The organism is Emticicia agri, assembly GCF_004168285.1.
GTDB classification, from domain to species: Bacteria; Bacteroidota; Bacteroidia; order Cytophagales; family Spirosomataceae; genus Emticicia; species Emticicia agri.
The window spans coordinates 1-44,615 of sequence record NZ_SEWF01000045.1 but is presented as its reverse complement, the minus strand read 5'-3'; the positions used below and the strand labels follow the sequence as shown (position 1 = coordinate 44,615).

The 44,615-nt window shown below is 39.3% G+C and carries 35 protein-coding genes; 22 read left to right on the top strand and 13 right to left on the bottom strand.

The window, feature by feature from the left end; translation table 11 throughout:
* A partial coding sequence (locus EWM59_RS22160; RefSeq protein WP_130019702.1) for a transposase occupies positions 1 to 384 on the top strand: 384 nt, incomplete at its 5' end.
* Positions 385 to 737: 353 nt separating this feature from the next.
* Here the strand turns inward: EWM59_RS22160 and EWM59_RS22155 are convergent.
* The 5 genes from EWM59_RS22155 to EWM59_RS22135 all read right to left on the bottom strand — a co-directional run bounded on the left by EWM59_RS22155 (position 738) and on the right by EWM59_RS22135 (position 5,664).
* A complete protein-coding gene (locus EWM59_RS22155; RefSeq protein ID WP_130023441.1) occupies positions 738 to 1,985 on the bottom strand; it encodes a type II toxin-antitoxin system HipA family toxin in 1,248 nt (415 codons plus the stop codon).
* Positions 1,975 to 2,229, bottom strand: coding sequence for a helix-turn-helix transcriptional regulator (locus tag EWM59_RS22150; protein WP_262709300.1), 255 nt, complete (start codon positions 2,227 to 2,229; stop codon positions 1,975 to 1,977). The genes EWM59_RS22155 and EWM59_RS22150 overlap by 11 nt, the downstream gene beginning before the upstream one ends.
* A 235-nt stretch (positions 2,230 to 2,464) precedes the next feature.
* Positions 2,465 to 4,621 carry a pectate lyase-like domain-containing protein gene (locus EWM59_RS22145; RefSeq protein WP_130023439.1) on the bottom strand — a complete coding sequence of 719 codons (2,157 nt, stop codon included), beginning with the start codon at positions 4,619 to 4,621 and terminating at the stop codon, positions 2,465 to 2,467.
* Between the two features lie 57 nt (positions 4,622 to 4,678).
* Positions 4,679 to 5,152 (bottom strand): helix-turn-helix domain-containing protein, encoded by a 474-nt coding sequence (locus EWM59_RS22140; RefSeq protein ID WP_130023438.1) that lies wholly within the window; start codon positions 5,150 to 5,152, stop codon positions 4,679 to 4,681.
* A 5-nt stretch (positions 5,153 to 5,157) separates the two neighbouring features.
* Positions 5,158 to 5,664 (bottom strand): hypothetical protein, encoded by a 507-nt coding sequence (locus EWM59_RS22135; protein WP_130023437.1) that lies wholly within the window; start codon positions 5,662 to 5,664, stop codon positions 5,158 to 5,160.
* 187 nt (positions 5,665 to 5,851) lie between these two features.
* Between EWM59_RS22135 and EWM59_RS22130 the strand changes: the two genes are divergently transcribed.
* The 7 genes from EWM59_RS22130 to EWM59_RS22100 all read left to right on the top strand — a co-directional run bounded on the left by EWM59_RS22130 (position 5,852) and on the right by EWM59_RS22100 (position 16,016).
* The gene (locus tag EWM59_RS22130; protein WP_130023436.1) at positions 5,852 to 6,595 is read left to right on the top strand and encodes an HXXEE domain-containing protein; all 744 of its coding nucleotides are present in this window, start codon (positions 5,852 to 5,854) and stop codon (positions 6,593 to 6,595) included.
* Positions 6,596 to 6,599: 4 nt separating this feature from the next.
* Positions 6,600 to 7,373, top strand: coding sequence for a metallophosphoesterase (locus EWM59_RS22125; RefSeq protein WP_130023435.1), 774 nt, complete (start codon positions 6,600 to 6,602; stop codon positions 7,371 to 7,373).
* 98 nt (positions 7,374 to 7,471) lie between these two features.
* Positions 7,472 to 8,560, top strand: a complete 1,089-nt coding sequence (locus EWM59_RS22120; RefSeq protein WP_165372268.1) for a GNAT family N-acetyltransferase — start codon at positions 7,472 to 7,474, stop codon at positions 8,558 to 8,560.
* Between the two features lie 363 nt (positions 8,561 to 8,923).
* Complete coding sequence (locus EWM59_RS22115; protein WP_130023433.1) at positions 8,924 to 9,922, top strand: alpha/beta fold hydrolase; 999 nt, start codon at positions 8,924 to 8,926, stop codon at positions 9,920 to 9,922.
* A 142-nt stretch (positions 9,923 to 10,064) separates the two neighbouring features.
* Positions 10,065 to 12,641, top strand: coding sequence for a phosphocholine-specific phospholipase C (locus tag EWM59_RS22110; RefSeq protein ID WP_130023432.1), 2,577 nt, complete (start codon positions 10,065 to 10,067; stop codon positions 12,639 to 12,641).
* Positions 12,642 to 12,857: 216 nt separating this feature from the next.
* Complete coding sequence (locus tag EWM59_RS22105; RefSeq protein WP_130023431.1) at positions 12,858 to 15,050, top strand: penicillin acylase family protein; 2,193 nt, start codon at positions 12,858 to 12,860, stop codon at positions 15,048 to 15,050.
* A gap of 33 nt (positions 15,051 to 15,083) precedes the next feature.
* Positions 15,084 to 16,016 (top strand): alkaline phosphatase family protein, encoded by a 933-nt coding sequence (locus EWM59_RS22100; RefSeq protein WP_207220048.1) that lies wholly within the window; start codon positions 15,084 to 15,086, stop codon positions 16,014 to 16,016.
* Between the two features lie 248 nt (positions 16,017 to 16,264).
* Here EWM59_RS22100 and EWM59_RS22095 read toward each other — a convergent pair whose 3' ends face one another.
* The 4 genes from EWM59_RS22095 to EWM59_RS22080 all read right to left on the bottom strand — a co-directional run bounded on the left by EWM59_RS22095 (position 16,265) and on the right by EWM59_RS22080 (position 24,869).
* Entirely contained in the window at positions 16,265 to 19,936 is a 3,672-nt protein-coding gene (locus tag EWM59_RS22095) for a PAS domain-containing sensor histidine kinase (RefSeq protein ID WP_130023430.1), read from the bottom strand.
* A 5-nt stretch (positions 19,937 to 19,941) separates the two neighbouring features.
* Positions 19,942 to 20,322 (bottom strand): response regulator, encoded by a 381-nt coding sequence (locus tag EWM59_RS22090; protein ID WP_130023429.1) that lies wholly within the window; start codon positions 20,320 to 20,322, stop codon positions 19,942 to 19,944.
* Between the two features lie 127 nt (positions 20,323 to 20,449).
* Entirely contained in the window at positions 20,450 to 21,715 is a 1,266-nt protein-coding gene (locus EWM59_RS22085; RefSeq protein ID WP_130023428.1) for a nucleotide sugar dehydrogenase, read from the bottom strand.
* Between the two features lie 709 nt (positions 21,716 to 22,424).
* On the bottom strand, positions 22,425 to 24,869 hold the full coding sequence (locus EWM59_RS22080; RefSeq protein ID WP_130023427.1) for an ABC transporter permease: 2,445 nt from the start codon (positions 24,867 to 24,869) through the stop codon (positions 22,425 to 22,427).
* 454 nt (positions 24,870 to 25,323) lie between these two features.
* Here EWM59_RS22080 and EWM59_RS22075 point away from each other — a divergent pair, with 454 nt between their 5' ends.
* The 12 genes from EWM59_RS22075 (at position 25,324) to EWM59_RS22020 (ending at position 38,433) form a co-directional block, all read left to right on the top strand.
* Positions 25,324 to 28,380, top strand: coding sequence for a ligand-binding sensor domain-containing protein (locus tag EWM59_RS22075; RefSeq protein WP_165372267.1), 3,057 nt, complete (start codon positions 25,324 to 25,326; stop codon positions 28,378 to 28,380).
* Positions 28,377 to 29,015: a response regulator transcription factor gene (locus EWM59_RS22070; RefSeq protein ID WP_130023425.1), complete on the top strand. Its 639-nt coding sequence runs from the start codon at positions 28,377 to 28,379 to the stop codon at positions 29,013 to 29,015. The genes EWM59_RS22075 and EWM59_RS22070 overlap by 4 nt, the downstream gene beginning before the upstream one ends.
* A 250-nt stretch (positions 29,016 to 29,265) precedes the next feature.
* On the top strand, positions 29,266 to 30,378 hold the full coding sequence (locus EWM59_RS22065; protein WP_130023424.1) for a DUF2911 domain-containing protein: 1,113 nt from the start codon (positions 29,266 to 29,268) through the stop codon (positions 30,376 to 30,378).
* A gap of 101 nt (positions 30,379 to 30,479) precedes the next feature.
* Positions 30,480 to 31,316, top strand: a complete 837-nt coding sequence (locus EWM59_RS22060) for a helix-turn-helix domain-containing protein (RefSeq protein ID WP_130023423.1) — start codon at positions 30,480 to 30,482, stop codon at positions 31,314 to 31,316.
* A 174-nt stretch (positions 31,317 to 31,490) separates the two neighbouring features.
* Entirely contained in the window at positions 31,491 to 32,366 is an 876-nt protein-coding gene (locus tag EWM59_RS22055) for a Cif family virulence factor (protein ID WP_130023422.1), read from the top strand.
* A gap of 55 nt (positions 32,367 to 32,421) precedes the next feature.
* Entirely contained in the window at positions 32,422 to 33,849 is a 1,428-nt protein-coding gene (locus tag EWM59_RS22050) for a formylglycine-generating enzyme family protein (protein WP_130023421.1), read from the top strand.
* A gap of 46 nt (positions 33,850 to 33,895) precedes the next feature.
* Positions 33,896 to 34,165 carry a DUF4369 domain-containing protein gene (locus EWM59_RS22045; protein ID WP_130023420.1) on the top strand — a complete coding sequence of 90 codons (270 nt, stop codon included), beginning with the start codon at positions 33,896 to 33,898 and terminating at the stop codon, positions 34,163 to 34,165.
* Positions 34,166 to 34,292: 127 nt separating this feature from the next.
* Complete coding sequence (locus tag EWM59_RS22040; RefSeq protein ID WP_130023419.1) at positions 34,293 to 34,517, top strand: hypothetical protein; 225 nt, start codon at positions 34,293 to 34,295, stop codon at positions 34,515 to 34,517.
* Between the two features lie 53 nt (positions 34,518 to 34,570).
* A complete protein-coding gene (locus EWM59_RS22035; protein WP_130023418.1) occupies positions 34,571 to 35,452 on the top strand; it encodes a TolB-like translocation protein in 882 nt (293 codons plus the stop codon).
* Positions 35,453 to 35,477: 25 nt separating this feature from the next.
* Positions 35,478 to 36,833, top strand: a complete 1,356-nt coding sequence (locus tag EWM59_RS22030) for an alpha/beta hydrolase (RefSeq protein ID WP_165372266.1) — start codon at positions 35,478 to 35,480, stop codon at positions 36,831 to 36,833.
* The gene (locus EWM59_RS22025) at positions 36,830 to 37,945 is read left to right on the top strand and encodes a Gfo/Idh/MocA family protein (RefSeq protein WP_229239412.1); all 1,116 of its coding nucleotides are present in this window, start codon (positions 36,830 to 36,832) and stop codon (positions 37,943 to 37,945) included. The genes EWM59_RS22030 and EWM59_RS22025 overlap by 4 nt, the downstream gene beginning before the upstream one ends.
* 41 nt (positions 37,946 to 37,986) lie before the next feature.
* Positions 37,987 to 38,433 (top strand): nuclear transport factor 2 family protein, encoded by a 447-nt coding sequence (locus tag EWM59_RS22020; protein ID WP_130023415.1) that lies wholly within the window; start codon positions 37,987 to 37,989, stop codon positions 38,431 to 38,433.
* A 71-nt stretch (positions 38,434 to 38,504) separates the two neighbouring features.
* Here EWM59_RS22020 and EWM59_RS22015 read toward each other — a convergent pair whose 3' ends face one another.
* The 3 genes from EWM59_RS22015 to EWM59_RS22005 form a co-directional block, all read right to left on the bottom strand.
* Positions 38,505 to 38,792: a hypothetical protein gene (locus EWM59_RS22015; protein WP_130023414.1), complete on the bottom strand. Its 288-nt coding sequence runs from the start codon at positions 38,790 to 38,792 to the stop codon at positions 38,505 to 38,507.
* A gap of 108 nt (positions 38,793 to 38,900) precedes the next feature.
* Positions 38,901 to 41,312, bottom strand: a complete 2,412-nt coding sequence (locus EWM59_RS22010) for a PAS domain-containing sensor histidine kinase (RefSeq protein ID WP_130023413.1) — start codon at positions 41,310 to 41,312, stop codon at positions 38,901 to 38,903.
* 11 nt (positions 41,313 to 41,323) lie between these two features.
* The gene (locus EWM59_RS22005; protein ID WP_130023412.1) at positions 41,324 to 41,761 is read right to left on the bottom strand and encodes a response regulator; all 438 of its coding nucleotides are present in this window, start codon (positions 41,759 to 41,761) and stop codon (positions 41,324 to 41,326) included.
* A 256-nt stretch (positions 41,762 to 42,017) separates the two neighbouring features.
* Between EWM59_RS22005 and EWM59_RS22000 the strand changes: the two genes are divergently transcribed.
* Positions 42,018 to 42,785 carry a 3-keto-disaccharide hydrolase gene (locus EWM59_RS22000; RefSeq protein ID WP_130023411.1) on the top strand — a complete coding sequence of 256 codons (768 nt, stop codon included), beginning with the start codon at positions 42,018 to 42,020 and terminating at the stop codon, positions 42,783 to 42,785.
* A gap of 172 nt (positions 42,786 to 42,957) precedes the next feature.
* Positions 42,958 to 44,100, top strand: coding sequence for a PKD domain-containing protein (locus EWM59_RS21995; RefSeq protein WP_130023410.1), 1,143 nt, complete (start codon positions 42,958 to 42,960; stop codon positions 44,098 to 44,100).
* Positions 44,101 to 44,189: 89 nt separating this feature from the next.
* Here EWM59_RS21995 and EWM59_RS27785 read toward each other — a convergent pair.
* On the bottom strand, positions 44,190 to 44,615 hold a 426-nt coding region (locus EWM59_RS27785; protein WP_165372265.1), incomplete at its 5' end, for a 3-coathanger stack domain-containing protein.

Here is a 44,615-nt window from a genome sequence, read left to right as displayed (position 1 = left end):
TCAGTCTATCAAGCTCCCAATAGTATTATTGGTGAAGAGAACTTGCTTGTTCTTGAAGAGAAATGGCGTAAATTGTACCCTAAGGCGGTTGAGCCCTGGATTAATAATTGGGAAAGGTTATCTGTCTTTTTTCAATATTCCCCAGCCATTAGAAAAATTGTATATACAACCAATACCATTGAGGCATATCATAGGCAGATTCGTAAACTGACCAAGACTAAGGGTGCATTTACCTCTGATAATGCTTTGCTAAAATTGGCTTTTCTATCCATTATGAACATGGATAAACTCTGGAATAAGAAGGTTTTTAGCTGGAAAGAGATTTTATCAGAAATCAGTATTATTTTCGCTGATAGAATCGCTGATGAAGATTTCGAGTTATAAACTCTGGTTGAAAAAACCAGAATTTATAACTCGCTCTAATTACTCCTACATGACACAGTTTAGAAAATACTCCCACTCCGACTCATTCACTACCACAATATTACCTTAGTAATTGGTGTTTTTTTTAATAGTCGTATAAAGCTTTGGTTTTATACGACTTATATAGAACCTGTTTAAACTTATTTCTTTTGGCTGCAAATGAATCTTTTCCGATTAGACGAAGAGAAAAAATTCGTCCGTAGTGCTACTACGAACTCAATTTTTCTCTCCCTCTAATCAAAAAATCTTTCATTTTCGCTGTAAAATTAAAAGTTTAAACAGGTTCATATTTAAACATATTAGAGAATATTGAGTCAAATCTTAAAAGCTCCCCTCATTAGTAATTGTTCGTTTCGTGGAATACCAATTTCTTTAGCTACTTCTTGCCAGCCCACAACAGAAGATTTAACCTCATGTATAATTGCTTCCATTTTTTGATTGGATAATTGAAAATACAAGCCAACACTTTTTGCAAGGCTCATATCCAGAGCATTGTTATCAGTGTCAATATTTAATGCTAATCCATCTTTATCAATAGATGGATTTATATCAAAAGCAGGTGATAAGTACCATCCTTTTGAAGTTAATATAAAACCATGATTCCGTAAATGGTCATCTGTATTAGAGATAAGTATATTGAAAACAATTCTTCTCCACAATTGATGTAGATTTTTGGTTATATCAATCCCTGAAAACTGGATAAATTCTACTATATCAAGGTAGGAAGGAGTTTCATCTCTTATTAGCTCTTCATTTTTTCCTGTCATGGTCATAGCCGAGGCAAAATGAATCCGCTCCGAGTTGTTCCGGTCAAAACGTTTGGTGAAAAAGGTATGATGTTTTCCTGCTATTTTTTCAAGACGACATTCTGCCATTTCAATACCGGCATTGATTGCTAACCGATAAGCCAGGTATTCCCACGCACCTTTGTCTATGGTATCATTCTCTGATGGAAATTTTGCAATCCAGAGTTGCCCTGTCTCATCATGAATATTGGCTTTGGGTCTCGCTCCACCCAATGATGACCCGGGAGCTACAAGCATTGTCAGCCATTTTCTTATTTCGTTGGTATCCTGGTTTGATTCTATTAGCGCAGCTCCATATTGAAGTTCTCTTACACTTGCCCAGGGAGGTGTCGGAGAAATTGAATCGTTATCGAGAAAATCACCATTTGGGTCTTTCTTTAATCGTAATGCGCCCATACGACTGAGGTCATGGACGCCTAATAAATAATCAATATCATACAAAGTAGGCACAGGTTTTCCCTCTAATCTTGAATTAATTGCAGCCCGACGTTTCATAAGTGTACGCCCCCAATTATCCGGCATAGAGTCAAGAAATATACCAAAGTTTTCTTTTCCATTAGGATATTGCCTTCCTCCATACCAGACAATATCCGGATCTAATAATAACTGCTCCTGCGATTTAATCCAATTATCGTCGTATGAAAAACTAAAGGCTTTTCTTCCTTTGGCTTGCTGAGCAGATAAGATACCTATGCATTTAGGCTCAATCATACCTTTCCAGTCTAAATATATCCAGATGTCTGTTTTATCTGCCATTATCTTTCTTTCCTACAAGTTTTAAGTCCTGTAATTTTCTGCCAAATTCGTCGTCAGATGCGAGCTTTAAGAAATCATCCTGGAGACCTAATACTCTTAACACATTGAAATAGGCCCCAAGAGATACACCAGGATTCCCTTTCTCAATATGATACAAAGTACTACGGTCAATACCAGCTCTCTCGGATACCTGAATTGTGGTCAAACTCCGACGCTTACGTGCCAACTTGATGTTTTCTCCCAACTTATCCAGGGTCTGTTGGAATCTTGGGAGTAGAATTTGTTTTTTTGATTGCAATATGTTGTTGTTTAATATCTACAAAAATAATCATATTGTTGAAAATAAACAACAAATAGTAAGTTTTGGCTTCTTAGAAGAGACAAAAAAGATATGACCGGGACGTTTGTAATAGAACCAGTTCGACAAGTTAATATTGATTTTAAGGATACTTTTTTGAAAGATTCTATACTTTGAATACCTACTTCTCCATCACAATATACCCAGGATATGATTCATTATTCGGTAAATCAAATGTTTCATCATAAGGTTGGGTGCCTTCGCCATTGTTGTATAAGGCTACCCGTTTTACACCCGTTGCTGTGCTGCCACCAATGCCATTGATAACATTCTGTATTTGTCCCGGTCCGGCAAAACGGGTTGTACACATTTTTTCGAGTTTCACATTTGGGGTATTTGGTATTTCAAAACCGTTGCTCTTATTCACTTTGCCATCAGTACCTGTGAGAACTGCGTAAGACCCCATGCCGATACCCTGATGGTCTTTTACTGTATTGGCTACCTTGTATGCGGCATATCCATCAACTCGGCCTCCCTGGCTGCTCCAGCTTGCCTGATTGGGTGCATCATAAGGTGGTTCGTTTTGTAAAAAGTAGGTTCTGCCACGTTCGCCCAGCCATAGCACTTCATATTCCTGATAATGTTCAGCAAATAGCCCATAAAGTGTTACATCATCGCCTGTAACAATAAGGCCGTTTTTACTTCTGTCTCTTATCCAACGGGCTTTTCCACCCGGTTGAGAGCCGTGGTCGGCACGCCACAACCAGAAGTGGTCGCCCACCACATGGTTGCTGTTGATTTGCATAGAAGTATGTATCTGAATATTCTTTGCCTGAACACCACCTACTCTACAAGTAATATCTGTGAGCATGATAGGATTGGCAGAATGGTCTGCCTTGGCATCTTCGTTCCCAACTCTGATTTGATAAGTTGTACTGTTGAACGAATCCATCAGAAGTCCGGCAACGATGATTCCATCTTTGTCGTCAACATAAATACATCCCCACGTGTTTTTCTCAGTAGGCTCCAGCGTTACCGAAGCAATCCCAGCACCTAACAATATGGCATCTTTTCTGTTCACCTGAATAGGCGCATTCAAAGCATAATGTCCCGGCGTGAAAAATATATTCTTCCCGGCTTTTAGTGCCTGATTGATTTCTACATCAGTATCGCCTTCCTTGGCCACATACCAGTCGGTAAGCAAATCCTGTATTTTGCCTTTGCCCATGTCTGTCTCCGACCAAGAAATGCCTACTCTGTCTTTTTGCCATGCAGGAACAAATACTTTGTATTCGCCATCTTTATCAATAAAAAGAAAAGGTTTTTCTCTGATAACAGGCGTTGTAGAAACCGGAGAATTGATATTATCTGCCTGTGGTGCATTAACACAACCTTGCCAGACCATATTATATGAGCCGCCCATCGCTGCTGAACCTGCCGGGAAAACAGTATTTCGGGTGTACCATTGTTGTTGGCCACCCCAGTTGGGTCTGTTGGTTGTATAACGGGTGTCGGCAATAAAACCACCGCTACCCCAGAAGTTGGTGTTGCCAACATCTGAAATATATTTCGACGTGCTTTCAACCGACATTCTTCTTGCACTGGTTGACTGGGAAACTGTCCAGGCAAAATCACGCATCACTGTTACGTTTTCCATCGAACGCCAGAAAGTACAGGTAGCATTTGCTCCACCCGAAAGGTGAGGGCGGGTAAACACAGAACCTAACTTAACCTCTGATGGAACTTTGCCCAAGCCTCCGATATGCGAATAGAATCCTAATTCTATGGAATTAGCCTCTGCCGATGAGGCCGAACCCGAGCCACCTGAATCGTAAGTCTGCCCATTAATATTTGCTTTGAAATAATAGGCCTGACGTTTGGTAGTCCATTCACCATTTGCGCCGTTTCGGCCAATTGTGGCAAAGTGTGCATTCATTTCGTTGCGTGCAGTTTCTGCTTTTTCATATTTTCTATCGTAGAAATACACATTGTCGCCAAAAATCTGGTTTTCTAACGAAACTACCAATGTTATGTCGTTACGGGTAATTTTATAATAGTTTTCATACTTATCGGCATTAGGCTTTTTATCTGTAAATGTCAGTTTTGAGGTAGAGCCTACCGACACAAAATCTGATGCCAGACGACTGCCTCCTCTGGTAATTACATAAGGCCCCGAAGAACCGAAAGCCTGCCATGAGAGCGTTATGCTGTGTTTCTTCTTGTTGTAAACAATCTTACTCTCCTGTTTTTTTTCATCCGGTGCATCGAAGGTTATAAAACCGCATAGCATTGACATAAACGCCAATGTAATAAACAAATAAATTGCTTTTGTACTCATAGGAATATGCTTTTTTAGTGGTTTTTAGGGGTTGTTGTACTGTTGTTAATTTTCCTATTAATCTTCAGAAGTTACTAATAGATTACGGTAGTCATATTTAAGGTACTTTTTATTTTGCTGTTGTTCTCTGTTTATTTCAATCAACTCATTTTTTACTTCAATTCTTAGCCAATACTCTGGGCCTAAATGAGAAAAATAGCTTAACTTCAAGACAAGGTCAGAATTCAGTTTCCTATCGCCCACTAAATATTTGTGAAGATTGCTGTCTTTCATCTCAAATAAATCAGCTAATTTTTTTTGCGTAACATTGAAAATTCTGAGATACATTTTTACAAAGTCTAATATTTTTAATTCATCTGCTATCTCTTCAGACTCAATATAATCTTCTATCTGATACTTAATCGATAACAACTCATTTTTCAACCTTCTTTCTTTGGACTGTTGCTGAGATTGAGAAACAATGAACTCACTAAGAGATTTTCTCTTCTTGTCATTCCAAATGTCTGTTATTTGAAGTTCTTTGCTTTCCATAAATGCTAATTTAAATATTTATTTATTAAGTTCTCACCTGCCTCCGGCGATAACACCATTGTTGTTTCTCCCCATTTCATTGCTGCGTATTTCTGACTATAAAGAGCCATGAGCTTAATTTCGTCATCTTTATTTTCCTCCATTACATCAAATGCCAACCAGCCTTTAAAATGATTTTTCCCTGATATAAAACTAAGCCGACAAGCATACGCAATTAAACACCCTGCCACCTTTTCATAACGCTTCTCTGTTCCTTTATTGTGAGGAGCTATTTCTATATATGCCATATATGGTTCTACGGTATCTTTTAATTGAAAGATAAGGCATCCCTCTATCTCATCCGGAGTTGTAGTGGCTACTAAAATGTATGTTTGAAATTGCTTTTTCTTAGCATGTTTTTTAAAGTTAAATCGCCAGCCGTCTGTAATAGATGGTAAAATTACATTTGCCGGAGACATTATTTTTGCCTCTATAGATTCATTATCAATACATCTGACAATTTTTACTTTCATGTATTTAAAGGAGTGAATTCAAATATAATAAAAATTATACAAAATGTATAATTTCCTTAATTGAAATTTATAATATTTGATTATTTTTATCTTTGCAAAGGCTGAAATGTATTAGATTAAAGAAAAATCAGCTCGATGGATAAGGCCTTTGGCAAAACTATATAAACTTGTTTAATTGTAACCAAAAATGCAACCAAACAACTACAGTTGGTTTGACCTTAATTTCCCCTGGATAGGCGGTGTAGCAGGTGTTGTAATGCTAATTCTGCTTTTCGTAACCAGAATACTTCAAAACAATCAGACAATTCCTAAATGTAAAGATATAACCTGGCTTTCGTGGTTAGGGGTTACGGCTTATCTGATACACAATATAGAAGAATATGGAATCGATTTGTATGGACACGTTCATGCTTTTCCCGAACAATTCTGTGCTACCGTTGCCAAGGCTTTAGGCGTGGTCAAATGTAATGTGCCGCCTGCATTTTATCTGGCTGTTAATATCACGCTATTCTGGGTTATTGCTCCTTTGAGCGCATTCCTTAGCAGTCGGCACCCTTTGGTCGGGCTTGCCATTTATAGCATTATTTTTATTAATGGCCTGATACACATCTTGCCTATGCTGAAAGGTGAGGTTTATGGTCCCGGCAGTTTAACAGCTATTACTATCTTCTTACCATTATCTATCTGGGTAGGGTATGCCTGCTTTGGACACAGGAAACTACCCTTTAGTGCAATGATATTGCTGATTATTTTAAGTCTTGTTCTTCACGCTTCACTTGTAGGTTCAATGGCAGCATTTTTAAAAGGAAATATCAGTGATGATAGGTTAATTGCAATTCAGATTATTAACGCAATCTTGTTTCTGGCTATCCCGTTGATTGCTGAAAAGTGGTGGCATATTGACAAAATAAGTACACTAAGCCCTGAATAACGAAATGAAAATCCAATACTGCTCTGATATACATCTGGAAATGAATACCAATAAAGCGTATCTGTTACAGCATCCTATTGATCCGGTAGGAGAGGTGCTACTATTGGCCGGAGATATTACCAATGCCAAGTATTACGATGACCCTCGCCCTGTTGAAAAACAATTCTTTAAAACTTTATCTCAACAGTTTGAAAGAGTATTTATTATTGCAGGTAATCATGAGTTTTATCGCAGTTGGGACATAAGTGTTTTAGAAAAACCATTGCTGAAAGAGATTGAAAAAAATGTATTCTTACTCAACAATCAGACTATAGTTTATAAAGAGGTTGCCTTTTTCTTTACAACGTTATGGTCGGAAATTAATCAGTTAGACGAAGTTTATGTGAAAAGAAGCATGCCTGATTTTAGCCTGATTACTCATTATCGTAAAAGCCTATTGGTAAAGCACTATAATGAACTGCATAAACAAGCCCTTGCATTTTTAGATAAATCCCTTTCTCAGACTGGAAATTTAAAAAAGATGGTGGTCAGCCATCATTTGCCTTCATTACAATGTGTACACGCCGACCACGTGGGCAGTAGTTTAGGCTCTGCTTTTGCTACCGACTTAGATGCGTTTATATTACAACATCAGCCTGATTATTGGGTATATGGACATAGCCACCGGAATATGCCTGATATAGAGATAGGGAAAACAAAACTTGTTACCAATCAATTAGGCTATGTGCCCTACCAGGAGCATTATAGTTGGGAGAGCGCAAAGTTTTTTGAATTGTAGACTGATATTCATGAGTAGGGATTTTAAAACTAAAATGCCTTACTCTATTTGAATTTTATTGCTTTATGATTAGTTTAAGGGCTGAATTGATACTACCCATGTTAGCAGAATTATATTATCCTACGTCACTTGAACCCAAAGAGTTAGATGCGCACCTCGAAGATGGTTGGTTCAGAATGGGGCAAGCTATTTTTACTACCAATTTCCTGAAATTTAAAGAGATACTTTATAGTGCTATCTGGTTGCGGATTGATTTGAATACGTTTGAACCTTCTAAAACACAGCAGAAACTTCAGAAATTTAATTCAAAATTTACGGTAAAAATTCGGGAAGCGTTTATTGATGATACCAAGGAAATGCTCTTTGAAAAATATCAGAACCATGTGCCTTTTGATACCGCTCCGAATCTGCAACAATTGTTGTTCGGGCATGGCAGTAATGATATTTATGAAACATTGGAGATTTGTATTTATGATGATAAGAAACTGATTGCCTGCGGTTTTTTTGATTTGGGCGAAAGAACCTCTGCCGGAATTTCGTGTTTTTACGACCCCGAATACAAAAAGCATAGTCTGGGTAAATACCTGATGTATCTGAAAATGGATTTCTCCAAAGAACGGGGGCTTGATTTCTTTTATTTAGGCTATTTTGCACCCGGTTATCCGCTGTTTGACTATAAGCTGGATTTAGCAAAAAAATCGTTGGAGTACCTTGATTTGGTAACTGACGTATGGCTGCCTTTTGAACATTTCAGCTATGATGCCATACCGCTCGATTTGAAGATAACCAAACTCTATAACTTGCAGAATGCGCTGAAAAAAGAAAAAGTGAATACCGTTTTTCAGTTTTATGAGTTTTTCGATGCCGATTTAATTAATAGTCTGAATGGGATGCGGTTGTTCGATTTTCCGGTCTTTTTGTTTTGCTTTGGTATAAATACCTCTAATCCGATTATGGTGTATGATTTACGTGATGATAAGTATCATCTGATTACTTACCATTGCATTTATGAAACCATGTTTGAGCAAAAAGATAAAACCCGTTTCAATACCCATTTACTTCAACTATCGAAAGTGCTGTATTCTACCCCTTCCATTGAAATGATGGTAAAAGTCATTACTACTGCCTTGCGTAAAAACGCCATCGGAGAGTTTTATATTTTCGATTTAGTGCTGAGAGAAGCGTGAGAAACCCGAAAAATGAAGACTGTAAAACCGAAAAATGTAAAATGAGACAGCCGTTGCTGTAAACCGAAAAATGTAAAAGGATTAGAAATAATAAAACTGGAAAATTCGGTAGCTGTTGCTGTAAAAGGTTAAAAATGCTATCATGCGGGTACGGTACTTCGAGTTTGCTATAAAGATATTGAATTGCTAAGGCTAAGGGTGACACGCAATTTTTCGGACGAGTATATGCGTGCCACCCGGCTCTTCCCTTTTTCGGTTTTAAATTTTTCATTCTTCATTTTTCGGTTTTACCTCCTTTCGCCGCCTCCGCTGGCACATTATTTTAGGCTTTAAGGTATCCTCACACTTAACACAAGGTATCTGATGAAAGCTAAATCTTATCTGTTTCTGACTGTTCTCTTGCTTTTTTCAGCAAGTAAACTTTATGCGCAGGTGCAACCTGTTGACCTGAATTTAGAAAATTACAAATATCCTTTTCCGGTACGGTCTGTTACGATTAATTCTCAGAAACAGGAATTACAGATGGTTTATATGGATGTAAAACCCGATAAACCCAATGGAAAGGTAGTGATGCTGCTGCATGGCAAAAATTTCAATGGTGCTTACTGGCGGCAAACTGCCGAATCGCTTACTAAAGCAGGGTATCGGGTAATTATTCCCGACCAGATAGGTTTTGGGAAATTTTCTAAACCTTTGAACTATCAGTACTCGTTTCAGGATTTAGCCAAAAATACCAGAGAGGTATTAGATGGTTTAAATATCACCAAAGTCAGTATAGTAGGCCATTCGATGGGAGGGATGCTGGCTACCCGTTTTACATTGATGTACCCCGATAGGGTTGAAAAGTTTATCTTAGTGAATCCCATTGGTCTGGAAGATTATAAACTCAAAGTTCCTTATCAAACTCTGGATGCTGCCTATCAGAAAGAATTAAAGCAAACTTATGAGTCGCTGAAGAAATACCAGCAGGCTAATTATTATGATGGGCAGTGGAAACCCGCCTATGAAGAATGGCTGACACCTTTGGCAGGCTGGACACTGAATAAAGATTATCCCGTTATTGCCTGGAACTCAGCCCTGACAGCTGATATGATTATGACCCAGCCTGTAGTTTATGAATTTGATAAAATAAAAGCCCCTGCTTTGCTGATAATCGGTCAAAGAGACCGAACTGCCATTGGAAAAGATATGGCTCCTGAGCATTTAAAGGCTACTATGGGTAATTATCCAGAATTAGGCAAACAAACCCAAGCTAAAATAGCTAATAGTAAATTAGTGCCGCTTGCAGGTGTAGGGCATTTGCCGCATATTGAGGCTTTTGAGCAGTTTATAAAGCCATTAGTAGATTTTCTGAATGAATAGTCCATCTCCGGCTTTCAAAAGTATAGGTATGGAGGTAAAGATATTGTTAATAATTGCTTTTATTCAACTACAAAACGCATGATTAGCTTTATATTTACACACATATTTGACACTAAACTCACCTATTACTTCGACAGCCTTTATGGAGACCAGAAGAGAATTTATTCAGAAAGCGGCGGTTTTAGCCAGTGGTACAGGATTGGCAGGCATGCTACCCCCGGTAATTCAGAAAGCATTAGCCATTGACCCCAAAGCAGGTAGTACGTACCTTGATGCCGAACACGTAGTGATTCTGATGCAGGAAAACCGTTCGTTCGACCATTCGTATGGGACTTTGCAGGGCGTACGTGGGTTTAATGACCCAAGAGCTATCTCGCTCCCCAATAAAAATAAAGTATGGATTCAGCCGAATGCTGCCGGAGAAAACTATGCCCCATTCAGGTTGGATTTAAAAGATACCAAAGCTACCTGGATGAGTTCATTGCCACACTCGTGGGAGAATCAGGTAGATGCCCGTAATGAGGGAAAATATAATAAATGGTTAGATGTAAAGCAGTCGGGCAATAAAGATTTCAAGAAAATGCCTTTGACGATGGGCTACTACGACCGTGAGGATATTCCATTTTATTATGCTTTGGCCGATGCCTTTACGGTTTGCGACCAGAACTTTTGTTCTTCACTGACAGGTACAACTCCGAATCGTTTGTATTTATGGACGGGTACTATCAGAGAAGAGCAAAATGAAAATTCAAAAGCCAACGTAAAAAATGAAGATGTGGACTATGACAAATGGGCCCGTTGGAAGACTTTCCCTGAGAGACTGGAAGAAAACAATGTCTCATGGAGAATCTATCAGAATGAAATCAGCCTTGATACAGGTTTAGAGGGTGAAGAAGATGCCTGGTTAGCCAATTTTACAGATAATCCGATTGAGTGGTTTGAGCAATACCATGTGAAATGTCACCCTGAATTTTACCAGTATCTGCAAAAAATGGAAAAAGTATTACCAGAACAGATAGCCGCAGCAAAAACCAAATTAGGTGCTTTAACCGCAGGTACACCTGATTACGAGAAAGCCAAAAAAGATTTAGACCAGAAAGAGGCATACCTGGTAAGGGCTAAAAAAGAGCTGGAAGAATGGAAACCGGAAAGATTTGAAAAATTATCAGCGTTTCATAAAAATATCCATCAAAAAGCCTTTACCAATAATAGAAAAGACCCGCATTACCATGAACTGACTACGCTTGACTACGAAGACAACGGCGTAAAACGTCAGGTACAGGTGCCGAAAGGTGATGTATTGTATCAGTTTCGTGAAGATGTAAATACTGGCAAATTACCACAGGTATCATGGATTGTTGCGCCCGAGAACTTCTCCGACCATCCGGGTGCGCCCTGGTATGGTGCCTGGTATTTGTCGGAAGTAATGGATATTCTGACTAAAAACCCTGAGGTTTGGAAAAAGACCATCTTTATTCTTTGCTACGATGAAAACGATGGTTATTTCGACCATGTACCGCCATTTGTCCCACCGAATCCTCATCAGCCCCATACAGGTAGAGTATCGAAAGGCATAGATGCCGGAGTAGAGCAGGTAAGTCTGGCACAGGAACTGAAACGTAAGCGTACCAATCCTGAAAGGGATTCACGGTCGAGCCCGATTGGCTTAGGTTTCCGTGTGCCTTTGGTGATTGCTTCGCCGTGGAGTCGTGGGGGCAATGTTTGTTCAGAAGTGTTCGACCATACCTCTATCTTACAGTTTTTAGAGAAATTCGTGAATCATAAAACGGGCAAGAACATCAAAGAAACGAATATCAGCGAATGGCGTCGGGCTATTTGTGGCGACCTTACGTCGAGCTTTGAGCCTTATAATGGCGAAAAAATCAAGCTTCCGACTTTTGTGCAGAAAGATGCCTTTATCAAGACTGTTTATAATGCCAAATTTAAAGGTCTACCTTCAAACTATAAAAAACTGACTGAGCATGAGATAGCGCAATTGAACGAAGGCAAAGATTTGGGAATTATGCCAAAACAAGAGTCGGGTGTCAGAAAATCTCTGGCAATTCCGTATCAGCCTTATGTCAATGGGCAACTGAATGGTGATAAAAAAGCCTTTGTGATGAGCTTACACGCATCTGACGAAGTATTTGGCAAGCAATCAGGCGGAACGCCCTTTATTGTGTATGCGCCGGGTAAGTATGCTGTGCGTAACAAAGATAATCAGAAAACAGGGTGGGAAGACGTAAGAACCTGGAACTATGCTGTAGCCAATGGCGACCAGCTATCAGACGAATGGGCATTAGATAATTTTGAAAACGAGCAGTATCACCTGATTGCCTATGGCCCTAATGGCTATATGAGAGAATTTAAAGGGAATGCGGCAGACCCGATGGTAGAAATTAGCTGCGAATACCAACGTGTAAAAGGAAGCCCTAAAAAACTTACAGGAAACTTAGAGTTAAAAATTAAAAACCTGAATACACAAGGTGCTGTAAGTATAGAAATCACAGACCAATCGTATAAAAACGGGAATCATAGCAAAACAGTGGCCGCAGGTGGCAGTGCAACGGTGGTAATAGATTTGGCTAAAAGTTTCAACTGGTACGATTTCAGCGTAACAGTAAAAGGTAATACTACCTTTGAAAAACGCTACGCCGGACACGTAGAAACCGGGAAAGCAAGTTTTACAGACCCTGCTATGGGGAAAGTTGTGGCTTAAACCCCTCACCCCCGACCCCTCTCTGCGCGGTGGCCGCCCCAACTGTGGGAGAGGGGAGTTAAAGTCCCTTTCTCCACTATTGGGAAAGGGATTTAAGAATAGCAGTTGAACTCTCAAAATCCTTGTTTTTCATCTATAATATCTCGCCTCAATTGCCATAATCAGATTATTTATGTACTTTGTGAAGCAAAATCATCTAAACAAACTACTAATAATATGAAGCGTCTTGTTTTCTTATTTCTGTTGCCCGTCTCATTATTTGCTCAGAAAGCCACTCAATCCTTTTCAGCCGCCGAAATCAAGCGTTACCAACAACAAGCACAGCAGGTTACCATTATTCGTGATAACTGGGGAATACCTCATATTTATGGCAAAACCGATGCTGATGCGGTATTTGGCTTGTTATATGCCCAATGTGAAGACGATTTCAAGCGTGTAGAGATGAACTACATTGAAAAATTAGGCAGGATGGCAGAACTGAAAGGAGAACCGGAACTCTACAATGATTTGCAGATACGCTTATTGATTGATACTACCGAAGCCATAACCGATTATAATAAAGCCGAACCCTGGCTGAAAAAACTGATGAATGCCTACGCCGACGGCATCAATTACTATCTATATATGCACCCCGAGGTAAAACCGGCCATCCTTACCCGATTTAAGCCGTGGTACACCCTGCTGTGGACGGACGGAAGTATTGGGGCTATCAGCACGGCTGATGCCACTATCAGCGAACTGAAAAATTTCTATTCGGGTGATAAGGTTTCTTATGTAGATGAACCCAAAGACCCTGAAAATCAGACAGGTTCTAATGGTTTTGCCATTGCTCCATCAAAAACTGCTTCAGGTAATGCTATTCTGTATATCAATCCGCATGTAACTTTTTATTTCCGCCCCGAAGTGCAGGTAGTGAGCGAAGAAGGACTAAATGCGTATGGCGCTGTAACCTGGGGGCAATTCTTTGTATATCAGGGTTTTAATCCGTATTGCGGCTGGATGCATACTTCAAGCGCTGTGGATGTATCAGACCTGTATGCCGAGAAAATTACTAAAAAAGACAACCGTTTTTTTTATGCGTATGATGGTCAGTTGAAGCCCGTTACAGAAAAGAAGATTGCCATTAAGTACCTGAAAGACGGGCAAATGCAAACCCGTGAGTTTACCACTTATTTTACCCATCATGGCCCTGTCATAGCCAAGCGGAATGATCAATGGATGAGCCTGAGATCTTACAATCGCTCAATGGTAAGTCTGATTCAAAGCTGGAAGCGTACCAAAGCCAAAGGGTTTGAAGAGTATAAAAAAGTAATGGATTTGAAAGCAAATACGTCTAATAACACCGTATTTGCTGATAACAAGGGCAATATTGCCTACTGGCATGGCAATTATGTGCCAGTAAGAGATAAAGCCCTGAATTGGTCTAAACCTGTAGATGGGAGCATCAGCACTACCGAATGGAAAGGTTTACATAGTGTAGAGGAGTCGGTACATTCCTACAATCCGGCAAGTGGATGGTTACAGAATTGTAATTCTACGCCTTTTACAGTAGCCGGAGCCAGTAGCCCTAAAAAATCAGATTATCCGCCTTATATGGCACCTGATGGTGAGAATTTCAGAGGGGTAAATGCGGCACGGGTATTAAGCAATGGCAGCGGATTTACGATTGATAAAGTAATTGCCGCAGGATATGATACCTATTTATCAGCTTTTGAAGTATTGGTGCCTGCCCTTGTAAAATCGTTTGAAACCAATATTCAGCCGCAAGATACGCTTTATACATCGTTAAAAGATGCGGTTGCTATGCTGAAAAAATGGGATTATCGTACCGGTGAAAATTCAGTAGAAACAACTCTTGCCATTGAATGGGCGCAAAAATTAGGCGGTGAAATCCAGAAAATTTATATTGACGAGGGTGAAGATGACCAGGTAACCCGTACAAAGAAATTTGCACAGGTAGCCACCGCTGACCAGCTATTAAAGCCTTTTGCACAGACCCTTAAAGACTTGAAGACCAAATATGGTACCTGGCAGAAGCCCTGGGGCGACATTAACCGTTTTCAACGCTTATCGGGTGATTTGCAGGGCAAATACGATGATGCGCAGCCAAGTATTCCGATGGGATATGCCTCTGCTTTGTGGGGTATGTTGCCCTCTTATAATAGCCGGGTGTATCCGAACACCAAAAAAAGATATGGCATTAGTGGGAATAGCTTTATCTGTGCGGTGGAGTTTGGCCCTAAAATCAAGGCAAAATCATTGCTGGCAGGAGGGGAGAGTGGCGACCCGAAATCGCCACACTTTAAAGACCAGGCTGAAATGTACACCAAAGGAATCTTTAAAGAAGTATTGTTTTATAAAGATGATGTACTGAAAAATGCCGAAAAAAATTACCATCCCGGCGAGTAGATTTTCAATATCAACCTATATACTCAATTTGTTATGAAATCGGTCAAAGTAATTGGCATATTTATGTTGCTTGTATGTGTATCAGGCAATGCAATCTTTGCCCAGAGAGTGCTTATTATCGGGCTTGATGGTTTTGGTGCTGAAGGTTATAAAATGGCCAAACACCCGAATATTGATGCTTTGGTAGCCGATGGGGTATTATCGCTTACAACCCGTCCGGTAATGCCATCGGTAACCATGCCTAACTGGACAAGCCACCTATCAGGTGCAGGCCCTGAGGAACATGGGGTAGTAAATAATAACTGGACTATTGATAAGCATGATTTGCCACCCATTGAAGCAGATAAAGAAGGATTTTATCCATCTGTTTTTAAATTGCTGAAAGACCAGGTACCTGATTTAAAAACGGCTTTTTACTATAACTGGGCAAATCTGATTAAGTCTTTTAACCAAAAATACCTCGATGAAACTTCGTTTGAAGATAATTACGGTTTTACTGGTAATTATCAGAAAGCCTACGATTTTATGGTGAAGAATCAGAAAGAACCAACGATGGTTTTTTTATATACTGTGCATATTGACCATGCCGGACACGACCATAAATGGTTGTCGCCTCAGTATATTACGGCCATAGAAGAGGCCGATGTAGCCATTGGTAAATTGATGAATCAGTTAAAAGCAGAAAATCTATATCATGATACCCATTTCTTATTGATTTCAGACCACGGGGGTATTCCAACAGGGCATGGTGGGGTATCGATGTCAGAAATGCAGGTTCCGTGGGGAGCTACAGGCCCGCAGATTAATCATTTAGGTCTGGTTGATTATCCGAATAGCAATAAGAATACTTCGCTGGTAGTAGCCAATATCTTTGGACTGAAAGAGGTTCCCAATTCGTGGTCAGGGGTTTTACCTGAACTGATTTTAAAGAAGAAGAACAAGAAATTGAAGAAGTATTTCAGGTAGGGGAGAGGAGTTTGCGGAGTATTGTGTGAGATGTCTCAGAAGTCTTACACGCCAAATAATATCACTATGGCGCACCGTTTGGAAACAACCCCACCCTAACCCTTTCCAACAATGGGGAGGGAACGAAAGCCCCTCTCCCCAATAGTGGAGAGAGGGGTTGGGGTGTGGGCGGACGTCGCACGGGTCAAAGCCTCGCCAAATACTATTTTGTGTGATTTTTTTTAAGATAATCTCTTCATTCCTTTTTACTACACCACCTGCTTCACAGGTAAAACCACATTAAAGGTAGCTCCGCCCTCGGCATTGCTTTCAATGGTAATGTCTCCGTGGTGATTCTGGGCTATTTTTTTGCAGATAGCTAACCCGATACCTGTTCCCTCATATTCTGATTTGCGGTGAAGCCGCTGAAAGATATGAAATACTTTTTCGATGTACTCCGGTGGAATCCCAATGCCATTATCGACAAACTGAATAAGATAGTAAGTATTATTAGCCGATACATCAAAAGTCAGGGCTTCCGTTTCAGTCAGTATTCGGGCATTGATACTGATGACGGGTTTTACTTCTTTGCGTACAAATTTAAGTGAGTTACTCAATAAATTGGCAAATAACTGGCTCATTTGTAGCGGAATGGCTTCAATAACAGGCAATTCATGGTAGTTGATTACCGCTTCTTTTTGGGCAATTAACAATTCATAATCAGAAAAGATATTTTCAAAAATCTGATTCAGGTTTACTTGTTGGTAAGTTATATTTTCTTTGACTAACTGCGAGTACATCAGCACATCTCTGATGAGGGCCGTCATATTGGCAGATGAATTTCTGATTTTAGTCAGGAAATTCTTTGATTCATCAGATGAATTGATACCTAAACTCTTTTCTAATAATTGCGAAAAAGTGCTGATTTTGCGTAGTGGTTCCTGTAAATCGTGTGAAGCAATATAGGCAAACTGCGCCAGTTCGGCGTTTGAATGTACCAGTTTTGTATTAGATTCTGCCAGTTCTTCAACCGTTATCTGTAATTTTTCGATGGCTATATCCAGGTCTTTGGTACGTTGTTTTACCTCAGCTTCTAAGGCCAGTTGCATTTCTCGTTGCAGGGTAATATCCTGTGCTGTACCACTCAGAAAAGCCGGAGCACCTGTGGCATCGTAAATAACCTGACCCTGTGCATGAATTAAACGCACCTGTCCGGTTTTATGGTTCACAACCGGATGTTCATTGTCATAAAAACCAGAACTGCCCGGAGCTATGGTTTGGGCGATAAGTGCAGGCACAGAATCCCGGTATTCGCCCGGTAAAGGATTATAGGCGGCTATCAGGTCTTGCGTATCTTCGCTGAACCCAAGCCATTCCATAAAACGTGGTGAATATTTATAAGTGTTGTTTTTAATATCTAATTTCCAGGTAACAAGCCCTGCCAGTTCAATGGCTCTGCGCAATTCGGCTTCGGCTTCTTCTAATGCCTGCTGGGCTTTAATCTGCTCTGTAACCTCAACGGCTATTTCCAGTATGGCATATACTTCTCCGGCGGCATTAAATACAGGGGTATAGGTAATATTATAATAGCCATTAGTTAATACTCCGTTTCTGAATATTTTTGCTAATGAACTCGCAGAATGGTATTCTTTACCTGTGCTGAAAACCTCTTCGAGAATCTGTAAAAACGGCTGATTCTCTGTGATTAATTCAGGCATTACTTCTCTCAAAGGCTTGCCCAAAATGTCAGGTCCTTTGCCCATCAGGTCTATAAAAGTCTGGTTAGGGTTTTCTATAATAAAATCGGGACCTACATAAAGACCTATTCCGGCAGGGGCCGACGAGATAATACTCTTTAATTTATTTTCGTTTTCTTCAATTTTTTGGCGTGTTGTTACCTGCTCTGTTACATCAACGGCTACTACCATTACCCCTACTATCTTATTGCTTCCTTCGTAGCGTGGCTGATAGGTAAAATCAACATACACAGATTCGGGTTTGCCATACTTGATTAAGTCCACTTTTACAGCGTTAGCAATAAAAGGTACACCTGTTGTAATAACTCTGCGTAACAAATCATCAAAACCCTGTCCGGTTAATTCGGGTAGCGCCTCCAGTAGGGGTTTGTTGGTTAAATCTTCGGGTTTTCGGTCAACCAAGGCCGCATAGGCCGAATTAACATTTCTGAAAGTCAGGTCATCTTCACTGATAATAGCAATGGCAACCGGAGACTGTTCAAACGAAGAAAGCAATTCTTTCTGGGTTTGCTCAATACGTTGTTGAGCCAGTATTTGTTCGGTTACATCTACTGCCATATCTATAATACCGTACACCTCACCCTGAGCATTGAAGAGCGGCTTGTAAGTAAAATCGAAATAATAGGTATTCAGTACACCATTTACTCTCAGGTCGGCACGCATACCATTGGCAGTGTAGGTTACGCCCGTAGTAAAAATAGTATCCAGAATATCCAGAAAGGGTTGTCCTTCCAACTCGGGTATGGCTTCTGCGAGTGGTTTACCAAATACTGATCGCCCTTTGCCCCACAGACCAAGCATTTTTTCGTTGGCCACTTCAATTATCTGCTCTCTCCCTACAAAAAGTGCGGTTGCAATAGGAGCTTCCTCTACCAGTGCCCGGAAACGGGCTTCGCTTTCTTCAAGTTTGTTGGTAGCATTTTTTTGTTCGGTAATATCTAAGACAGACCCGATAAAACGGACAGGGGTATCATTCTCATTAAAAAATACTTTGCCTTTGGCTCTTACCCATCGTATCACGCCATCTTCAAACCCAACAGTCCGGTATTCAACATCATAATCGCCATTACTGATTGATTTGGTAAATGACTCACTGATTACATGCAGTATTCGCTCACGGTCTTCGGGGTGCAACCCTGTTACAAAATCTTTTTCGTAAGTTACCGGCCCTTTATGGCTGATACCGAAAAGAATGCGGCAGCGTTCGTCCCATTCCATTGTTCCGGCTTCAAGGTCAAGGTCGAAAGTGCCTAATTGGGCCGCTTCTTTCGATAACCTGATTTGCTCAAAGGCACGCTCTAAGGCCTGCTGGTTTTCGGCCCGTTCCGTTATTTCAGTGCAGGAGCCTATATAACCTTCAAAAGTGCCTTCATGGGTAAATCTTGGGGTATTCTGCGAAAACAGCAAATGGTATCTGCCATCTTTGCCCATAATCCGGTATTCAAACTCAAAGGGTTTTCTGATGGCAAAGGCTTCTGTTGAAACCCGGATAATTTTTTCTTTATCCTCGGGGTGCACCAGATCAAACCACTTGTTTCCGGTCAACTCATCCGGCGTTTTTCCGGTCAGTTCACTCCAGGCTTTGTTAAAGTAGCTGGCCGTATTATCAGTATTGCCCAGCACAATCAAGATACCGCTGTCTTCAGCCATCGACCGGAAACGGTCTTCACTTTCTAAAGTCAGCAGAAGCGATTTTACTTTATCAGTAGTTTCAATGCAAATCACTAAAACTCCCTGAATCAGACCATTCTCATCTTTGATTGGGCTATATGAGAAATCAAAATATAAGTCTTCCGGGTATCCGTTACGATTGATAGTTAATTTGAATTCCTGAAAGTTGACAGGATTCCCTTTCATCACCTCGGTAAACAGTGGTTCAAGTGTTTCCCAAACCTCCTTATAGGTATCATTTACGCTTATGCCTAATGCCTGTGGATGTTGATGAAGACCAAGAATAGGGCGGAAGGCATCATTGTATATTTGCGTAAAATTCACCCCCCAGCAGATGAGCATAGGTGTAGGTGTAGTAAGCATAGTGGCAGTCATTTGTTTCAACTGCACAGGCCATTGGTCAGGTGTACCCAGAGGTGTACTTTGCCAGTCTTTATTGCGCATCAAAGCACCCATTTCTCCGCCTCCGTTTAAAAAGGGGAAATGATTAGATGGTTGATTTGCCTGACTCATGGGTATTATCTGATTAAGGGCCTCAATAAATTAATTAATTCATTGAAATCGCTGGGTTTGGTTATAAAGTCATAAGCCCCAAGGTCTTTGGTTAGTACTTTGGTGGCGTCATCTGAAGCAGTAGAAAAAATGATTACAGGGATAGGTGCCAGCACTTGGTTTTGTTTGATATGAAATAAAAACTCCTGTCCTGACATTAAGGGCATATTCAGGTCGAGAAAAATTACTTCCGGTAACTGTTTGCTTACAGCTAATTGTGCTAACGCCTCCCGGGCACTGTTATAATAATTGTATGTAATAGTAGAGGATATTTGCTGAAGCGCCATCAGGAAAATCTCCTGGTCGTCATCATCATCGTCAATCAATAAAATATTGCTAAAAACCATAAACAAATGTAAAAAACGAATCTTATTTTTTTTATAATCGGTTTGACTTCCGGGTACTTAATATTACTTAATATAGAGTTATACGGTAAGTATGAAATTATTTATAAAGGAAATAAAAAGTATTCAATTATAATCTTATGTCGGCTATTTTTTTGTCTAAAACTGCCTTAATATCAAAAATTACTGAAAAACGGTCTTTTTTTAAAGCCTGAAAATCAATTGAAAGAAATTCCTGATGAGGTACGGCTAATATGATTCCGTGGTATCGGGCTTCAAGGTTTTGCAGAAGTCTGATGTCATATTCCTGTTGTACTTCTGCGGCATTGGCCCGGGGGTCATATACTGCTGTTTTTACCCCATATTCGTTCAGTTCTTTTATTACATCAATTACACCCGTGTTGCGTATATCGGGGCAGTTTTCTTTAAACGTAATGCCCATTACCAATACCTCGCTGCCATTAATGGTGATACCTCTTTGCAACATGGTTTTGATAAGCTTTGAAGCTACAAAAGCCCCCATTTTTTCGTTCACACTTCTGCCTGACAGAATTACCTGCGGATGATAGCCCAAAGATTGTGATTTATGCAAGAGATAGTGGGGGTCAACGCTGATACAATTGCCACCTACCAGCCCCGGCTTGAAAGGCATAAAATTCCATTTGGTAGCTGCTGCCTGTAATACCTCGGTGGTGTCTATGCCCATTTTATCAAAAATAAGCGCCAGTTCGTTCACAAACGAAATGTTTAAATCCCGTTGGGTATTTTCTATTACTTTGGCGGCTTCGGCTACTTTTATAGAGGGGGCAACATAAGTGCCTGCTTCAATAATACTTTGGTAGAGGGCATCTATCTGTTGTGCTGTTTCGGGTGTAGAACCCGAGGTAATTTTCTGTATTTGGGTAAGCGTACGGGTTTTATCGCCGGGGTTGATTCTTTCGGGAGAATACCCGCAAAAGAAATTCTGATTAAAGACCAGGCCGCTGTATTTTTCTAATACAGGCACGCAGTCTTCTTCGGTACAACCCGGATAAACCGTTGACTCATAAATAACAATATCGTTTTTTTTCAATACTTCTGCTACCATTTGCGTAGCCGTGAGTAAAGGCGTGAGATTGGGTTTCTTGAAATTATCGACAGGCGTTGGTACTGTAATAATGTAAATAGTACAGTCTGCAATAGCTTGTGGCTGGTAAGAGAATTGTAATTGCCGGGCAGATTTAATTTGCTGGGGTGTAATTTCCTGATTATGGTCAGAAAAATCAGTCAGTTCTGTAATTCGTTGTTGATTGGTATCAAACCCGATAGTTGGGTATTTGTGCCCGAACTCAACCGATAGAGCTAAACCCACATATCCTAAACCGACTACTGCTATTTTTATCTCGTTTGATTCCACTTCAAAAGGCTTTTATCAATAATGCCAGCAAGTTAGTGCGAAAATTGAAAATAATAGCATAGAAGTATTGCCAAATATATGCGAAGTAGAGATAGAGACTGGGCCTCCCCACATTGTGTGTTTAGCCGTAGAGATATGGTTGTATAGAGTAGTCAAAAAGATTCGTATTTTTGATGAAAATGCTTATTAGCTTTAGAAATCTATTAATTAAAAAACTCTCCCAATAGATGGATTTGTAGAGACAGGGCATTGTGTCGTTAGACATAGAGATAGGTACATTAGGATAAGACCTAAAGATTGGGTTGTTTTTTTGTAGAGACGACTTGCAGGCGTCTCCACAGGCCTGTAATTAGACGATAAATTAAATTGAGCAGGAAATCTTAAAAATAGACGTATCATTTTTATCATCGATATAGACCTTTGGAGACGCCTGCAAGTAGTCTCTACTTTATGTCTTAAATTTGTCTCAACTCTATGTCTAACGACACATTGCCCTGTCTCTACTTTGTACGAATCTATATGGTTTAGATTGTCTATAACTCTACATCTAACGACACAATACAGAGACGTTTACCCTGTCTCTCCCACAATCAGGAATTCTAAGAACATTTATTTTATGAAATATAATCAGGAGAACGAAGTTTTATCCACAATAACTAACCCTTTGCCCCACGTCCTCTGCTCCACGCCCCCTGCTCTTTGCCCCTCACTATTCACTTTTAAGTGATTTTACCGGATTTAATAAGGCTGCTTTGATGGTATTATAGCCAACCGTTAAGACGGCTATCAGAATAGCGGCCAGTCCGCCTGTTAATGGCATCCACCAGGCTATATTGATATGATAGGCATATTCCTTCAGCCACATATCTGAAGCCCGCCATGCAACAGGAGCGGCAACAATAATAGACGCAACTACTAATTTTAAGAAGTCTTTGGTGAGTAGGGTAGTAAGACTGAATACAGAAGCCCCCAACACTTTTCTGATACCTATTTCTTTCACACGTTGTTCGGCCGAATAAGTGGCTAAACCGAAAAGACCTAAGCAAGCAATAAAAATAGTAGATAGTGCCGCCCAAATCAGGATTTGTTGTCGGCGGGCATCTTCAATATAGAATAGCCGTAATTGCTCATCTAAAAAATGGTATTCAAATGGGTCGTCTTTATCGTTGTTCACCATCACAGCTTTTAGTTTATCTAAAGTACTTTGAATATTGATACTTTCGATTCTTGCTGTATAATAGTCAACACCATGGATCGGATTCTGGATATAACCTAATACAAGAGGTTCAATCTTAGTTTTCAGTGACTGAAAATGAAAATCTTTCACAATACCAACTACCCGAACGGTGATAGGGTTGTCTAACGTGTTAAAAGTTTCAGCTCTTGCAATCGCCGGAATGGTAATTAATTGATTACTGGCTTCTTTGATATTTAAAGCCTTTGCTGCTGTTTCATTGAGAATTACATTCCCTGAGTCAGCTAACTGCTCAAAATTTCGGCCACTTAATAATTTAACATTGAAGGTTTCCATGAAATTCTCATCTGCTGAAAAGTAAAAAGATTCTTTTTCTGACTCCACACGCATATCCGGATAGGCCTTTACTCTTCGGTAAGTTTTCCATTCACCGGGTACTCTCGAAGTGGCAGAAACATTTTTTACTCCACTTATTTTTTTCATTTCATCTTTTATACTAATCATATTTTCACGGGCAGCTCCCGAGTTTACATCTATTATCACCATCTGGTCTTTTCTGAAACCTAAATTGGTATTATTCAAGAATTTGACTTGTTGATACACCACCAACGTGCAAATAATCATGATAGTAGAAATGGCAAATTGCATAAATACCAGACCTTTCCGCAGTGATGTCGCCATATTACTGCCTGTTTTCAAACCTTTTAAAAGATTTAGTGGCTTGAAACCGGATAGGAGGAATGCAGGATAAAATCCTGAAAACAGACTTGTAAAAATACATGAACCGATAGCTAAAAGCCAGATTCTATAGTCAGTATTGAACCCAAGCGTAAGCTCTTTATTAGCAAATTGGTTGAAAAATGGTAGGATAATCTGCAAAAGCAAAACCGCCAGAACAAATGAAATGGTGGTGATGATGAAGGCTTCGAGCAAAAACTGTGTAACAAGACTTCCTTTTTCGGCTCCTAATGATTTTCGCACGCCAATCTCTTTGCTTCTGTTTGAGGCCTTGGCGGTAGATAAGTTAATATAATTGATGCCTGCAATGAGTAGGACAAAAAGAGCAATATAAATGAAAATCTTCACATAAAGCGGATTCCCCTGTGCTATGGCTGTTACATTGGTGTTTCTGGCACCGTCATAAATTCCCTCTGACTTTAGATGTACATCTTTCAGATTTTGTAAGGCAAATGAAAAAGTAGTTCCGGGTTCGGGTTTGAAATTCTTAAGTACCAGATTTTTTAGATTGGCGGATATAGTTTCAGAGTTAGTTTTAGGTTTTAATAGAAGGTAAATGGAATATCTACTGGAAAGCCAATCGTTTTGGAATAAGCTATCATCGAATTTCTTATCTTCTAATATTACATTATTGAATGCAAAAGTGGAGTTTTTCTGATGATTTTTCAAAACTCCGGTGATTTTAAGGGGGGCTTTAATATGGCTAAAATTTAACGTTTTGCCTAATACATTTGTAGTCTTGAATCTGCTTAGTGCCAATTCTTCAGTAATTAAAATAGAATTGGGCTCAATCAGGGCAGTTTCTTTGTCGCCCTCTAAAAGGGGGAAGTCAAATATCTTCAGAAAATTTGCATCAACAATCGTTACATCCTCCTGAAAATTGATGTCAGGTTTTTCAGGGTTAATCAGATTTGCTCTTCCTGTCCGGGTCATGCGTGTAGCATTCTCTACTCCGGCAATTACTTTTTTTGATTCTTCAGCAATTTTGTAACCCCCAGCCGCAATCACAGTCTGTTCTCCTTTCTCACTTTTATGCTCGATAAGTCGGTAAATACGGTCTGCCTTGCTGTGTTGCTCATCAAACGTTAGTTCGTCGAAAACAAACAGGCCAATCATAAAAAAACAAATCAAGCCAAAGGTTAGCCCTGCAATATTTAGCAGGCTATATAACTTATTTTTGAAGAGGCTTCTCCATGCGATTTTTATATAATTCCGAAACATAAGTGAAGAAATTTAAGTGAGGGGTTAATTACCTATCCGAAAATCTTATGCCAAATAATTAATAGATTGATAGTCAGTTTTTTATGCGGATATATTATTTATTTTTGTCCGAAAATGGACAGTTTAACGTCCGCTTTTATTACGGTGTCGGGAATTTTCAATGGCGAATTAGCGATTAGCGAATTAGTGAATAATTATGCTAACATTCTATACATGAGATGTCGGTGAATAGACCCCCGACTATATATCTCTATTTCATTTTTGGAGATGGTGGTAAAATTAACTAAGCAATTTTCTCAAAATATTCACCATTCGCTAATTCGCCATTCTCGATTTTAAATCCCCCCAAATTGGGTGAGATTCAGATAGTTATTAAATTCGTACATTAGCAGTTCAATTCGGGTGTATGTTAGCAAGATTGTTTTTTATTTTATTTTTAATAAGTTTCAGATTAGTGGCTATACCGTCTTTAGACCAGATTGGTCTGAAAGAAGGATTAAGCCAAAGTGAAGTACGTACAATTCTTCAAGATAAAGAGGGTTATATGTGGTTTGGTACGCAAAACGGGCTCAACCGCTACGATGGCTCTCAGATGAAGCATTTCTATAATAATCCTTTTGAAAAAAATACACTTTCGAACGACGATATAACTTTTCTGTATGAGGATTCGGGAGAAAAACTATGGATAGGAACCAAGCATGGACTGAATAGTTTTGATAAAATCTCGAAGGATTTTGAAAGGCATACCGACCTTTTTGGTAAAAATAAGCCCGACTATACCTATGTAGTTACGGGTATTGTAGAAGACAACCAGAAAACGCTATGGGTAAGTACCTACAACGGGTTGTGGCGTCTGGTACCGAAAGGGAAATCTTATAAGGCGATTCATTACAAGCACGATTCCACCAATCAGAAGAGCCTTGGGAGCTATGGAGTAGGCTATGTGATAAAAGACAAAAATGGCGGAATATGGCTGACAACCAAAATAGGATTAAGCAAGGTATCTATCAAAAACCCGGATAAACAGCCCGAACAACAACAGGTTGAGTTTTTACATGCCAACAATGCACCACAGGATTTTTACAAAAAACTGAACTTCCCGATTCAACGGATATTCTGCGACGAACAGAACAATATCTGGGTAGCGGCGCAGGAAAAGCTATATAGGTTAAAGGTTAAAACAGGCGAGTTACAGGATTTTTCGGAGCAACTGATTCTGCCTGATGTTTTTATCTCGGCACTGATGGTTGACAGGTTCGGGACAATATGGGTGGGTACTATTGCCAGAGGGGTATTCAGGTATCAGGTAAGAGAAAATACACTTGAACTGATTGAGCATATTGAAGAAGATGCCCTGAGTAAAAAAGGGCTGAAAAGTAGTGCCATTTTCTCGATTTATGAAGGAAAAGAAGCCAACGAGGATATTGTCTGGATAGGTACCCGAGAGGCAGGCGTGCATTTGTTCAGCCACTCAAAAAACAGTTTCAAGCAGTGGGACAAGGTGCTTGCCAGAGAAAACTCTATGGCGGCTACTTCGGTTTTCGGGATATGTAAAGATAGTTATGGCGATATATGGGTGGGTACATACGAAGGGTTGTTTAAGATAAATTCGCATACATCCCGGTACAAAAAGTATATTTTTAGTACCACCAATAACCGGATGAACTCACATCAGGTTATTTTTGAAGACTCGGGTAAAAACCTGTGGGTTGGCAGCAACGAGGGGGTTTTCAGGTACAATAGGGCGGCAGATAAGTTTTATAATTTCCCGATTCCGAAAATAAAAGGCAGAGAACCGTCGGTGATGCACTTTTTAGAAGACCGGAATCATTCAATCTGGATAGGAACCGGAGGGTACCTCTTGCATATTGAAGGCAATAAAATGAAACGCTACGACCAGACACCCGAGGGCGTGATGCTCTCGGTAGGCGCATTGAAAGAAGATAACCAGGGGAATCTGTGGATAGGGACGTATAATGGACTGATAAAGTTTAATCCGGCCAAAGAGACATTCAAGACCTATGCCAATGACCCTAATCAGCCCAATAGCCTGATTAATGACCTGATACTATCGATATTGTTTGATAAAAATAACCAGATATGGGTAGGAAGCCCGAAAGGATTGAGCAAACTGGTGGTAGAGAAGGGCAAAGAGCGTTTTGTACACTATACCGAAAAAGATGGGCTGCCCAACAGCTTTGTGTATTCGACACTGGCTGATGCCAAAGGCCGAATATGGATGAGTACCAACAACGGAATCTCTTGTTTTGACCCCAAAACTAAAACATTTCAGAATTATTCTTCTGACGACGGCCTGTCGAACAGGGAGTTTAATTCAGGGGCTTATTTTCAGACTAAATCGGGTGAGATTTTTTTTGGTGGCTTAGGGGTTTTTGTGAGTTTTCATCCGTTGCAAATGACCACTAACCGCCATTTGCCAAAAACAGTGATTACCTCTTTCATGAAGTTTGAAAAAGAACAGAATTTAGATAGCCTGTTGATGAAAGACGGAAAGATAAAGCTGAATTATGACGAAAATTTCTTTGCCTTCCGTTTTGCTTCGCTCGATTTTACAAACCCTGAAAAAAACCAAATAGCCTATAAGTTAGAGAATTTTGATAAAGACTGGATTTATTACGGTACCCGTCGTTATATCAATTTTACAAATCTGCGGGCAGGCGAGTATAAACTGAAAGTAAAAAGCGCCAATAATCAGGGCTACTGGAATGAAAAAGATATTCTGACTATTCCAATTTCGATTGCGCCGCCTTTCTGGCAACGTTGGTGGTTTTATCTGCTTTCGTTTGTAGTGCTGGGTACAATGGTGATGACTTTTTACCGGGTACGCATAAACCGGGTTTTAGAGATTGAACGGGTGAAACTGGAAGAAAACGAACGGGTAAGAAAAATTGCGGCACAGGATATGCACGATGAGTTTGGTAACTCGCTCACCCGTATTTCGCTCCTGACCGAATTAATCAAGAATAAACTGAAAAAATCGGAAAGTGAAGAAGCACTGGTGTTGCTATCTAAAATAGGTGATAATGCCGGACGATTGTATCAGGGAACGAAAGATTTTATCTGGGCGATTAATCCCGAACATGACAATATGTTTGAGATTGCCATCAGAATCAAGGATTTTTGTGATGAGATTTTAGATAAACGAGATATAAGATTTGTTTGCGAGGGGATTTCGGAAGACTTTGAAGCCATCAAATTGCCAATGGGTGCAAGCCGACATCTGGTGATGCTTTTTAAAGAAGCCATTATGAATACCCTGAAACACGCCAATGCTACCGAAGTAAAACTGAACTTTAAGGTAGAAAATAAAAAGCTGATGATATGCTGGCAGGATAATGGCATAGGTATTCAGGCCAATAAACCAAATAATGGCAACGGACTGGGGAATATCCGCAGCCGTGCCGAGAAAATAGGGGCAGAGGTAGAAATAATTTCAAAAAATAACGAAGGAACAACAGTGAAGCTGGTCATCAACAAAATAAAAAAATGAGCTACCAAAATACAAACCTTATCAAAATCTGCCTGGTAGAAGATGATAATATTATTCGGGAAGGATTTGTGATGCTTTTGAACGAAAATCAGGGATTTAAGGTGGTAAGCGCCTATAATAACTGCGAGGATTTTCTGAAAAACGTGCAGAACGATAAACCTAATGTGGTATTGATGGATATTGAGCTGCCGGGTATGAATGGCATAGAAGGCATAGAACGCACAAAAAAGATATATCCGCATGCACAGATTATTGTAGTAACAGTCTATGAAAACGATGATTTGGTGTTCAAAGCTTTATGTGCCGGAGCAGGGGGGTACCTGACTAAAAATATGCCGTCTCAACGATTAATTGAGGCTATCAGGGAGATTATGGGTGGCGGAGCACCCATGAGTACCAATATTGCCCGACTGGTAGTGGCCTCGTTTCAGAAAAATCATAATTCACCTTTATCGTCGAGAGAAACAGAGGTATTGGAGTTGCTTTCAAGAGGAAAAAGTTACAGCAATATAGCCGAAGGGTTGTTTATTGATAAAGAAACCGTAAGAACCCATATCAAGAATATTTACTGGAAACTGGAAGTACACTCAAAAGCCGAAGCTATTGAAAAGGCCATGAAGGAGAAATTGATATAAGTGTATGAAGATAATAAAGTAGATTTGGTAAATTGTAGAGACCATGACATTGAGAAACTGCTCAGTCCTGGTCTCTTTTTATTCAAATGAATTTCCCTCAATTTTTTAAGGTTTAAAAATTGAAAAAGGTCAGAATAACTGAAGAAGTTATATCTGGATAGCGTTTTGAAAGAACTTGCACAAACTTGGAAAGCTTTTGATAGGGTCAATCTTATCCCAAAATCTACATTTGTTCTAAAAATCTAATACTATGAAAAAACTACTACTTTTATTGGGCTGCACTTTGTGTGCTTGCCATAGCTTTGCACAGCCAATTACGCAACCCATAGCCGGAGGTAACAAAAAAGCCTCTGTCTCTGAAATAATAGGCATAACAAAAGTGTCTGTTAATTATGACCGACCTGCAGTAAAGGGTCGTGAAAATAAAATCTGGGGTGCTGTAGTACCTTATGGTTTTGCAGACTATGACTATGGTACTTCGAAGGCCGCTCCATGGAGAGCAGGTGCCAACGAAAATACTACCTTTGAATTTGACACTGAAGTATTTATTGAGGGCAAAAGTTTACCTGCAGGAAAATACGGTTTTTTTGTAGCTATGGGTAAAGAAAAAGCCACTCTGATTTTCTCAAAAAATAATAATGCCTGGGGTAGCTTTTATTACGAACCCAAAGATGATGCTTTACGGGTAGATGTAGCGGTAGGGTATGAAAAAGAATCTGTAGAAAGACTGAAATACGAGTTTTCGAACCAAAGCGACCAGGAAGCTACCATTACACTGGCATGGGAGTATGCCAGAATCCCGTTCAAAGTATCAGTGGATTTGAATAAACAACGGCTTGAAGCCTATAAAAGAGAATTTAATAATGGTAATTTCTACCGATACTGGCAGAATATGTATGCAGCCGCCAATTTTTGTTTAGTCAATAATATCAATCTAAAAGAGGGATTATCGTGGGCTGAAAGCTCAATTAATACTTACTTTGGTGAGGCCAATTTTCTTACCCTTTCTACTTATGCAGGGCTGTTAGAAAAAAACGGACAAACTACCAAGGCAGACTCTGTGCTGAAAAAAGCATTTCCGATGGCTACTATGCTGCAACTCAATACGTATGGCAATAGTCTTTTACGTATGAAAAAAGACAAGGAGGCTTTAACTGTTTTCAGACTAAATTTTGAAAAACACCCTGATGATATATATACCTGTCTGGGTATGACAAAAGGCTATTATTTTAACAACAACCTAACAGAAGCCATAAAGTATGCTGAAAAAGGTAAAGCCATAGCCAAAGACGAAAACACAAAAGCCTATTTTGAAGAAATGCTGACAGATATTAAATCAGGAAAGCCACTGACGAGACAGTGAAAGTGAACAAATCAATTTAACAAAATTTAAAACACATTGTCAGAGATTTCTTGGAGTATAATTGCTAAATTCATCTTGTTTTATGAAAAAGTTATTTGAAGATGAGCTACCAGGAATTTCCAATCCCAGCAGTTTTAAAACCTTATGTGTCAGGCATATGGGCCGATAGAACAAGTTATTCGAGGGGTAACTGTCATAAATACTGGTTTCCGAACGGAACCATAGAGCTGATATTTAACCTCGGTACTACCTATCATAGAAAAAGTCTGGAAACAGGAGGTAAACACGATTCGGTAGCCACGCCTGTGGTAATTGGACAAATGAAAAAGGTAATAGTCTTAGAGCTATCTCCTAACAATTATGTGGTAGGTATTCGTTTTACACCTACGGGTTTTTCGGCCTTTAGCCGTATTCCTGCCCATGAACTGAGCGAAATGCAGGTGCCGGTAAATCAGGTTTTTGCCAATAAAGATTACCTGATAGAAGACCGTGTAAGAGAAGCGGTATGTATCCATGAAAAAATAGCAGTCATTACCGATTTTTTGTGTAAAAACCTGAGAGATATACCCGCCAGTAATTTAATAAATAAGGCCATACAAGAAATAACGGTAAGAAACGGAGACATAAAAATAAGCACACTTGTGGAAAAATCAGGAGTTTCGGATAAAACCTTAGAAAGTAAATTTAAACTTTCAGTAGGGCTAACCCCTAAAGAGTATGCCAAAATATGTCGTTTAAACAGCTTTCTGCTGAAATTTAAAGAAAATAATCTATTAAGCCTGACCCGCCTCAGTTGCGAAACCAATTATTACGACCAGTCGCATTTTATTAAAGAATTTAAAAACGTTGCGCATTTTACGCCCAAAAACCTGCTGAAAGATACTTCTAAACTGTTTGACATTAATTTGTTGTCAATGAACTTGTCTAAAATCTCTTAAGTGTCACCGAATGAAACGGCCCGCCGTTTCATTCGGTGAAAATAATGTTTGATAAGTTCAATGAAAAACCTGTAGTCCACTCGACTCTCTCTATAATAAAATTCCTGATTTCGATTTTTTACAATTTTCCACACTTTTTAATACTTTAATTTGTGATTATTAAATCTGATTTGAATGAAAGTTACAAGATTTCTTTGGCTTGCTTTGGCTTTTTTGTCAGCCGGATGTTTTGCCCAGCATAAATCTGAGACAAGCTGGCAGGAGATGGTTAAGGCTGAAAGAGCCTTTGCTGCCTACGCCCAAAAGACCAATACAAAACAGGCATTTCTGAAATTTATGGCACGTAATGGTATAAAATTCCAGAAAGGCGAAGCCATGAATGCCATTCAATTGTTTGAAGCATTGCCCGATACTGAATCAAACGATTGGCTATCTTGGTGGCCTGTGTTTGCTGATATGGCTTCTTCAGATGATTTAGGCTATACCTATGGCCCGTGGCAATACTTTACTTCAAAGACTGACTCGGTACCTACTGCTACCGGATTTTTTTCATCAGTCTGGCAGAAACAACCGAACGGTGAGTGGAAAAATCTGGTAGATTTAGGAACTTCCTATAAGACCAATTTCAGCAGAACAGAGGAAGTAGCCCATGCAAAAATGCCTTTAAAAAAGCTATCGGCAAAGGTGGATAAAACGCAGGAGCAAGCCGCTCTGATAGCTTTAGATAAAAAGTACATCGCCGAACTAAATCAGCAATCGGCTTCATTTACGCCCACGTATTATTCAACCGAGGGTAGAATCCATCGACCTAATGAAGCTCCGGTTATCGGACTAAATGAAATCCGGCAATATCAGGAGGGCGATAAAAATTTCTCTTTCAGTTACCTGAATGCTGAAGTGTCAGCGGCGGCCGATATGGCTTATACTTATGGCAAAGTAGCTGTAAAACTTCCGGGCGGACGGATAATTAATGCCAATTATATCAGAATCTGGAAAAAAGAAGATAGTAGCACATGGAAAATAATATTAGATGTAATCGGGATGTCATAATGCTACAAACCTGTTAAGCTAACCCGAGTTCAACCTTAAAGAGTCAACTAAAATTATGAAAAAGCTTACAATTGTATGTGTGATTTCTTTTATCACGGTTTATAAAGCAACGGCATCTGATTTAAAAATTGAGCAAGTGCAATGGCAAAGAGAAAACAATAAACTCTATGCACAATTGCAGGTATCGTGGAAAAACGCCTGGAGAAATGAAAATAACCACGATGCTGTCTGGTTGTTTTTCAAGCTAATGCCTAATCCCTATACCGATAACAATACCTATAATCATGTAAAAGTTGAAGCCAATGGGCATAGACTGATAAAAAATCAGTTAGCAGGGAGCCCTGAGCCGATTTTTGAAGTAGCAAAAGACCATATGGGGTTATTTATTATGCCTGCCAAATCTCACCGTGGTAATATCAGCTGGAGGATTTCGATTGCTCTTGAAAACACAGAAGGCAATTTATACGAAAAAACCTTTGCCGCTTATGGGTTAGAAATGGTGAGTATTCCACAGGGAAAATTTACTTTAGGAGAGGCCGATACTACCTTGCTGAAAACAAATTTTACTTTTTTTTTATCGGGAGGTAAGGGCGAATTTAAAGGGCTTTTTCCGGTAAATGCTGAAACAGAGGAGATAAAAGTAAGTCCTGATGCCGGGTCGCTCTATTACCATTCAAAAACAAAAATTTACAATGGCGACCAGACAGGAGTTATTCCAAAGGCTTTTCCAAAAGGTTTTCAGGCGTTTTACCTGATGAAATACGAACTCACACAAGGGCAATACGCCGATTTTCTCAATTGTATTTCAGTTACATCTTCATTTCAAAGAGCCAATTTTGGTGGTAAAGATTATGAAGCATACAGAGGTTCTATTTCCCTGAAAGACAACGTTTATCTGGCGAAATCACCTGACCGCCCTGCCAATTTCATCAGTTGGGACGATGCGATGGCTTATGCTGACTGGGCAGCCTTGCGGCCTTATACAGAATTAGAGTATGAAAAAGCCTGCAGAGGGCCTTTGAAACCCGTCAATCGTGAATTTCCGTGGAATACTTCTTCAAAAGAAAAACTGATTCGGTATGTCAATAAGCAAGATGAACTTGTGTTTGCCAATGGGGTAGAAGAAAGTACTCTAAGCAATACCAATAAAGAAGAATTTGGTGCCTCTTATTATTGGGTAATGGATTTATCTGGTAGTGTCTGGGAACGGGTAATTACTATTGGCGATTCAACTGGGCGTGCATTTAAAGGCACGCATGGTGACGGATTACTTAAATATGGATTTGCCAACAATACAGACTGGCCTGTGGGGTGTACCGAAACATCAGGTTTTGGTTTCAGAGGTGGGGGTTATTATCACCACGACCAATTGATTGGTGATTTAAACCCTAATGCTACGCTTGCCAATCGTACGTTTGGTGCGTGGTCAGGTGGCATGAGGTCACTGGCCTATGGCAGCCGTTTTGCCAGAACTAAAGATTAATAGAAAAATAGTACAGAACGTGTTGTCTCTTTTATAACAAAAAATTATGAACATTATAAAACTTATTACTTTACTCTGTTTTTCATTTCCGGCCATTGCTCAGTTAAATTTTCAGGTTAAAGGAAAAATCAACGGTGCTGAAAATCAGACTGTTTTACTGATTACCTCTGCGCAGGATACGCTGGCAAGTACCCAGATAACCGGAGGTAAATTCAGAATTAAAAGTAGCATTGGTGAGCCTCAGCTCTGCTACTTTCAGGATTCAAAGAAAAAATTCCGCTTGCCAGTTTTATTGAAAGTGGCAATACATCTATAGAGATTGAATTGAATGAAGAGACCAATAAAATAGTAAAAACCATTATTAAGGAGCACCTGCACATGAATTGTACCAGAAGCTTTTAAGCGCCGAAAAGGGGCATTTAACTCCAGATGAGGTAAAACAGATGCAAAACAGGCTGAAAGCCAACGATACAACTTCTATTAATAACCTGAAAAAAGTAAAGAGCCGTGAAATGAATGAAGCCTATGGAAACATCAGAACTATATTCGTCAATAACCCTGATTCGTATGCTTGTGGCTATTACCTTGGCTCTATCCGAAACATCGGGAAAGAAAGATTAGCCAAAATGTATAGCCTGTATAGTCTACTGTTTCCTAAAATTCAGTAAAGCCATTCCGGGCAAAAATTTTATAACCAGTATCAAAAGGAAAACCTGAACCGATGAGATTATTACCTATGTATATTTTGTTCTCAAATCTGCTTTTTGCACAGAAAAACTTACCTGTCAATTATTTGAATGAGGTACCACCCAAACGAGTAGCTAAAGTATTTGGAAATGGCATAATGAGTACTGAACGAATTGAGCATTCAGCACCTGCTTTTTCGCCCGATGGTAAAAAAGTACTTTGGGCAGTAATGAAAATGCCTTCTTATCGAATGCAGATGTTAGAACTCAATTATACAAACGGACAATGGTCTAATCCAGAAATACCGGGCTTTTGCGATAGTTTAGCAGACTTTTCATTTCCGAATTTTAGCGTAGATGGTAAAACCCTGTTTTTTAGTTCTAATAAAAAGATTAACAAAGCCGACACCTTAGCCAAAGGTAATCGGCTCTGGTATGTGTCCTTAAAAGGTGATAAATGGGGAATCCCGAAGTTAGTAGAAAATCTGAAATCTTATGAAGGTATTTATGGTAATAGTGTTGCTGCCGATGGAAGTGTTTATTTTACCTATGGTCCTCATCGCTCACCTGACTGGAATATATTTTCTTTAAAAAACGGAGATAAACAACCCTCCTCTTTACCGACTAATACAAAAAACTATGAAGATGGTCCGTACATTCACCCGAACGAAGAATACATGATTTTTGAATCAAAAAGAAATGATGGTATTGAAAACAGCATTGATTTGTATATTTCATTTAAAAAGAATGATGAATGGTCAGAGCCGGTTAATATGGGTTCAAAAATAAATACTGCCTTCTCAGAACGATTTGCCAGAGTGTCTCCTGATGGGAAATACCTGTTTTTTGGAAGTAATAGAAATGGGAATTTTGATATTTTCTGGATTGATGCTTCTATTATTAATGAATTTAAATAGGTACCTTATTATGCGATTATTTTATATGATTCTTATTCTCCCATTTTTGGCAATCGGTCAAAAAAATGAGACTACAAAAATTGAGATATGGGAGCGATTCAATTTCTTTTCGAAAACCCTGAATGAAGAGCGTGAAATATTGACTTATAGCCCTAAGTCAGCAGAAAAACAGAATGCTCATTTTCCGGTCATTTATCTTTTTGATGCCGAATCTTTATTCCAACCACTGGTAGGAACCCTGAGTTTTATGAACTATAGTTCTTCACTGCCACAAATGCCTGAGGCGTATATTGTGGGCATTGTCAATAAGAATAGAAGTAGAGACATGCCCACCCCTCAGGAATTTTATCAGGCACAAGGAGTGCAGCAGTTCAATGATTTTATCAGTAAAGAACTACAACCTTTTATCGCAAAGAAACTCAGAACAAACGGATTAAATATAGCTGTTGGTCATTCACAAGGAGCACTATTTGCAACTTATCTGCTAACTCAGAACCCTGCACAGTTCCCGTTCGTATTAGCCCTTGATGCCCCTATGAGTGTTTCAAAAACTTTAGAGACAGATTTTTTCAAAAAACTTTCGGATAATTGTGCCAGTAAATACGTATCGGTAAAAGCCATTTATGGATGGGAGGCAGAAATTCAGAGTAAATGCGAAAACCACAGACAAATCAGCTTGCTTAACGAAAGTCATGAAACAATGCCTTTGAAAGGAATGTATGAGGGTTTGAAACTTCTGTTTGAAGATTATCTGCCTAAAGACAAGGATTTATCAATGGAAACGATAAAAGCCTATTATGAAGGGCTTAGCAGCAAATATCATATTACTTATCCTATACCTGCGATTGTTCTACTGGAAAGTGCCAAACAGCACATCGGGCAATCGGACAAAAAAACAGCAATAGATTTATTGACCGAGCATGATAAGCTAATGGGTGAAACTGTGAGAAGCAAGCAATTGAAAAAAGAAGCCAATGCTATTACTACAAGTCCTGATAGACGAATGACCGATGCCCTGAACCACAGAGGTCCTACTGCGGCTGAAATAGCTCCGTTTTTGGGTGTATGGTCGGGCAAATTAAAAGTACCCAATGGCGAAGATTTACTGATTGATTTTGAAATCAAGCAAATCAATAACAAATATGTGATGCAGTCGACCATTATGAATTCCTTCAAAATAAACTCAGATTTTTTGTTTGTTAATCAGAAAAAACAATTGGTCTGGGGCAGAAAACACGATGGGGGAGGGATATATTACTCTATTGGTGAGTTGACTACTAATGGACAAAAAATTAATGGCACAGAAGACCTGATAGGATTTGTGTTTCCTAAAGAAATGCCAAAATTCATCGTAAATACCTTTGAGTTTATCAAAAAATGAGTGCTGAATTAAAAAATATCTGTATGCAAGGAAGAAGAAATTTTGTAAAAACAATGGCTCTGGGTTTACCAGCCTTAAATACGCTGAACTTCGGTTTTACTGCTACCAAACCATTAGGTGTAGCTTTGGTAGGTCTGGGCAATTATGCCACCTTGCAGTTAGCACCTGCCTTACAGCAAACGCAACTTTGTAAGCTGACGGCCATTGTAACAGGTACGCCCGAAAAAGCCGAAAAATGGTCGAAAGAATACAATATTCCCAAGAAGAACATCTATAATTATTCTAATTTTGATGAAATCAGAAATAATTCTGACGTGGATATTATTTATGTAGTATTGCCAAATGCGATGCACGCCGAATATACCATCAGGGCAGCACAGGCAGGCAAACACGTGATTTGTGAAAAACCTATGGGCATGAATGTAAAGGAATGTGAAGATATGATTGCCGGCTGCAAAAAGGCTAATGTAAAGCTATCGGTAGGATATAGGCTTTATTTTGACCCTTATCATTTAGAAATGAGGCGACTGGGTAATGAAAAAGTGTATGGCGATATTCGTTTGATGGAAAGTAGCCTTGGGTTTTCGATGGCAAATCCCAAAGTCTGGCGACTCAATAAAGCTATGGGCGGCGGCGGAGCTATCATGGACTTAGGCGTCTATTGTATTCAGGGAGCCAGAAGAACCATAGGCGAACTACCTGTGGAGGTTTCGGCGCAGGGGTTTATTATGGATAAAACCATTTTTAAAGATATTTATGAAGGATTTACCTTTATGATGAAGTTTCCGAGCGGGGCTATTTCTAATAGCACCACCACGTATTCGTCTTATGTGGACAGGCTACATGCCACAACGGGCTGGCAATGGTTTGCCCTCAATCCATCTTATAATGCTATTGGAACAGCTGGACAATTTTTTGACGGAGAGATAAAACCAATGAATTTCCAGAGTAAAGATTATCAGCAGATAAACCAGTTAGACAATTTTGCCAGATGTATTATTGACAATAAAACATCTGTCGCTTCGGGCGAAGAGGGGCTGATAGATTTGAAAATTATTGAAGCCATCAAACAATCTGCCGATACGGGTAACAAAGTGACTTTAAAATGGTAATTCTATGAAAATTACTTTTCTACTTTTTAAAAACTATAATTATGAAAAAGAAAATTGCTCTGCTAACCGTGTTGTTTGCTACTGCCATGTATGCGCAGGCACAAACCAGTCAGGATACTGAACGCATCACGCAAGCCTGTATGAATTATATTGAGGGGTTTTATGAGGGCGATACCCTGAAAATCAAAGCCTCCTTACGGCCTACCTTAACCAAGTTCGGGTATTTTAAAAACAAGCAAAGCGGCAAGTTTGAAGAAGACGGGTATATGACCTACAAGCAGGCTATTGATTACGCAGCCGGGGTCTATGCCAAAAAAAGATTCCCTAAAGCAGATGCGCCTAAGGTGGTAAAAATATTAGATGTATCGTATAATACTGCCGCCGCCAAAATTACGGCCTGGTGGGGTACTGATTATTTATTATTATCAAGAAACGGAGATAACTGGATAATTGACCAGGTATTGTGGGAGGGGCCTCTGGTGAAATAAAATTTGCCTAATAAATTTTTAATTGCGAGTTAAAAACAAGGCGACGCCTCGTCTCGTTTCTTTATATACTATTATTCAGGCAATTGAATTGTTCCTCGAAATAATCTTATTTCATATATACTGCCATCATGTTTCCTACAAAAAATAAGCTCTCCTTTAACAGTTGAGCCAATAGGAGAATAATTGCCATTTCTGTACATTTCAGGTATTAAACCTCCCATATCAATAATTTCAATTAGTACATTAAACTGTTGATTAGGTACAATTTCAATAAAATCACCAAAAGGCATTTTACTAATTACTTTGCCTTCTACTTGTTGTCCATGCTTAAAAGTTTTGATGGCTTCTTCAAACGTCATATTTTCTGACAATTATGGGTTTATCAGTCAAAGAAAAACTGCATAATTGTATCGTAAAAATAATAAGTATTCTTGGGATTTTTAAACAAACATTTTACCTGCTATCAATCAAATCAAAGGCGTAAAAATATGAAAAGTTGCCCCTTTGTCAGGCTCTCCTGTAGCTGTGATAAATCCGTTGTGGTTCTGGATAATCTTCTTGCAGATAGCCAACCCAATGCCTGTACCTGAATATTCGTTCTTATTATGCAGTCGCTGGAACAATTCAAAAATCTTCTGGGCATACTGCTGGTCGAAACCAATGCCATTATCGCTGATGCTTAACAAATGGTAGTTTTTGCCTGCTACTGCTCCCTGATTGAGATAGTTTTTGCCTGTTACGGTTTTAGAAGTTATCTTTATCTCAACAGGTACTCCGGGTTTGCTGTATTTAATGGCATTGCCGATAATATTTTCTAATAACTGCTGAAACTGGAAGGAAATAAGGTTTAAATCAGGGAGTTTAGTATAGGAGATAGTTACGTTTTTTTCTTCAATACTTTCTTTAAGCGTATTTCTTACTTCTTCCAATAAGGTATTCAGATTGGTTTTCTCAAATATTTTCTCGGCAGAGGTGGCTCTTGAAAATGCCAGCAAATCGTTAAGCAATTTCTGCATCTGGTTAGCCGAGGTAATGATGCGAGGCAGAAACTCTTTAGCTGTATCTGACAGTCGCTCAAAATCTTTCTCAAAAATCCGGTTGCTGAATAGTTTTATTTTCCGAAGCGGCTCTTGCAGGTCGTGGCTGGCAATATAGTTAAACGAGGTTAATTCTTCGTTACTGCGCTGTAATTCAATGTTTTTCTGTTCTAATTCCTGATTGATATGGTACTGTTCGGTAACGTCCTGACAAGTCCCGGTAAGTTTAACAGGCTTGTTAAATTCATCGGTTATTACTTCGCCTTTGCCCTGTAATACCCTTATGGTACCATTGTCCCACACAATGCGTATGACATAATCCTCTGCTTTATTGGTTTGCAGGGCATTCTGGATTTCATCTAACCGCCGACCCCGGTCGTCAGGGTGAACCAATGAAAGGAAACGCTCAAAATGTATTTTTTCCGATTGAGGTTCAAGCCCGTAAATACGGTACATTTCATCACTCCAGTCAATTTGGTTATTAGGTATATCCCAACTCCAGTTGCCGATATGTGTCAGGGCTTGTGCCTGTTTGTGTAGTTCAACCGTATGTTCTAATTGTTGCAGTATGGTATTGCGTTCGGTAACATCCATCACAGTACCTCTCATTCTGATTGGTTTCCCGTCCTGAAAAGTAACAATTCCCCTCGACCAGATTATTTTTTCCGTTTTATTCTTATAACGGTATTCACATTCGTATCTGCCGTCGCCTGTAATAGCTGCGTTAATAGCCGCTGTGAGCCGATCCCGGTCGGCAGGGTGTACAAATTGCAGAAAGGAGAGATAATCTTTGGCTTCGTCGATTTCAAATATTTTGAGCAGTTGGTCTGAATAAAGAGAACTCTGCGTTTGTAAATCCCACTCAAAACTTCCTAATCCTGCTATTTCCTGAGCTTCACTTAATTGCAGCTCACGGAGTTGCAGTTTTTGTGAGGCCTCTTTTTCTTTATTAATATCAAGCGTTATACCGATAATTTGTGAGGGTGCACCCGCTTCGTCTCGTCGGAATACCGTTTCATAAACCCTTTGCCAATGGTATCCGTTTTTTTTGTTTTTGACCCTGTATTCAAGGCTTCGTATTTCTCCATCAGTAGCCGAAGAAAAATTGCTGAGGTGCGCCATTCGCTGTTCATAATCTTCAGGATGTACCAAAGCAGCAAATACATCTGCCCCAAGGTTTTTAATTTCTTCATTGGTATAGCCTAAAAATTCTTCTCTTTTACTGGTTGAGTAAACTTCTTTAAAAGAAATTATATCAAGCACATAGACAATACCCGGTAAAGTGTTGTTTACTTTTTCTATAAAATAGAGATTTTCGTTTATTTTTTGTTGCTTGATATTGAAAAGCGTATTGTAAGATTTTTCTTCGTAAGTAAGGATAAACAGGTCAATTTCTTCTAATATATGGTTACATAACTGCCAGTCTGTGGTATAATCGGGTAAAAAATGGCGGAAGGCTTTGCGTCGGGTAAAACTAACCGTTGAAATATCCTGCGCTACAATATCTTCACTTTGCACTAAAGGAAGTTGGTTCTCAATCCATCTTTTTAAAGATAAATCAATAAACTCTTCTACACGATTGGAAACAAAATAATTGAGGTATTCGATAGTACCCTCAACCGACAACTGCATGAGTTGCTCTTCGGGCATATTCTCAAAAAATTTCAGCAAAGGCACTTCTATCTCGCGCGATACCTCAAGCGATTTCCGGGTGTACTCTTCTAATTTTTTCGTTAGCAGATAATTGGCATAATCCGGCAAATAATGAAAATGCAACTGATTAGGCATAATAGCTTCATCGGCAGAACGGGTGGCGTCTGACTTGTTTTGAGTAAGAGTCATGTTTCAAAATTTTAATACTTTAAAACAAATTTTTCTTTTTCAGGTTGTGGTTTGTACTCTTCACATTTCAGAGTAAAAACTTTCTTTAAGATAACTTTCAGTTTAAGGTATGAGTCAGGTTTTGAAATGTACAGATTAGCCCCTGCTTGAAAGGTGGAATTAATCTGATCGACATTAGAACTGGTAGAGTAAATCACTACGGGTATGTTCTTGTAACGTCGGTTGTTTTTTATTTCATGTAAGCATTCCTGACCGTTTTTGAAGGGCATGTTTAAATCAAGAAAAATGGCATCGGGTAATTTATTTGAAAGCATATTCATGAGTTCGATTCCATCACTAACAGTTTTAACTGTTACCGAACTCGCTGCTTCTGACATCGCTTCTTTGAAGAAAATACGGTCATCTTCGTCATCATCAGCAAGAATAATTTGATAATTATGTGTAGTCATGCAGTTTTTTATAGTTTGGTCTAAGGTATCAGAGCAAAGAATACAGAATTCTTATCGACAAAAGTAACAGAAAGCAAACAAAACGTATAGCAATACCACAAGTTTAATTAAAAATAAATGACGCACGCCGCTTAATTATCCTGCTTTTGAATGAAAAGCATAAATTTGTGTTAAAATTACATATATTTATTGAACTATCTCTTTTTTATTTTGTATTCTTACCATTTTAAAAATCTATTTAACTTTTTTGAACCAGATGAATAAAAACAAACTGTTTACTCTTTTTGTAGCATTCCTGTTTACAGGCAATTATATACAGGCGCAGATAGGCGTGGGTGCCAAAGCACCGAAAGATGCCGTTGTCTATCTTGATGGCACCCGCCAAATGCTTGATGAGAAATGGACCTACTGGGAAGGCCCCAGATTAGCGGCTTCGTTGCCTATTAAATGGTTTATCGTAGATGACCCTGCCGGAAAAGGTACCGCAGTCAATACCAATGACCCTGCCGCCGCAGGAGGGAAATATGGAGCCGCTGATATTGTAACCAAAGATACTTTTCGTGATTTCAGGGCGCATGTTGAGTTTTATATCAGCAAACCCGGTGGCAATAGTGGAGTATATCTGCAAAACCGCTATGAGATACAGGTTTTAGACGGCGACTCAACCTCGCATGGTCTGGCTGCGGTTATCAACGAATCTAAATCGCCGTACTATGCTTACAATGGGGTAGGGAAGTGGAATGCCTACGATATAGTTTTCAGAGCAGCACGTTTTAAAGACGGCAAATTAGTTGAACAACCGATGGTAACCTTGTATTTCAATGGTAAAAAAGTACACGTAAACCAGAAAATCAGTCAGGTGTGGGGTGGGCCAAACTCCGGGATTGATGGCGGCAACGACGGCGGCAAAGGCATTACAGATACCCCCGGAGGCTTGAAATTACAGGCCGAAGGGCACGATGTGCTATACCGCAATATCTGGATTAAACGACTGGACTTGAAAAAAGCGGATACTGATTTCTGAGGGTAACTGCTATTAAAAAAACAGCCACTTTATCTATACCGATGAAGTGGCTGTTGCTTTTAAAAGTAGTGTAATTTTACCCTTATTTCTATCTTTTGCCAGCCGTTTAGTTGACAGATAAGCAAAAAAATGATTAATTTTAAACCTCCTCACCTAAGAAATATAAACTCATATGAAAAAACTGTATTTGATTCTGTCTATTGCTTGTTTGCTGTTTGCCTGTAAAAAAGAAACCGGGCCTGTAATGCCTGAGACTACTGACTTCATCAAGTCGCTCAATCAGACTGCTTACGATGAAAATGCCGGAGTAACTTTGCAACTGAAAGTTTTTCCTTATCAGCATGATACTGAAGTAAGTGTTGATTGGGGCGATGGAAAAACTGACAAAGTGCAATTTAAACCTAAAGAAATTACGGCCGATGCTATTTTTACTTTTTCGCATAAATATGCTAAAAACGGTACGTATAAAATAAGTTTCAGAGCGGTTAATGCTGTTACTTCAAATTCATTAGAGACAGAAGTAAATATTACCAATAAAGTACCTGAACCAAAAGCTGATTTTTCTTATGAAGTTTTAGAGAATGGTAAGGTCAGATTTAAAAATCTATCTCCCGAGGCCGGACTAAAGTATTATTGGAACGATACAAAAACACAGAACAGAAGCCGTTTGGCAAATCCTGAATTTATCTATGAAAGAAACGATAGTTATCCGGTTTTTCTGACTGTGGAAGACAAATATGGCCAAAAAACGACCATCACTAAAAATGTAAGTATTACTAATGCAGTAACTAAAGAAACGGCATCATTTAAAGGAACGATTTTAAACGAGCAGTATAGTTTCAGCGAAGATGGTAATGAATGCAGAACGATGCTTTCTGAAACAGACCCTTTATCAACTAAAATATTGAATACCATAGTTTTAAATGTGGCTGGAAAAAAGATTGAGATGACACTTAATGGTATGTTCCATGTATTAGGTTCAGCCAACCCTGATTTTAGTATTAACGAGCGGGTTGAAAAATTCAGACAATATTTAGTACCCGGCATAAAAAAAATCGGTGTACAAACCCATGACCAATGGAATGCCTCTGTGAAATATGAGAACAATGGCGGTACGGTAATAAAACAATTTACAGAAGTGCCTGATGCTCAGATTGAAATTACCGATGTAAAAGAAATAGAGCAACCTGCTTTATTTGATGGTTTATACAAACAGGCTTTCTGGGTTACATTCAAGCTAAAAGCAGATTTTAAACAATTAGGAAAAATAGACGGAACGCTTAAAATCAGGTATCTGGTTTATCGGATGGATTGAATCAGGAATTATTGATAAGCAAAAAAATGAGTCATTCCAAAATTCGGAATGACTCATTTTTGTTATGGCTGAATTTCTTAATTGCTTACCTAATTACAACCTTGTATGACAGCATTGAATATACTGCCGGAGGCTGTGCTAAAACCAGGTTGCAAAACAATTGATTTTCCGGCCTGATACAAGACATTCGGCTTTGGATTAGTGGCGTCCTGACCAATCTGACTGGTTGAAATAATGTTTTGCGTTACCTGAAACTTAGAAGTACCCGTTAATATATTATCTGCATTAGACAGTGTTACATCTGTTGCATTCACAGTTATTACTCTGCTACCACTCCCACCTGCTGAACAGGTTGCCGTATAAGTTCCTGTAGCTGCCGGAGTAACAGTTATACTGGTTCCGGTGGCTCCTCCCGTCCATGTAATAACACCCGGGCAACCGCTTGCCGTAAGTGTAACCGATGTATTAGGACATACAACCACAAGAGCAGGTTGTATCGTAATCGGGTAATTACA

Bases quoted from the DNA above. Each gene is read 5' to 3' on its own strand.
- EWM59_RS22155 (WP_130023441.1), bottom strand. From the start codon at position 1,985: ATGGCAGATAAAACAGACATCTGGATATATTTAGACTGGAAAGGTATG.
- EWM59_RS22145 (WP_130023439.1), bottom strand. From the start codon at position 4,621: ATGAGTACAAAAGCAATTTATTTGTTTATTACATTGGCGTTTATGTCA.
- EWM59_RS22140 (WP_130023438.1), bottom strand. From the start codon at position 5,152: ATGGAAAGCAAAGAACTTCAAATAACAGACATTTGGAATGACAAGAAG.
- EWM59_RS22135 (WP_130023437.1), bottom strand. From the start codon at position 5,664: ATGAAAGTAAAAATTGTCAGATGTATTGATAATGAATCTATAGAGGCA.
- EWM59_RS22130 (WP_130023436.1), top strand. From the start codon at position 5,852: ATGCAACCAAACAACTACAGTTGGTTTGACCTTAATTTCCCCTGGATA.
- EWM59_RS22125 (WP_130023435.1), top strand. From the start codon at position 6,600: ATGAAAATCCAATACTGCTCTGATATACATCTGGAAATGAATACCAAT.
- EWM59_RS22120 (WP_165372268.1), top strand. From the start codon at position 7,472: ATGTTAGCAGAATTATATTATCCTACGTCACTTGAACCCAAAGAGTTA.
- EWM59_RS22115 (WP_130023433.1), top strand. From the start codon at position 8,924: ATGAAAGCTAAATCTTATCTGTTTCTGACTGTTCTCTTGCTTTTTTCA.
- EWM59_RS22110 (WP_130023432.1), top strand. From the start codon at position 10,065: ATGGAGACCAGAAGAGAATTTATTCAGAAAGCGGCGGTTTTAGCCAGT.
- EWM59_RS22105 (WP_130023431.1), top strand. From the start codon at position 12,858: ATGAAGCGTCTTGTTTTCTTATTTCTGTTGCCCGTCTCATTATTTGCT.
- EWM59_RS22100 (WP_207220048.1), top strand. From the start codon at position 15,084: ATGAAATCGGTCAAAGTAATTGGCATATTTATGTTGCTTGTATGTGTA.
- EWM59_RS22095 (WP_130023430.1), bottom strand. From the start codon at position 19,936: ATGAGTCAGGCAAATCAACCATCTAATCATTTCCCCTTTTTAAACGGA.
- EWM59_RS22090 (WP_130023429.1), bottom strand. From the start codon at position 20,322: ATGGTTTTTAGCAATATTTTATTGATTGACGATGATGATGACGACCAG.
- EWM59_RS22080 (WP_130023427.1), bottom strand. From the start codon at position 24,869: ATGTTTCGGAATTATATAAAAATCGCATGGAGAAGCCTCTTCAAAAAT.
- EWM59_RS22070 (WP_130023425.1), top strand. From the start codon at position 28,377: ATGAGCTACCAAAATACAAACCTTATCAAAATCTGCCTGGTAGAAGAT.
- EWM59_RS22065 (WP_130023424.1), top strand. From the start codon at position 29,266: ATGAAAAAACTACTACTTTTATTGGGCTGCACTTTGTGTGCTTGCCAT.
- EWM59_RS22060 (WP_130023423.1), top strand. From the start codon at position 30,480: ATGAGCTACCAGGAATTTCCAATCCCAGCAGTTTTAAAACCTTATGTG.
- EWM59_RS22055 (WP_130023422.1), top strand. From the start codon at position 31,491: ATGAAAGTTACAAGATTTCTTTGGCTTGCTTTGGCTTTTTTGTCAGCC.
- EWM59_RS22050 (WP_130023421.1), top strand. From the start codon at position 32,422: ATGAAAAAGCTTACAATTGTATGTGTGATTTCTTTTATCACGGTTTAT.
- EWM59_RS22045 (WP_130023420.1), top strand. From the start codon at position 33,896: ATGAACATTATAAAACTTATTACTTTACTCTGTTTTTCATTTCCGGCC.
- EWM59_RS22040 (WP_130023419.1), top strand. From the start codon at position 34,293: ATGCAAAACAGGCTGAAAGCCAACGATACAACTTCTATTAATAACCTG.
- EWM59_RS22035 (WP_130023418.1), top strand. From the start codon at position 34,571: ATGAGATTATTACCTATGTATATTTTGTTCTCAAATCTGCTTTTTGCA.
- EWM59_RS22030 (WP_165372266.1), top strand. From the start codon at position 35,478: ATGATTCTTATTCTCCCATTTTTGGCAATCGGTCAAAAAAATGAGACT.
- EWM59_RS22025 (WP_229239412.1), top strand. From the start codon at position 36,830: ATGAGTGCTGAATTAAAAAATATCTGTATGCAAGGAAGAAGAAATTTT.
- EWM59_RS22020 (WP_130023415.1), top strand. From the start codon at position 37,987: ATGAAAAAGAAAATTGCTCTGCTAACCGTGTTGTTTGCTACTGCCATG.
- EWM59_RS22015 (WP_130023414.1), bottom strand. From the start codon at position 38,792: ATGACGTTTGAAGAAGCCATCAAAACTTTTAAGCATGGACAACAAGTA.
- EWM59_RS22010 (WP_130023413.1), bottom strand. From the start codon at position 41,312: ATGACTCTTACTCAAAACAAGTCAGACGCCACCCGTTCTGCCGATGAA.
- EWM59_RS22005 (WP_130023412.1), bottom strand. From the start codon at position 41,761: ATGACTACACATAATTATCAAATTATTCTTGCTGATGATGACGAAGAT.
- EWM59_RS22000 (WP_130023411.1), top strand. From the start codon at position 42,018: ATGAATAAAAACAAACTGTTTACTCTTTTTGTAGCATTCCTGTTTACA.
- EWM59_RS21995 (WP_130023410.1), top strand. From the start codon at position 42,958: ATGAAAAAACTGTATTTGATTCTGTCTATTGCTTGTTTGCTGTTTGCC.